Source organism: Chondromyces apiculatus DSM 436 (genome assembly GCF_000601485.1).
GTDB lineage: Bacteria > Myxococcota_A > Polyangia > Polyangiales > Polyangiaceae > Chondromyces > Chondromyces apiculatus.
Map to the genome: position 1 here is coordinate 57,672 of NZ_ASRX01000039.1, position 57,671 is coordinate 115,342.

The 57,671-nt window shown below is 71.2% G+C and carries 45 protein-coding genes (1 of these 45 only partly in view); 25 read left to right on the forward strand and 20 right to left on the reverse strand.

Annotated features, from left to right (window positions below; translation table 11 throughout):
- The 5 genes from CAP_RS23690 to CAP_RS23710 all read right to left on the reverse strand — a co-directional run.
- A protein-coding gene (locus CAP_RS23690; RefSeq protein ID WP_044244910.1) for a tryptophan 2,3-dioxygenase family protein crosses the window boundary here: on the reverse strand, positions 1-472 show its 5' end (the start). The gene continues 647 nt to the left of window position 1, outside the view; only the first 472 of its 1,119 coding nucleotides appear in the window; the start codon lies at positions 470-472; its stop codon lies beyond the left edge, outside the window.
- 105 nt (positions 473-577) lie between these two features.
- Positions 578-1,276, reverse strand: coding sequence for a hypothetical protein (locus CAP_RS23695; protein WP_197041320.1), 699 nt, complete (start codon positions 1,274-1,276; stop codon positions 578-580).
- Positions 1,263-1,715 carry a hypothetical protein gene (locus tag CAP_RS23700; protein WP_044244912.1) on the reverse strand — a complete coding sequence of 151 codons (453 nt, stop codon included), beginning with the start codon at positions 1,713-1,715 and terminating at the stop codon, positions 1,263-1,265. Before CAP_RS23700 ends, CAP_RS23695 begins: the two co-directional genes overlap by 14 nt.
- 121 nt (positions 1,716-1,836) lie before the next feature.
- Positions 1,837-2,151 carry a hypothetical protein gene (locus CAP_RS23705; protein WP_052375754.1) on the reverse strand — a complete coding sequence of 105 codons (315 nt, stop codon included), beginning with the start codon at positions 2,149-2,151 and terminating at the stop codon, positions 1,837-1,839.
- 102 nt (positions 2,152-2,253) lie between these two features.
- Positions 2,254-3,876, reverse strand: a complete 1,623-nt coding sequence (locus CAP_RS23710) for an MBOAT family O-acyltransferase (RefSeq protein ID WP_231511646.1) — start codon at positions 3,874-3,876, stop codon at positions 2,254-2,256.
- An 11-nt stretch (positions 3,877-3,887) separates the two neighbouring features.
- Between CAP_RS23710 and CAP_RS23715 the strand changes: the two genes are divergently transcribed.
- From CAP_RS23715 to CAP_RS23730, 4 genes are all read left to right on the forward strand, one after another.
- A complete protein-coding gene (locus CAP_RS23715) occupies positions 3,888-4,433 on the forward strand; it encodes a hypothetical protein (RefSeq protein ID WP_044244914.1) in 546 nt (181 codons plus the stop codon).
- 5 nt (positions 4,434-4,438) lie between these two features.
- A complete protein-coding gene (locus CAP_RS23720; protein WP_052375756.1) occupies positions 4,439-5,227 on the forward strand; it encodes a polysaccharide deacetylase family protein in 789 nt (262 codons plus the stop codon).
- Between the two features lie 391 nt (positions 5,228-5,618).
- A complete protein-coding gene (locus CAP_RS23725; protein WP_052375758.1) occupies positions 5,619-6,278 on the forward strand; it encodes a DUF2914 domain-containing protein in 660 nt (219 codons plus the stop codon).
- A gap of 187 nt (positions 6,279-6,465) precedes the next feature.
- A complete protein-coding gene (locus CAP_RS23730) occupies positions 6,466-7,257 on the forward strand; it encodes a SirB1 family protein (RefSeq protein ID WP_044244916.1) in 792 nt (263 codons plus the stop codon).
- 16 nt (positions 7,258-7,273) lie between these two features.
- Here the strand turns inward: CAP_RS23730 and CAP_RS23735 are convergent, their stop codons facing one another.
- Positions 7,274-8,878 (reverse strand): sensor histidine kinase, encoded by a 1,605-nt coding sequence (locus CAP_RS23735; RefSeq protein WP_044244917.1) that lies wholly within the window; start codon positions 8,876-8,878, stop codon positions 7,274-7,276.
- 191 nt (positions 8,879-9,069) lie between these two features.
- On the opposite strand from CAP_RS23735, the gene CAP_RS55080 reads away from it, so the two are divergent.
- Both CAP_RS55080 and CAP_RS53905 read left to right on the forward strand, forming a co-directional pair.
- Positions 9,070-11,742, forward strand: a complete 2,673-nt coding sequence (locus CAP_RS55080) for a sensor domain-containing diguanylate cyclase (protein WP_269324569.1) — start codon at positions 9,070-9,072, stop codon at positions 11,740-11,742.
- 44 nt (positions 11,743-11,786) lie between these two features.
- Positions 11,787-12,305 (forward strand): hypothetical protein, encoded by a 519-nt coding sequence (locus CAP_RS53905; RefSeq protein ID WP_231511647.1) that lies wholly within the window; start codon positions 11,787-11,789, stop codon positions 12,303-12,305.
- On the opposite strand, the gene CAP_RS45400 is transcribed toward CAP_RS53905, so the two are convergent.
- Positions 12,260-14,056, reverse strand: coding sequence for an outer membrane protein assembly factor BamB family protein (locus CAP_RS45400; protein ID WP_052375761.1), 1,797 nt, complete (start codon positions 14,054-14,056; stop codon positions 12,260-12,262). The two genes, CAP_RS53905 and CAP_RS45400, sit on opposite strands and share 46 nt — an antisense overlap.
- On the reverse strand, positions 14,053-15,003 hold the full coding sequence (locus CAP_RS23755) for a HEAT repeat domain-containing protein (protein WP_044244918.1): 951 nt from the start codon (positions 15,001-15,003) through the stop codon (positions 14,053-14,055). The genes CAP_RS45400 and CAP_RS23755 overlap by 4 nt, the downstream gene beginning before the upstream one ends.
- 189 nt (positions 15,004-15,192) lie before the next feature.
- Here CAP_RS23755 and CAP_RS23760 point away from each other — a divergent pair, with 189 nt between their 5' ends.
- The 10 genes from CAP_RS23760 to CAP_RS23805 all read left to right on the forward strand — a co-directional run bounded on the left by CAP_RS23760 (position 15,193) and on the right by CAP_RS23805 (position 26,160).
- A complete protein-coding gene (locus CAP_RS23760) occupies positions 15,193-16,317 on the forward strand; it encodes an AAA family ATPase (RefSeq protein WP_044244919.1) in 1,125 nt (374 codons plus the stop codon).
- Between the two features lie 100 nt (positions 16,318-16,417).
- A complete protein-coding gene (locus tag CAP_RS23765; RefSeq protein WP_044244921.1) occupies positions 16,418-17,020 on the forward strand; it encodes a DUF2505 family protein in 603 nt (200 codons plus the stop codon).
- A 5-nt stretch (positions 17,021-17,025) separates the two neighbouring features.
- Positions 17,026-19,557 carry a signal peptide peptidase SppA gene (gene sppA / locus CAP_RS23770; RefSeq protein WP_052375763.1) on the forward strand — a complete coding sequence of 844 codons (2,532 nt, stop codon included), beginning with the start codon at positions 17,026-17,028 and terminating at the stop codon, positions 19,555-19,557.
- A gap of 30 nt (positions 19,558-19,587) precedes the next feature.
- On the forward strand, positions 19,588-20,550 hold the full coding sequence (locus CAP_RS50840; protein WP_156041085.1) for a P-loop NTPase family protein: 963 nt from the start codon (positions 19,588-19,590) through the stop codon (positions 20,548-20,550).
- A gap of 13 nt (positions 20,551-20,563) precedes the next feature.
- Positions 20,564-21,202 carry a hypothetical protein gene (locus tag CAP_RS23780; RefSeq protein ID WP_156041086.1) on the forward strand — a complete coding sequence of 213 codons (639 nt, stop codon included), beginning with the start codon at positions 20,564-20,566 and terminating at the stop codon, positions 21,200-21,202.
- Positions 21,195-22,349 (forward strand): glutamate 5-kinase, encoded by a 1,155-nt coding sequence (gene proB, locus CAP_RS23785; protein ID WP_044244923.1) that lies wholly within the window; start codon positions 21,195-21,197, stop codon positions 22,347-22,349. Before CAP_RS23780 ends, proB begins: the two co-directional genes overlap by 8 nt.
- A gap of 138 nt (positions 22,350-22,487) precedes the next feature.
- Positions 22,488-23,024, forward strand: a complete 537-nt coding sequence (locus tag CAP_RS23790) for a hypothetical protein (RefSeq protein ID WP_044244925.1) — start codon at positions 22,488-22,490, stop codon at positions 23,022-23,024.
- Positions 23,025-23,356: 332 nt separating this feature from the next.
- Entirely contained in the window at positions 23,357-24,097 is a 741-nt protein-coding gene (locus CAP_RS23795) for a trypsin-like serine peptidase (RefSeq protein WP_231511648.1), read from the forward strand.
- A gap of 194 nt (positions 24,098-24,291) precedes the next feature.
- Positions 24,292-24,927: a signal peptidase I gene (gene lepB / locus CAP_RS23800; protein ID WP_044244927.1), complete on the forward strand. Its 636-nt coding sequence runs from the start codon at positions 24,292-24,294 to the stop codon at positions 24,925-24,927.
- Positions 24,928-25,377: 450 nt separating this feature from the next.
- The gene (locus CAP_RS23805) at positions 25,378-26,160 is read left to right on the forward strand and encodes an FHA domain-containing protein (RefSeq protein WP_156041087.1); all 783 of its coding nucleotides are present in this window, start codon (positions 25,378-25,380) and stop codon (positions 26,158-26,160) included.
- A gap of 117 nt (positions 26,161-26,277) precedes the next feature.
- Here CAP_RS23805 and CAP_RS23810 read toward each other — a convergent pair whose 3' ends face one another.
- Positions 26,278-26,847: a GbsR/MarR family transcriptional regulator gene (locus CAP_RS23810; RefSeq protein WP_370865992.1), complete on the reverse strand. Its 570-nt coding sequence runs from the start codon at positions 26,845-26,847 to the stop codon at positions 26,278-26,280.
- Between CAP_RS23810 and CAP_RS53910 the strand changes: the two genes are divergently transcribed.
- Complete coding sequence (locus tag CAP_RS53910; protein ID WP_231511650.1) at positions 26,776-26,940, forward strand: hypothetical protein; 165 nt, start codon at positions 26,776-26,778, stop codon at positions 26,938-26,940. The two genes, CAP_RS23810 and CAP_RS53910, sit on opposite strands and share 72 nt — an antisense overlap.
- A 54-nt stretch (positions 26,941-26,994) precedes the next feature.
- Here the strand turns inward: CAP_RS53910 and CAP_RS23815 are convergent, their stop codons facing one another.
- The 4 genes from CAP_RS23815 to CAP_RS23830 all read right to left on the reverse strand — a co-directional run bounded on the left by CAP_RS23815 (position 26,995) and on the right by CAP_RS23830 (position 34,035).
- Positions 26,995-27,645 (reverse strand): TlpA family protein disulfide reductase, encoded by a 651-nt coding sequence (locus CAP_RS23815; RefSeq protein WP_044244929.1) that lies wholly within the window; start codon positions 27,643-27,645, stop codon positions 26,995-26,997.
- Positions 27,646-27,679: 34 nt separating this feature from the next.
- Positions 27,680-29,929, reverse strand: coding sequence for an FG-GAP repeat domain-containing protein (locus CAP_RS23820; protein WP_156041088.1), 2,250 nt, complete (start codon positions 29,927-29,929; stop codon positions 27,680-27,682).
- Positions 29,930-29,976: 47 nt separating this feature from the next.
- On the reverse strand, positions 29,977-31,485 hold the full coding sequence (locus tag CAP_RS23825) for a radical SAM protein (protein WP_044245003.1): 1,509 nt from the start codon (positions 31,483-31,485) through the stop codon (positions 29,977-29,979).
- A gap of 135 nt (positions 31,486-31,620) precedes the next feature.
- Positions 31,621-34,035 (reverse strand): DNA internalization-related competence protein ComEC/Rec2, encoded by a 2,415-nt coding sequence (locus CAP_RS23830; RefSeq protein ID WP_044244930.1) that lies wholly within the window; start codon positions 34,033-34,035, stop codon positions 31,621-31,623.
- Positions 34,036-34,296: 261 nt separating this feature from the next.
- On the opposite strand from CAP_RS23830, the gene CAP_RS23835 reads away from it, so the two are divergent.
- The 6 genes from CAP_RS23835 (at position 34,297) to CAP_RS23860 (ending at position 40,052) form a co-directional block, all read left to right on the forward strand.
- Positions 34,297-35,487: a S1 family peptidase gene (locus tag CAP_RS23835; protein WP_044244931.1), complete on the forward strand. Its 1,191-nt coding sequence runs from the start codon at positions 34,297-34,299 to the stop codon at positions 35,485-35,487.
- 7 nt (positions 35,488-35,494) lie between these two features.
- Positions 35,495-36,427, forward strand: a complete 933-nt coding sequence (locus CAP_RS23840; protein ID WP_231511651.1) for an ABC transporter substrate-binding protein — start codon at positions 35,495-35,497, stop codon at positions 36,425-36,427.
- The gene (locus tag CAP_RS23845; RefSeq protein WP_044244934.1) at positions 36,424-37,197 is read left to right on the forward strand and encodes a TlyA family RNA methyltransferase; all 774 of its coding nucleotides are present in this window, start codon (positions 36,424-36,426) and stop codon (positions 37,195-37,197) included. Before CAP_RS23840 ends, CAP_RS23845 begins: the two co-directional genes overlap by 4 nt.
- A gap of 136 nt (positions 37,198-37,333) precedes the next feature.
- The gene (locus tag CAP_RS23850; protein WP_231511652.1) at positions 37,334-38,515 is read left to right on the forward strand and encodes an ABC transporter substrate-binding protein; all 1,182 of its coding nucleotides are present in this window, start codon (positions 37,334-37,336) and stop codon (positions 38,513-38,515) included.
- Positions 38,516-38,542: 27 nt separating this feature from the next.
- Positions 38,543-39,427, forward strand: coding sequence for a branched-chain amino acid ABC transporter permease (locus CAP_RS23855; protein WP_044244938.1), 885 nt, complete (start codon positions 38,543-38,545; stop codon positions 39,425-39,427).
- A 28-nt stretch (positions 39,428-39,455) separates the two neighbouring features.
- Positions 39,456-40,052, forward strand: a complete 597-nt coding sequence (locus tag CAP_RS23860) for a hypothetical protein (RefSeq protein WP_044244939.1) — start codon at positions 39,456-39,458, stop codon at positions 40,050-40,052.
- Between the two features lie 69 nt (positions 40,053-40,121).
- Here CAP_RS23860 and CAP_RS23865 read toward each other — a convergent pair whose 3' ends face one another.
- Positions 40,122-40,823: a succinate dehydrogenase/fumarate reductase transmembrane subunit gene (locus CAP_RS23865; protein ID WP_052375773.1), complete on the reverse strand. Its 702-nt coding sequence runs from the start codon at positions 40,821-40,823 to the stop codon at positions 40,122-40,124.
- A gap of 47 nt (positions 40,824-40,870) precedes the next feature.
- Here CAP_RS23865 and CAP_RS23870 point away from each other — a divergent pair, with 47 nt between their 5' ends.
- Positions 40,871-42,829: an ABC transporter substrate-binding protein gene (locus tag CAP_RS23870; protein ID WP_044244941.1), complete on the forward strand. Its 1,959-nt coding sequence runs from the start codon at positions 40,871-40,873 to the stop codon at positions 42,827-42,829.
- A gap of 261 nt (positions 42,830-43,090) precedes the next feature.
- Here CAP_RS23870 and CAP_RS55085 read toward each other — a convergent pair whose 3' ends face one another.
- A complete protein-coding gene (locus CAP_RS55085; RefSeq protein WP_044244943.1) occupies positions 43,091-45,589 on the reverse strand; it encodes a DUF2169 family type VI secretion system accessory protein in 2,499 nt (832 codons plus the stop codon).
- Between the two features lie 315 nt (positions 45,590-45,904).
- Here CAP_RS55085 and CAP_RS45405 point away from each other — a divergent pair, with 315 nt between their 5' ends.
- Positions 45,905-48,040, forward strand: coding sequence for a LysM peptidoglycan-binding domain-containing protein (locus CAP_RS45405; RefSeq protein WP_197041321.1), 2,136 nt, complete (start codon positions 45,905-45,907; stop codon positions 48,038-48,040).
- A 7-nt stretch (positions 48,041-48,047) separates the two neighbouring features.
- Here CAP_RS45405 and CAP_RS23890 read toward each other — a convergent pair whose 3' ends face one another.
- The 5 genes from CAP_RS23890 to CAP_RS48585 form a co-directional block, all read right to left on the reverse strand.
- Positions 48,048-48,629 carry a hypothetical protein gene (locus tag CAP_RS23890; protein ID WP_044244945.1) on the reverse strand — a complete coding sequence of 194 codons (582 nt, stop codon included), beginning with the start codon at positions 48,627-48,629 and terminating at the stop codon, positions 48,048-48,050.
- 3 nt (positions 48,630-48,632) lie between these two features.
- Positions 48,633-50,471, reverse strand: a complete 1,839-nt coding sequence (locus tag CAP_RS48580; RefSeq protein ID WP_197041322.1) for an AAA family ATPase — start codon at positions 50,469-50,471, stop codon at positions 48,633-48,635.
- A gap of 128 nt (positions 50,472-50,599) precedes the next feature.
- Positions 50,600-54,667 (reverse strand): type VI secretion system tip protein TssI/VgrG, encoded by a 4,068-nt coding sequence (gene tssI, locus CAP_RS45415; protein WP_052375779.1) that lies wholly within the window; start codon positions 54,665-54,667, stop codon positions 50,600-50,602.
- A gap of 88 nt (positions 54,668-54,755) precedes the next feature.
- The gene (locus tag CAP_RS23905; RefSeq protein ID WP_044244947.1) at positions 54,756-56,639 is read right to left on the reverse strand and encodes a type VI secretion system Vgr family protein; all 1,884 of its coding nucleotides are present in this window, start codon (positions 56,637-56,639) and stop codon (positions 54,756-54,758) included.
- Positions 56,640-56,651: 12 nt separating this feature from the next.
- Positions 56,652-57,530 carry a peptidoglycan-binding protein gene (locus tag CAP_RS48585; protein ID WP_052375781.1) on the reverse strand — a complete coding sequence of 293 codons (879 nt, stop codon included), beginning with the start codon at positions 57,528-57,530 and terminating at the stop codon, positions 56,652-56,654.
- Between the last annotated feature and the right edge of the window lie 141 nt (positions 57,531-57,671).

Consider the following 57,671-nt stretch of genomic DNA (forward strand, 5'->3'; position numbering starts at 1 on the left):
CGTCGGGGCTCCGCAGCGCCTCCTTGTAGCTCCCCTCGCGCCCGAGCGGCACCCGCCGCTCGTCCTCCAGGCCGAGCAGGATCTCGATCTCCCGGAGCTGCGCCGACTGGAAGCCGCTCGCCGGGATGAGCTGATCGCGGAACTCGAGGTAGTCCCGCGTGGTCATGGTCTCCATGACCTGGAAGTGGTTCACCGCCTGCTGGAAGATGGTCACTACCCTCCGGAACGAGCGCACCGCGGCTGCGAGCTCGTTGTCCGGCACCGGCTCCTTCATGAACAGGTCCCGCGCCGTGGTCAGCTCCCGCAGCACCAGCTTGAACCAGAGCTCGTAGACCTGGTGGACGACGATGAACATCACTTCATCGTTGCCGAGCTGGCTCTCGTCCCGGCCCATCCCCCCCTGCAAGGTGAGGAGGTCCTCGACGCGGATGTAGTCCCAGTAGTTCGTGCCCGGCGGTGTCTTCTGCTGCATCGGGAATCCTGGACGTGTGGGCCGCGCGAGCGTGCACGCCTGCGCGGCGTGCACCGCGCGTCCGCGGCGAGTCTACTTCCCGCGCGGACGTGAAGAGAAGCGCGCTCAGGGAGGCGGCGCCTGAATGCGCGACACCCCGTCGGGCCCGATGTCGACCGGCGGCCCGTAGCTCGACAGCTCCGCCTTCTCGTGGTGCTCCCCGTCGCTCGCCTCGAGCACGGTGAGCCCCACCTCGGGACAGTACGTCGACACGTACCGCATCGGTTCCTCCCCGGGCCTCCCCTCCGCCATCTCCGCCGTCCGGATGCAGCCCGAGAGCTGCCCTGCGGGCACCGTGGCGGTCACCCCCACCTCCACGATGCGTGCCTGCCCCCCGTGCTCCCCTTGCCACGCTCTCCCTACCACGAGCGGCTCTCGCAGCACGTAAGTCCCCGTCTGCGCCAGCACCACGCCATCGGGCCGGTACGCGAAGCGTCTCGACCCTGCGCCGAGCCGCAGCTCCCCCACGAGCGCCCCTTCGCGACGCACCCGCGCCACCACCACGCCCGTCTCCCCGGCGCTCCCCGAGATCATGTAGCGGTAGACGGCGTCATCGACGAGCGGGAAGAACCGCTCGCAAGGCGTCCCTGACAGCGCCTGCTGCGCGCCCGCTGGAAACCGAGGCCCGACGAGCGTGCCTTCCGCCAAAGACCCGCCACCCGGAGCGGCGCACCCGCATGCCGCGCACGCGACGTGGATCAGGCACGCCGCGCAGGCCACGCGGGCGAGGCTCCCCGCGCGCGCCCACCCCCTAGGGATGGGCATGGGCGTGCGACCAGTACCAGCCCGACAGGAACACGAGCAGCGCGACGGCCGCGAGGAGCAGCGTCACCGCCAGCGGATCCGGGTCCACGCGCCGCCGCAGATCGGCCGCAGCCAGGCGCACCTCCTCGGGCGCATCCCCTGCGGCGAGCCGCGCGGCGGCCTCGCGCACCGACGCGTAGTCTCCGCGCTCGAACACCTCGACCAGCCGGTCCAGCTCCGGATCCGCCGGGTACCGCCGCGCGAACGCTGGCCACCACGCCGGGAGCGTTCGCCCCTCCCGCGCGACCGCCTCGACCTCGCCCGCCGCGCGACGCTTCTTCTTCGTCCGCTTCGGCCTCTTCGGCCGCGGCCCCGGAGCCGCGTCGTCCGACGAACCCTGGCGCTCCTCTCCCGCCTCCCCCGCGGGAGTCACGCCCTCGCGATCCGCCTCGTCCGCCACGTCGCGCTACTTACCTCACCGGCCGCCCCGCCGCCGAGAAATTAAGAGCCCATCCCGGCAGGGCGAACCGAGCTGGTCGGTCGCGGTACGCGCAGCGCCTCCGCCCCCGTACGGCCAGGCGTCAACGCGTCACCACGTCACCGGGCGGAGGTCTGTCCCGCCAGGGCACCAGCCCCTCGCTCTCTCCGTGCACCACGCAGCGGAGCCCATCGCACGCCGCCCTGTAGCGCGCCTTCTTCGCGCACCCCACGGCCACGAACCACCCTCCGAACTCCTCCTGCACGCGCAGATCCTCGTCGGGGCAGTCGAGCTCGTAGGACGCGCGTTCCCGCACCTGCGGCATCGCCGCGCTCGTCCCGTTCGCGAAGCTCGCGCAGCCGATGACGAAGACGACGAGGCCGAGGGGGGAGAAGCCGAGACCTGGAGTGAGACGCATCGGACCCCACTCTACCCGTGAGCGTTCCAGGTCGCGACCCTCGGGGCGGCGGGGACGACCGGGACTCCACTCCTCGGTACGCCGTGCTCAGAACTGGAAGTCTCAGAACTGGAAGTAGACGAAGGGCACGGCGACGGCGCTCGCCGCCTCGTGGAGCACCACCGCGACCAGGAACAGCAGCGTCCCCTGGAGCGGCGCGGGCAGCGCCGAGAAGCCGTGGCGCAGCCACAGGTACACGCGCTGCGGCACGTAGCAGCACCCGAGCGCGACGACGAGCAGCCCCACCAGGATGGGCGGCAGGTTCGGGTGGAACGTGGTCAGGGTGCCGAGCTGCTTCAGGACCAGCGTCGCCTGCTTGAAGCTCGGCGCGCGGAAGAAGATCCACGCGAAGCACACGTAATGGAACGTCAGCAGCACCATCGTCGCCCGCGCCGGGAACGACTGCGACGCCACCTTGGCCTTCCCCTTCTGCGCGCGGCTGCGCTGGAAGGCCCGCGTCACGCCGAGCCCGAGGCCGTGCAGGAAGCCCCAGAACACGAACGTCCACGAGGCGCCGTGCCACAGCCCGCCGAGGACCATGGTGATCATCAGGTTGCGGTACGTGTGCCACTCGGAGACCCGGTTGCCGCCGAGGGGGATGTACAGGTAGTCGCGGAGCCAGGTGGAGAGCGAGATGTGCCAGCGCCTCCAGAAGTCGGCGAGATCCGTCGCCTGGTAGGGCGCGTCGAAGTTCTTCGGGAACCGCACCCCGAGCAGCAGCGCCGAGCCGATGGCGATGTCCGTGTAGCCCGAGAAGTCGCAGTAGATCTGCGCCGCGTAGCCGTAGACGCCGGCGAGCACCTCGAGCGCCGAGTAGTTCTCGGGGCGCTCGAACACCCGGTCGACCAGGTTCACCGCGAGCTGGTCCGAGAGCACCACCTTCTTCAGCAGGCCCACGGCGACGAGGAACATCCCCTCGCCGGCCTCGTCGCGGGTGAGCGACGGGGCGCGCTCGAACTGCGGGAGCAGATCGCGCGGCCGCACGATGGGGCCCGCCACGAGGTGCGGGAAGAAGGCCACGAAGAGCAGGTAGCGGAGGTAGCTTCGGTGGGCCGGCATCTCGCGCCGGTACACGTCGATGACGTAGCTCATCGACTCGAAGGTGAAGAACGAGATGCCGACCGGCGGCAGGGTGACCTTGAGGGTGTCGATGGCCGACACTGGCGCCCCCGCGAGCAGCCCGCGCACCGTCTGCACGTTCTCGACGGCGAAGTTCCAGTACTTGAAGAACCCCAGGAACCCCAGGTTGAGGACCACGGTCACGAACAGGAGCGCCTTGCGTCGCCGGGGCTGCGCCTCGCGATCGATGGCGCGGGCGAGCAGGAAGTCGACCGTGGAGGAGCCGAAGATGAGCGGCAGATACTTCCAGTTCCAGAAGGAATAGAATGCGTAGCTGAGCGCTAGGAGAAAGACGATGCGTGGCCACGAGGAGCCGAGCAGTCCGAGGAACCCTCCCCGCGGTGTCGCGGCGGCTGCGCTCGCACGACCCGCGGCGCCCGCAGCGCTCTCGGCTGGAGCAGGCCGGTTGGCGAAGCGCGTGAAGAGCGCAAGGCTCCAGGAGCCGACGAAGGCGAGCGCGAAGAACCAGGCGTAGTCGAGGGTGTTGAAGAGCACGTGGCAGCGTTCGAAGGAAAAGTAGGAGGCCGGGAGGGCCGCCATGTTGAACGGCGCGCGCCGACGTGCCAAGGAGTGAAGCGATGCTGGGGCGCCTGCTGTTCGGGATCGTGAAGGGGCTCATCGTCGGCGCCCTCCTCGGGTTCGGCCTCGCGCAGCTCGGCATGGCCACCCCGCCCATGGTGATCGCCTTCCTCGCCGCGGCCCTCACGGGCATCCTGGTGGGGCTCGTGGCCGGCAAACCGATCTGGGCCAAGGACGCGCGCATCGAGGCTGGCATGAAGGCCTTCGCGGGCGCCCTCCTCGGCTCGGCGCTGATGTACGCCGCGCGCCGCTGGCTGACCATGGAGGTCCCGACGCAGGTCACGGCGCTCGTCGGGGCTGGCGGTGACCAGGTGGCCTTCGGGCACTTCGCGCTGACGTCGCTGCCAGCGATCGCCGCGCTGCTCGGCGGGTTCTACGAGGTGGACAACACCCCGGACGACGCCGCGCCGCCCGGCGCCTCGGCCACGGAAGGCAAGGACCGGCAGCGGGTCGGGGCGAACAAGCGCGTCGCTCCGAACCTCGACGACCTCGACCTCGACGACGAGAGCGACGCCGAGGCCGACCGGAAGCGCGCGAAGAAATAGCGGCGGTGACGGTCGGGCGCGCGCTCCTCTACGCGGCGTCGGCCGGGGCCATCGCGCTCGCCGCGCGCTCGGTCATCGTCGGCCCGATCCCGCTCGTCGTCGCCGCGGTGACGGTGGCGGTCTACCTCGGGCTCATCCTGTGTGGGGTCTTCATCCTGCGCCTCGGGATGTTCGTGGAGGTGCTCTCTCGCGGCCCTGCCGACGCGCGCGGCGTCGCGCTGACCTTCGACGACGGCCCGAGCCCCGAGCACACGCCCCGGGTGCTCGCTCTGCTCGACGCGGCGGGCGTGAAGGCGACCTTCTTCGTCATCGGCCGCAAGGCGGAGGCCCACCCGGACCTCGTGCGCGAGATCGTGGCGCGCGGCCACGCCGTCGGCGTGCACGGCTACGCCCACGACCGGCTCTTCTCGCTCCGCCCCGCCAGGGTGATCGAGGCCGACCTCGGCAAGGCCGTGGAGGTGCTCACGGAGATCACCGGCGCGCGCCCGACGCTGATGCGCCCCCCGGTGGGCCACACGAGCCCCCCGATGGCCCGGGTGATCGAGGCGCTCGACCTCGAGGTGGTGGGCTGGTCGGTGCGCGGCTTCGACGGGCTCGGAGGGGCCAAGGCCGCGCAGGTCGCCGCGCGGATCATCCCGGGCCTCGGCGATGGGGCGATCGTGCTCCTTCATGACGCCGCCGAGCGGGACGATCATGTGCCCGCGTCGATCGAGGCGCTGCCGCGCATCCTGGACGCGATGCGCGCGAAGGATCTGGACGGCGTGCGGGTGGATCACTGGCTCGCAGAGGGATGACGCCCGCTCTTCCGTCGCAGGGGTGAGACGGCGCGCGGGGAGGTCCAGACGTCCCGACTGCCGGTTTCCCGCGCACAACGAACCCTCCAACCGGTTCCAGCGCCCGTTCCCCGAGCACAACGAACCCTCCAACCGGTTCCAGCGCCCGTTCCCTGCGCTCAGTCCTGTCCTCTTCCCCCCCTCCGGAGGTTCCGGGGCGGGGGTCGCCCTTACCACGAGCGCCAGGAGCGTCGCGTGCCGTCCAGGGAAAGCGCGGCGGCGCTTCAGGTGCGACACACGGGTGTGGGTGCAGAGCCACACCCTCACCCGCAGCAGGCCGACATTTCTGCGGATTCTCGCATGGCTCGCAGGTTGCGAAGGCGGGGAGGCACGAACCCCCGCGGAGGCGACCATGAAGAAGACGACCTGGATCTCGGCCCTGGCTTTCTCGATGGTGATGGCGGCAGCCGCTGGTTGCACGGAGGCACCCTCTGCAGCCACGACGCAGGCCGCGGTGCCTGCGGTGGCTGAACCGGTCCAGGCCCCCACGACGACCCAGGCCCCCGCGACGGGCACGGCACCTTCCACGACCCAGGCTCCGGCAGGGCCCGGCGCAGTCGCCGCTCAGCCGCCCACGTGCTCGACGGTCGCGGCGGAGACCCACGCTCCCGCTGGGCCCGCGGCAGGGGCAGGACGGGCGGAGGCGTCGACGCGTCGCACCACGAAGGACGCCGCTCCGGTGAAGGTGAAGCGGCTGGTGCTGACCGAGGACATCGAGGGTCGTGAGCCGACGCGTGCCATGACATCCTTCACGGGCGCGGAGGCGAGGAAGATCTATGCTTTCGTGGAGGTCGAGAACCCCTCCGCCGCGTCGAGCGAGATCACGGTGACCTTCGAGCCCCCGGATGGGAGCGGCGCGCGCGGGCACGTGACGCTCGACGTGGGTGCGGCGCATCGCTGGCGTACCTGGGCGTTCACCCGCAGCGCCAAGGTGGCTGGATCCTGGACTGCCGTGGTGCACGGCCCGCGTGGAGAAGAGCTCGCGCGCGCCCCGTTCGAGGTCACACTCTGAACGAGGTCACGCTGCTGGAGTACGCTAGCGGCGGAGCACCGCTCGGTCCTGAGTCTGCGCTCTGTGGAAAACCCCGGGAGGAGGGGCGATCCGCAGGACGCAGGGACCACCAGGCCCTGCCCGATCAAGGAGGGAAGGGCGCCGCGCGTGGCCCGAGGGGCACGGAGGCGCTAGGCTGGTGCCTCACATGGAAGCGCCCGTGGATCTCACCCTGTTCGCGCACGTGACCGCGCGCTCCGAGGACGAGCTCGATCTGGCCGAGGCGGCGCTGCTCATCGCGGAAGCCGAGCATCCCGGCCTGGATGTGCCGCGCTACCTGGCGATGATCGATCGCATCGGCGCCGACGTCCGGCGCGCCGTGGATCAGCCGTTCGGGCGCACCGAGGCGGCTCCCGGCAGCGCGGCCATGGAGCAGGTGCTGCACGTGCTCTACGGCGACCACGGCTTCCGGGGGAACAACACCGACTACTACGATCCTCGCAACAGCTACCTGAACCAGGTGCTCGACAGGCGGCTCGGGATTCCCATCACCCTCGCCATCGTGCTGATGGAGGTCTGCCGCCGTGCGGGGATCACGGCCCAGGGCGTGTCATTCCCGGGTCATTTCCTGGTGCGGTCACCCCTGCCTCCCTTGCAGACCAGCGGTCGCGCGGGGATGAGCACGAGCCGGGCGCTCCTCATCGATCCGTTCGAGGGTCGGCTCCTCGGGCGCGACGAGCTGAAATCGCTGGCCAACCGGGTCACCGGTTCCACGCAGGAGCCCTCTCCGAAGATGCTCCAGCCTGCGAGCAAGCGGCAGATCCTGGTGAGGATGCTGAGCAACCTGCGGGCGATCTACGCGAAGCGACAGGACCCGGAGCGGCTGCGCGAGGTGATCGAGCGCATCCAGGTCCTGGCGCCCTCGGAAGAGCTGCGCCGGGAGCTTGATCAACTCGGCGGCCGGCAGCCCTGGCCCACCCGGTCGCGCACCCTGAACTGAACGGCGAGCGCGCGCATCAGCCTTCCTCCGCGCGCGGGAGCTCCACGACGAAGCGGGCGCCGCCGCCTTCGACATCCTCGGCGGTGATGGCGCCCCCTGCCGCCTCCACGAGGCCGCGGCAGACGGCGAGCCCGAGGCCCGTCCCCTGGCCGACCTCCTTGGTCGTCGCGAAAGGCTCGAAGAGGCGGGCCTTCATGGCGGGCGCGATGCCGATGCCGTTGTCCTCGATCGCGAGGCGGACGAACGCGGTGCCCGGGGCGCCAGGGGTGGCTGACGTGAGCGACGCGCGGGTGGCGCGCACCGTCACGTCGCCCCCCTCCGCGCCGCCCCAGCGGGCGCCGACGGCGTCGGCGGCGTTGAGCGTGAGGTTGAGGAGCACCTGCACGAGGCGCTCGTGGGCGAGGGGCACGAGAGGCAGATCCGGCGCGAGGTCCACGGTGAGGGTGATGCCGCGCATCACCTTCTGGGGCTTGATCAGGGCCTGCACGTCGGCCGCGGCCTCGGCGATGGAGCCGCGCGCGGTGATGCCAGGCGAGGACGCGCCGCGCTGCGAGGCGACGGCGTCGTGGGCAGGGCGCGCGAAGTCGAGCAGGTCGCGGAGGATGCGGTGGATACGCTCGGTCTCGCGCTGCATGCGCTGCAGGAAGTCGCGCTCCTCGGCAGGGTCGAGGCCTCCGGCGAGGAGCAGCTCCTGGAAGCCGAGGATGGCGGCGAGGGGGTTGCCGATCTCGTGAGCGAGGCCGGCGGAGAGGCGGCCGACGGAGGCGAGGCGCTCGCTGCGGACCAGGCTCTCCTGGGCGCGGCGGAGATCGGCGGCGGTGCGCTCGACCTCGGCGATCTTGTCGTGGAGGGAGGCTTCGTCGGCGCGCAGCCGCTCGGTCATGTGGGCGAGGCTCTCGCCGAGGTTGGCAAGCTCGCTCGCGCCGCCGCGCGGGGCGTCGAGGTGGCGGGCTCCGGAGGCGACGCGCTCCGCAGCGGCAGCGAGCTGGTCGATCGGACGGACGACGAGGCGGGTCATGGAGATGTACGCGAAGACGAGCAGGGCGAGGGCCACGACGCCGGTGTAGAGGGCGACGAGGCGGACGAGCGGTGGAGTGGGGGCTGTCTGGTCGTCGAGGTGCATCACCACGGCCACGGCGCCTCCCGGCTCTCGGGCGCTCGTGTTGCTCGTGTTGCTCGTGTTGCTCGTGCCGCTCGTTGCGGGCGCGAGGCTCGGAGGGTCGGCCGGGACGACGACGAGGAGGGCGTCGCCACGCGCGGTGGACACGGGGGTGAGGGTCTCGACGGCGACGTCGAGGGTGGGCGGGAGGGCGGCCACGCTGTCGCGCGCGCCAACGCTCTGGGCGCGGGCGCCCGTGCGGTCGTAGACGCCTATGGCGCCGACGCCTTCCTGACCGAGCTGGGCATCGAGCAAGGGACCGAGGGTGTCGGGGGCGCGGAGGGCACCGGCTGCAGCGACGTGGCCCGCGACGGCGCGGCCGAGGGCACGGGCGCTGGCTTCGCGAGCAGAATCGAGCGTGGCGCGGGTGAGGCTGGCGACCGCGAAGAAGAGGGGGACGAAGGCGAGAAGCAGCAGCGAGCCCAGTGCAAGGAGGAGCTGGAGGCGGATGCCGAGCCGCATGGGTAGGAGATCATCTCCCAGGCGCGGGTCGAGCGGGGCACCGGATGGGGCTCGCGTCACCCCGAGGGGTCAGGAACCCGACATCCCCGCCGTATCCAGGCGTGGATCGGCTCCCCGTTGGTCGAGAAGTGGTCCGGAACCAGCGGACCTTGATAGGGGGGATCCCGCGCATGGCCAACCTGGTGCACGCGATGCTTTCCGCTCGACGCGCCGCCCGTCGGGTGACGCCGCTCCTCGCGGCGCTCGGTCTTGCCGGCCTCGTCCTCCTCGACGCCACCGAGCCCCTCGACACGCCCTACGCGATCACCGCTGCCGTGGCACTCGCACTGCTCCTCGGGCACCGGGGCGTGGCCCGGCGCGTCCTCCCTGCGGCGCCCGCGACAGCCGCGGCGAGCACGGGCGCGGCCCGGCGCAGGGGCGGGGCGGCGGGGGGCGCGCTGCTGGATCTGGAGATCGGATCGCTCCTCGTGATCGCGGCGGTGGCCGCGGTGCTCAGGCTCGACGGCACGCTCGATGGACGCGCGCAGGCGGCCGTGTACGTGGTGATCGCGCTGGTGAGCGCGTTCGCGCGGCCCGTCGCCTCGATCGGCGTGGTGCTCTTCGCCGGCGCGCTGGACGTGGCGGTGCGCTGGGCGACGGGTGGCAGCGCCGGGGAGTTCGGGTGGGCGGCAGCGCCGCACCTGGGGTTCATGGCGGTGTTCGCGGTGCTCAATGCGGCCGTGCTGCGGGCGGAGCTCGGGCGGGTGCGGCGGGCGTCGCGAGGCAGGCTGCAGGCGGAGATCGAGCGGCTGCGCGACGATGCACGGAGCTACCGGCTGCTCACGGCACCTTCGGTGTCGCGCTCCGGGGAGAAGCGAGACACGGGGGGACCGGTGTCCGAAGCAGCGGTCGCCAGCGCAGGCCATGGCGCGGGCGCTGCCGGGGGTGGCGCGGACGTCGACGTGGAGCGGCTGGTGCGCTCGGGGGTGGAGGAGATCCACCAATCGGTGCTGTTCGCGCTCCGCCTCCTTCGGGAGTCGCTGCGGCTGCACACGGCGATGCTGCTCTGGCAGAACGATGCGGGGACGCACCTGCGCATCAGCGAGCTCGCGAGCGACGCGACGGACCTGCTGGAGGGGCCGTTCCTCGCCGGCGACGGGGTGTTCGGTGCGGCGCTGACGCAGCGGTCGCCGGTGGTGGTGGACGGCCTGAAGCCCGGCTACAAGCTGCCGTACTACGAGGGGCCCTGCCCGGCGCGGGCAGTGTGCGCGCTGCCGGTGTTCGAGCATGGTCGCGTGCGCGGCGTGCTCGTGGTGGACCGGGTGGAGGACCGGGCGTTCCTGCCGAAGGAGGTGGACCTCGTGGAGGAGGCGGCGCGCTACGCGGTGCGGGCCATCCAGAACGAGCGGGTGTTCGTCCAGCTCGAACGGGCGAAGGCGGAGCAAGGAAAGCTCTACCGCGCGGCGGAGGCGCTGGGGCGGGCGACGACGGAGGGGGACGTGGTCGACGCGGGCGTGCGGAGCGCGCGGGAGATCACCTCGGTGGACTTCGCGGCGGTGACGCTGTTCGACGAGGCAAACGGCCAGCACGAGATCAGCGCGGCGAGCGGCGAGGGCGCGGAGGCGCTCCTCGGACAGCGGTTCCGGCAGAACGCCGGGCTCGTGTCGATGGCGCTGCAGAACCGCCACCCTCTACCGTACCGAGGTGAGTACGACGAGAAGCGCCAGGTGGTGTTCACGCGGCGGGTCGCGCCGCCGAGCATGCCCTCGATCTACGTGATGCCGCTGCTCGTGCACGACCAGCCCCTGGGGGCGCTGGTGCTGGGGTCGCGTCGGCGCGCCGCGTTCAACGACTCGGTGCGGGGGACGCTGGAGGTGCTGGCGAGCCACATGGCCGTGTCGCTGTCGAACGCGCGGATGCTGCGGCGGCTGGAGGAGCTGGCGACGACGGACGGGATGACGGGCCTGCTGAACAAGCGGGCGATGCTCGACATGGCCGAGCAAAAGCTCACGGCGGCGCGGCGCTTCCAGCGGCGACTCACGGTGATGGTGACGGACATCGACTTCTTCAAGAAGGTGAACGACACCTACGGCCACGACGCGGGCGACGTGATCATCAAGGGGCTCGGGGAGATCCTGCGCAAGGCGAAGCGCACGACGGACGCCGTGGCGCGCTTCGGCGGCGAGGAGTTCGTGGTGATCTGCGAGGAGACGGACGCGCACGGGGCGATGCTGCTCGCCGAGCGGGTGCGCGAGGAGCTGGAGCGGGCCACGTTCCACACGCCGGGCAAGGAGGGGGCCGTGCCGGTGCAGGTGACCTGCTCGGTCGGCGTCGCGACGTTCCCCGAGGCAGGCTCGACGTGGGACGAGCTGTTCAAGGCGGCCGACGAGGCGCTCTACGTGTCGAAGCGCTCGGGCAGGAACCGGACGACGGCGTGGTCGCCTGCGCTGCGCGGTCACACCTCCGAGCCGCCGAAGGAGTCACGACCCGCGGCGAGCGCAGGGGCGAAGACGGGGGCGACGGCCAGCGCGGCGAGCGCGTCGGGCAGCGCGAGGCTGGCGGGCAGCGCAGGCGGGGCGAGCGCCGGAAGGCCTGTCACGACGTCGGGGCCGGCGAGCGCGGGGAAGCTCGCCGGGGCCTCGGGACCGGCAAGCTCGGCGAAATCCGTGACGTCGTCGGGGGTGTCGCGGTCCATGACGCCGCCGAACTCGGCGAGGCCAGGCATGATGCCGTCGGTGCCGCCGATGTCGGGGGCGTCCGCGGGCGCGAAGTCGGTCGCGCCACCTCCCACGACAAGGCCTGCAGGTCCTCCGTCGGGTGGTCCGGCCGGGCCGGCGCCCTCCGGCAACGGGCGCACGAAGTCACCGGCCCGCTCTGCGGCGTGAAGCCGCCTTGCGGCGCCCCGGCCTCGGCCGCATAACGGGCGCCCATGAGCGACCGCGATGATCCGAAGGACGATCTGAAGCAGGGCCTCGGGCTGCTCTGGCGCGCGGCCCGCAAGACGGCGACCGGGCTACGCCAGGATCTCGACCGCACCCAGATGGGGCGCGCGCTCGACGATGCCGGGCGGGAGCTGGTGCGCGCGGCGAGCAACGTGGTGGGTCGCCTCGGCGACGAGCTGAAGAAGCGGCAGGTCCCCGGCGCAGAGTACGAGCGCGAGGAGCGCGAGGGGCGCGAGGAGCAGGTGGCGTTCGATCCGGAGCACCCGCCCGACGGGGGCGCGCCGCTCCGGGAACGGCACCGTTCAGCGTACGCGCGGGACGCGCAGGACACGCAGGACACGCAGGACACGCAGGACGCACGCGAGACGCAGGGCACGCAGGACGCGCACGGCAAGCGCTCTGGCAGAGGTGGCGTCCGGATCGCGCTCGACGACGACGACACACGGAAGCGTGACGAAGGCTACGGCGGGCCTGACGGGGGGCGCGGGGACGGACGCGACGGCTGAGCGGTCGTGTCCAGCGCGGTGAGGCGATCGCGCAGGGCGTCGGCGGTCCACGGGTCGGTGACGGCGCGGCTGAGAATCTCGACAGCGCCGAGGCGGCGAAGCGTGGCCGCGACGTGGACGAGGACGGGTAGGAGCGAGGCGTCGTCCATGCCCCGGTACATGGCGAAAAAGGTGCGCAGGGCCGGCACTTCGGCGGGACCGGCGAGCGCAGCGAGCGCTTCGGCGACCTGGACGAGGTCGGAGAGAGACGTCGCCGGGTCGAGCAGGTGCGCGACGAGCAGCGGCGCGGCCTTGCTCTCCTTCATGGCAGCGAGCGCGGCGGCGATCGGCCCCACGGGTGGGGGGTGCACCACGGAGGCGAGGTAGTCGTAGCGGCGCTCTAGAGCGGCCAGGAGGAAGCGAGCACCGCTACGGCGCTCGGCCAGGGCAGCGCGCGCGGCGTCCATGAGCGCGGGAGCGCCGCGCCCCTGGCTCGCGAGCTGGATGAGCGTCGCCGTCGCCTCATCGTCGGGAAGCGCGGAGAGCTCCTGGAGGAGGAAGCGCTGGATGGCCACGAGCTCGGCGTCGGGCAACGACACGACGCGCTCGAGCTGACGCAGGAGCGGCTCCTTCCTCGGCAGCGGGGGAACCTTGATCCCGTCGGCCTGCACGACGCACGACCTCACGGGGCGGCCGAGCGACAGGCGGGCCGAAGGGGCCCCATGGGCGGCGTCGAGGAAGGTCACGTCACCGCGCTCGTCGCAGAGGACGAAGCCGCCTTCGTACGCGGCGCCGCCGATGATGTCGGCGTCACCGAGGGTGACCCAGGCGAGCTTCCCGCTCCGCGCGTCGAAGCCGGTCACCACCCGGAAGTAGGTGGCGATGAAGCGATCGTCCGCGAGGCCGGCGGGCCCGGTCACGGTGGGGCGCGCGTAGATGTGGGTCTTGTCGAGCGCCGTCGCGCGCGCGGGGAACACCTCGGTCCCGGGGTTGAGCCAGCGCGGGTTGCCCGGGAGCTCGCGCGCGGGCAGGGTCACCGTGGTGGCGCGTCCCTGTCCGCCGAGGCGGATCTTGTCGTCGACGCGCGTGACGGCGGCGCCGCCGAAGAACAGCGCCCCGCCGATGGAGAAGGCGTGGCTCACCTCGGTGCGGAGCAGCGCCCGCGCGGCCTCGCCGCCATGCAGGAGGTCGAGCACGGTGACGTACTGGCCCTGCCAGGGGAGGAACGCGTAGCGGCCGACGACGGCAGGGGCGCCGATGTCCTGATCGTCCTCGATCTGACGGAGAACCTCGCCATCGTGGGTGATCGCGAGGATCACGCTGCCGCGGCCCGTGCGCGGCTCGAGCGAGATGACGGTGGTCCGGCCGTCGTCGCCAGCGGCCCGGAGGCGGCCCTGCACGCTACGCTTCCACAGGAGCTTGCCCTTCGCGGCGTCGAGCGCGAACAGCTCCCGGCGCCCCAGGCCGACGACCACGCTGCCAGCGACGGCGGGGCGCGCGTCGAGGGCGTGCGCATAGGTCCACGGCTCGCCGCCGCGCAGCGGAGCGCCGACGATGAGGGTGCGGCCCCCCTCCTGAGCGACGCCCACCGCCACGTCGACACCCCGAGGAGGGGGAGCCGGGGCGAGCTGCCGCTGGATGGCGGCGATGCCCTTGCCATCGTCATTTGCCCAGAGCGGGTCGAAGACCGACCCCTGTGTCTGGCCACCGCCACAGCTCAGGGCTGCGCCGAGCGCGAGCAGCGGGCCGAGAAGAAGGGCCAAGCGCTTCACGGTCGGGCCTCCCCGGCGCCGGTGTTCGGAGGGTCGTCGTCGTTGTGAGGCATGGCGGCGGTGGCAGCTTCGACGGCCGCGCGCACGCGGGCCTGACCGTCCGCAGGGAAGTGGCTTCCCACGTCGAGGAGGAGGCGGCGGGCGTCGGGGGTGGCGAGGTTGCGCACCCGCTGCACGACCTCGAGCTGCACGGCCTCGGGCAGGGGAGGTGACCGGAGGAGGAGGGCTTCGAGGCCGCTCGCCATGACGTCGAAGCTGATGGTGCCCAGCTTGCCGAGGAGCTTCTGACAGGCGGCGGGATCGCAGACGAGGCCGATGGCCGACGCAGCCTGGGGAACGCCGCGGTCGAGGGCTTCGAAGAGATCGGGAAGCGCGTCGCGCGCGTTCATGGCACCGAGCCCCGTGGCGGCGAGGCCGCGGAGTGTTGCGTCGCCGGCGTGGAGCGCTTCACGGAGCGCAGCCACGGCATCAGGTCCGCCCGTCGTCACGATGGCGCGCGCGGCTTCGTGCCGGAGCTCCTCGACCCGGTGGCGCACGTAAGGCGCGAGGGCAGCGCTTGACGAGGTCTGGGCGAGGGCGCCGAGGGTCTTCATCGCGGCACGAAGAAGAGGGAGGGTTGCGCCGCGTCGGAGGAGCTGCTCGATGGCCGGAGCGAGGGCCGCGGCGGTCGGACCCGCGCTGCGCACCGTGGCGAGGGCCGCCTGGATGTCCTCCGCGTCGCGGCCCTGGATCCGCTGCTGGAGAGCCGCGACCTCGGCTGCCGGAAGTGGGGGTGGCCGCTTGGCGGGCTGCGCGGGGCGGGCTTTCGGCTTGCCCGCAGAGGGCGCCATGGCTGCAGAAGCCCCCGAGATCGGCGTCAGGGACGCGGCGCTCAGCACCAGGGCCAGTGCGAACGCGGCTGGACGCGCACGGCCGACGTTCTCGCGGCGCAGGTCGAGCACAGACATCCTCCTCCTCTCCGCGCGTCGTACGCGGCTCTGCGCAGCGAGGCAAGCCATCGCACGATGCGTCCGGGCCATCTGCCTGGAACCGGCACCCGGATACCCTGGTGAAGGCGCCTGGACAGGATCGCTTGCCGCGAGCGCACGGTGTGCGCTTCACTGCGGCGAGTCGCACCGTCCTGCGTAAGGAAACCGATGATCACTCAGCTCACTGTGCGCAACTTCCGCTGCCTGCAGGACGTGACGGCCACGCTGATGCCGCTCACGGTGCTGATCGGCGCGAACGACAGCGGCAAGAGCAGCTTCCTCGACGCGGTCCACACCCTCGCCCGCACGGCCCGTGAGCCTCTGCCCGAGAGCCTGATGGCCGAGGGATCGCACGGGCCGGCGCCCTTCGAGGAGCAGGTCTGGCAGCGCAACGTGGCGCGCTCGATGGTGTGGCGGGTGCAGGGAGAAAGCCGGGGCAAGCGGTTCGCGTACGAGCTCGCGGTGCGCGCAGGGCCTTACGTGCGGTTCGAGAAGCTGCCGCTACAGCCCGTGCACCTCGTGGCCTCCGCGGCGACCCCGCGGGAGACGCGCCTCCGCGCCTCGCTCCGGACCCAGGCGGAACTCGGGGCGCTGGTCTCGGGGTTCACCTCCGTCGGCAAGTACCGGTTCGACCCCCGCGCGCTGCGCCGGGTGGCGCCCATCGCCGCAGATCCGCAGCTCTCCTCCTCGGGGGACAACCTCGCCGCTGCCCTGGATGCACTGCTGACGGGGCCCGACCGCGCCGCGCTCCGGGCCCTGGAGCTGTCGCTGCGCGAGGCGGTGCCCACCGTCGCGGGGGTGGCGATGCGGGCGGTACCCTTGGCGAGCGGGTTCGGAAAGGCGCTGGAGTTCATCCTGGCAGGCACCCGTCCGCCCGTGACCATCCCTGCGTCGAGCGCCTCCGAGGGTGCGCTGCTGTTCGCGTCGTACCTGGTGCTGGCCCACGGGTCGACGCCCGACATCCTCCTCATCGAGGAGCCGGAGAATGGCCTGCACCCGGGGCGGCTGGAGGCGGTGATCGGTCTGCTCCGGCGTATCTCGGAGGGCGACATCGGGTCGCGGCCGCGGCAGGTGATCTTCACGACCCACAGTCCTCTGGTCCTCGGGTACGTCAAGCCGGAAGAGGTTCGTATTTTCCGGCGCGACCTGGAGAGAGGCACGGAGATCATCCCCCTCACGCAGGTACCGGATCTGGAGCGGCTACGGTCTCTCCCCGCCCCGGATCTCTGGTACTTCCTGACGGAGAGCGGGAACATCGGGACCACCGAGTTCGGGCCCGCCGCGGCGCGCTGAGCGACGCATCCCGCAAGCCGGTCGGCCGGGCAGCGACGGGACATCCATTCAGGAAGGCTCTGAAGGCGATTCGATGGGCCGCTCGTGGTAAAGCTGCCGCGTGCGGTTCACGATCGTCCATGAGCTCGACGCGCCCCTCGATGCTGCCGAGCTGGCGCTCCTCTCGCCGGAGCTGGGTCCGCGGCTGGGACAGAAGGTATCCACGCTCGAGAGTGTGGTCACGGTGGAGCACGCGATCGAGTCCGGGAAGCTGCGGCGGGTGCTCCGGTTCCAGGCAAACGCGCCGCTGCCCGTCTTCAAGGGTCGAGACCTGGCGCGAGAGGCGATGGCCTGGGAAGAGATCTTCACCTACCAGCTCACCGAGCACGCCGCGACGTGGCATGTCGCGCCGATGGCACTGCGAGGGGGCGCGCGGTCGGACGCCGACCCGAGCAGCGTGACACCCGCAGGCAGCGCGCCGCCGGGGGGCAGTGAGGCTTCCGCAGGGGGCACGCCCGAAGATCGATGGCGGCAGTACTTCCGCGCCGAGGGCACATACCGGCTGGAGCCTCTGCCCGGGGGGCGTACCCGGAGAAGCGTGGAGGGCTCGCTCGACGTGCATGTGGCGGTGATCGGGTCTTTGGTCGAGCGCATGGCCCTCGCCGAGATCCGCAAGACGTACGATGCCGAGGCAGAAACGCTGCGGGAACTCTCCGTCGTATGAGGCCCATGATCCCCTGGAACCATCTCGCCGTTCGTGCCGCCGTCTGCGCCTCCGTGGCGCTCGTCACGCTGCCCGGGGTCGCTGCGCCGCCGGAGCGCGCTTCGCAGCCGGTGCCCGACCCTGGCCGCTCCATCGCGGGCGGTGGCGATGCCTCGGCCATCGCGGTCAACCCTGCGAACCTCGCCTTCCTCCCGGGCGCGGAGGCCAGGTGGATGTGGGTGCGGCCCGGCTCGGGCTCGCCCATCCCGACCGGCGGACACTCGTTCAGCGCGGCGGTGCCGATCGCGATGGTGAGCACGGGTCTGCGCCTGGATCTGATGGATCCGCCAGACGCAGCGCCCGCGCCGTTCGACGAGACCTGGCGATGGATCCGCTGGGGGCTCGCGGTCCGCGCGGGCGACGCGCTCGCGCTCGGAACCACCTTCGGGTGGGGATCTTCGGATGCGCTCGCGCTCGACGGTCACTTCTCGGTGACGACCGGTCTGACCATCCGGCCATTCTCGTTCCTGTCCATCGCGGCGATCGCCAGGGACTGGAACGAGCCGGAGAACCGCTTCGGGGCGTCCATCGAGCGGAGCTACGACCTCGGGATCGCCAGCCGCCCGCTCGGGACGCGCGCGCTGGAGATCGGCGCGGAGGCGACGTACTTCGAGCGCTCCAGGGAGGTGGTCCCGCGGTTCACGCTGGGCCTCGACGTCCCGCGCGTGGGCAGGCTCCGCGGGGACGTCAGCCTGCGAGACCTCGCGAACGGCAGGGCCGGAGTCGCGGCGATGGCGGGCCTCGACATCAACGTCTCGGGGCTGCAGCTCCTCGGCGGCGGGGTGTTCGGTGACGGCTACACGCGCGGGGGCACGGGCTTCTACGTGGGCGCCGCGCTGCGGAGCTACCGCGAACCGGGCGTGCCGATGCTCCGGCGCGTGGCGAAGATCCGGATCGATGGGACGCCGGGGGCGAGGGCGCATACGCGCTTGCTCCAGCGGCTGTGGCGCCTGGCCGACGCGCCCGAGGTGGACGGGGTGGTGCTGGTCCTCCGCGCGGAGCCCGCGAACTCGACGGCGCACTCGGAGGAGGTCGGGGACGCGCTGCGGATGCTGAGGAGCCGCGGGAAGAAGGTGATCTGCCACCTGGAAGACGCAGGCGGGCGCTCGCTCCACGTGTGCTCGCAGGCAGACGCCATCGCCATGAATCCGGCGGGAGGGCTGCGCTTCGCCGGCGTGTCGACGCGCTACTTCTACTTCGGGGACCTGCTCAGGAAGCTCCACGTCAAAGCAGACTTCGTGCGCATCGGCGCGCACAAGCTGGCGGCGGAGCAGTTCACCCTGCCGCAGGGGACCCAGGTGGCCCGGGAAGATCACCAGGAGCTCGTGGACCTGCTCGGGGGGGTGCTGCTGCACGACGTGGGCGGCGGACGGCGCATCCCGAAAGGCGAACTCGCGCGGCGCATCGCCCGGGGGCCGTTCCTGGCGAGGGAGGCCAAGGAGGCTGGGCTCATCGACCTGCTCGCGTACGACGACGAGATCGACGAGGTGGTCGAGGAGGTGATGGGTGGGCGCAGCAAGATCGTCGAGGACTCGGCGCCGAACGAGGCGCCGCAGCGCTGGGGAAACGTGGGGAAGGTCGCGATGGTCTACGTCGACGGCGACATGGTCGACGGCGAGACCCAGAACATCCCGCTGCTCGGCATCAAGCTGGCCGGCTCGTACACGGTGGCCCGGGCGCTGAAGAGGGTCCGCGAGGACAGCAGCGTGCGCGCGGTGGTGCTGCGGGTGGAGACTGGCGGGGGCTCGTCGCTGGCGGCAGACGTGATGCTGCGGGAGGCGATCCTGACTGCGCGCGCGAAGCCCGTCGTGGTGTCCATGGGCTCGCAGGCGGCAAGCGGCGGCTACTACGTGTCCGTGGGCGGAGGGCCGATCTACGCCAGCCGGTCGACGGTGACAGGGTCGATCGGCATCTACTACGGCAAGGTCGACGTGAGCGGCCTCCTCGAACGGCTGGGCGTGACGGTGGAAGGATACCGGTCGGCGCCACGTGCGGACGCGGAGTCCTTCTTCAGGCCTTACACGGACGAGGAGCGCGAGATCCTGGGGGTGAAGGTGAAGCAGTTCTACGACACCTTCGTCGCGCGCGTGGCCGAAGGGCGCCACCTCACGCCGGCGCAAGTGGACGCCGTCGCGCGGGGGCGGGTGTGGACAGGAGCTCAGGCGATCGAGCGCGGACTCGTCGACAAGCTTGGCGGGCTCCGGGAGGCGCTGGCGGAGGCGCGGAGGCGGGGTGGTCTGCCGGAGGACGCCCCCATCCTCTCGCTGCCCGACGACGAGGACGGGCTGCTCGACCTGGTGCTCAAGCTGGCTGGCGTGACGGCAGGGGTGACAGCGAACGCGCTGGGACCGGCGGCAGCGATGCCCCCTGCGCTGCTCGACATAGCGCGCTCGCTGTCGCCATTCCTGGTGTTCGAGCCGAGCCGACCGCTGGCCCGGATCGAGGTTGCCGAGGAGGCATCGCTCGGGGGACGCGTCACCGCGCCGGTGGAGCCCTGAGCCAGGCGCGGCGGTGAGCGAGGTGCGGCGATGAGCGTCATCGAGGAAGCCATCGAGGAAAGGGAAGCCCTCCCGCCGCTGTTCGAGGCGCACGAGGTGCGCATCGCCGTCGATGACGTGGTCGCCATCGAGGGGCTCACCTGTGCGACGCATGGTGATCGGCTGCTCTGCACGGGCGAGACGCAGGCTCTCCTGGGGGTGCTCCTGGGGGTGCCTCTCGCTGCACGGGGGCGGCGAGGTGCCGGTGAGCCCGAAGGGGAGGCCAGGGTGGTCGCCGGCACGCTGCGCCTCGCGGGGCGTGAGGTGGGCCGCGCCGCGCATCGGTCGATCGCAGGCGGAGCGATGCTGGATCCGCCCCTGCCAGTGGCGTGGACGGCGGAGGCCTACGTGTCCTGGAGCGCGAAGCTCGGGGGCGGGCCGGCGCGGGCCGGGCGTGACCTCGCGCGCGCTGCGCTGACGAAGGTAGGGCTGGGACACGCGGCGCTCCGGCAGATCGGTGGGCTTTCGTTGCACGAACGTCGGGCGCTCGGGCTGGCCGCCGCAGTGGCGCTCTCGCCCGCGGTCGTGGTGCTCGAAGATCCGCTCTCCGGGCTCGATGGAAGCGCAGCGGCTTTCGTGATGGCGGCGGTCGCTGCGGTGACCGAGGGACGGCAGGCGCTGATCTCGGTCGGGCATCTCAGGATGTCGGGCGCAACGGGGGCGCTGCTCCAGGGGGCGACCGATCTGCTGGTGCTGGCGGAGGGAGCGCTGGTCTTCGCGGGGGCACCCGCAGAGGTGAGCGAGGGGCGACGGGTCTATGCGCTCGTGACGCGGGGACAGGTCGAGAGGCTGAGGGAGGCGCTCGAAGGTCGCGGCCTCGGTGTGCGCGGAGGAACCACGCGACTCCTCGTGACCCTGCGCGAGGGGATGACCACGCGCGACATCGTGGCTGCCGCTGCGGAAGCGCGCGCGCCCCTCCTGGAGATGGTGCCGGTCATCCAGGGCGGGTCGTAGTAGGGTGGGGTCGATGGCACCGAAGAGCTCAGCCACGACCGCCGCATCCTCCGCCGCTCCGCCGCAGGGCCGCCTGGCCGTGCTCACCGGCTTCGCCGTCGCGGCCGCTGCGATCCCTGTCCCCGTCGTCCCCGATCGCCTCATCGCTCGCGTCCGGGGGGCCGTCGTGCACGACATCATTTCGCGCCACGGTCTCAGCCTGACGACCGAAGCGCGGAGCATCCTCGCCGACCCCGGAGAGGGTCACGCAGCCCTGCGTCGGGCGGCAGAAGCCGTGGCGCTGGAGCTGCTGCGTCGGCTGCGGGCGCTCGGATCGCTCGCGGCGGCGGTGCGCGGCTTCGAGGTGTTCGCCCTCGGTCACCTGCTGGACCGGTACATCACCACCGCGCGCCCCACCGGCACCATTCGCATCCACGCAGAGGAGGCGCGCCGCATCCGCGAGCTGATCAGCCGCGCCACGGCGCGGACCCTGTCTCCGGCGCTGACCCCCGCGACCGCGGTGCTGCCAGCAGGTGGCGAGGACCTGCGCGACGAGTTCACGCGCTGGGTGGACACGCTGCTGCTCGGGAGCGCGTCGGCGCCTGATTACATCGCGCGCCGCCTCAGCGCTGCGTTCGACGAGGTCCTGAGGAGCACGTCGTCCAGTGGCTGAAGCCGGGGACGCTCACGCACCAGCGCAAGACACTGACGAGCACGCAGCACGGGCTGCCCTCCGCCGCGCGAAGCGGGTGATCATCAAGATCGGTTCCAAGAGCCTCTCCGGGGACGCCTGGGATCGGCTCGCGCACGAGGTCCTGGCCCTCCGAAGCGGCGCCCACGGCGGAGGGCGACGGGGATCGAGCGCGGGTCGGAGCGTGATTCTCGTCACGAGCGGTGCGATCGCGCTCGGGGTCACCAAGCTCGGCTTCAAGTCGCGCCCCAAGGACATGGCGCGCCTCCAGGCCGCTGCCGCGGCCGGGCAAAGCGTGCTCATGCAGCGCTACGAAGAGGCGTTCGGCAAGGTGGGGCTGGTGGTGGCGCAGGTCCTCCTCACCCACGCCGATCTGGCCGACCGCACCCGCACCAACAATGCGCGCGAGGCGCTCGCGGCGCTCCTGGACGCGGGCGCCGTGCCGATCATCAACGAGAACGACGCCGTGGCGACCGAGGAGATCCGCTTCGGCGACAACGACCAGCTCTCGGCCATGGTGGCGCCGCTCGTGGACGCCGACCTGCTCGTGCTGCTGTCGGACGTCGAGGGCTTGCTCGACGTCAGCGGCCACCGGGTGCCCTTCGTGCGCAGCGTGGCGCGCGAGGCCAGGCACCTGGCCGGTCAATCGACGTCGGGGGTGGGCACCGGAGGGATGGCCAGCAAGGTGGAAGCGGCGCGACGCGCGACGCTGGCCGGCGCGCACGTGGTGATCGCCGCCGCGCGTGACCCGGAGGTGGTGGCGCGGGTCATCGCCGGGGAGGACGTGGGGACCCTGTTCGCAGCCGTCCCGCAGCGCATCGGCGCGCGCAAGCACTGGATCGCATACACCCTGCGCCCCCGCGGCGCGCTGCTCGTCGACAGAGGCGCCGTGGAGGCGATCACCGCGAGCAACCGGAGCATCCTCGCGGTCGGCGTCCTCGGGGTGCGCGGCACCTTCGTTCCCGGGGACGCGGTGGCCATCCTCGATCCCGACGGCGCCGAGATCGCGCGCGGGCTGGCACGCTTCTCGGCAAGCGATGCAGCCCGGATCGCGCGCAAGAAGCGTCCCGACATCGACGACGACATCCTCGTGCACCGCGACGACCTCGTGGTGCTCCCCTCGGAGTAGCGCGGAGCGCCTGGCTCACCGGCCCCTCCTCCGCGTTCCGGGTAGGACGGTATCCCACCTTTTTTACTGCCTGCGCCTGGAACCTGGAACCCGAGCCCCGAGGCGCTGTCGCTCGGTGTGGCTGCTGGAGGTTGGAAGATGCGCTTCGGGTTCGTCGTCGCCAATGCCTGTGTCCTCGCCGGGATCGCCTGGATGACCGCCTTCGGGCCTGGCCTCCGCGCAGGAGAGGTCCTACCGGCCCGGGTCGCCCACGGAGACGTGGCGGTGCTCGAAGCCCGCGCCGCCCACGCGCCCAGCGCCCGGAACGTGACCGCGCTGGCGGCGGCTTACCTGGATCGTGACCAGCCCGGCCTGGCGGCGGCCGCCCTCGCGAACGCCCCCCGCGAGGTTCGGCTGCAGCCGGAGGTCGTCCACATGGAGGCGCGGGCGCTGCTCCGCAGGGGTCAGGTGCGCGAGGCGCTCGCCGTGGCCGAGACGGTCGAGGCGCGCTGCAACGCAGAGCCCACCGGCGACACCGCCTGCCCCGCGTGGCTCTCGGCGAAATCGTCGCGGCAGGTGGCATTCCTCCGCGAGGTCGTCGCCGCCGGCATCGAAGACCTGCGCGCCGACCCCGCAGGGACCGAGGCTGCCTACACCCGCAGCACGGGTCAGGTCCGGGTCGTGGCGATGCGGTGAAGCGGGGGGCACGGAGAAATCGACCCATCTATCGACCCATCTGCAGATTGCGACCCAAGCCGGCGCGCCCATGCACCATCCAATGGCGCGCCCCTATCCTTTGACCTAGCCTGGAACTCTCGCCCGAGGGTCGACACCCGGGCAGCGCACCGCGACCACCGTCTCCTCACACGTGGGAGGACTTGCTCCGGGTGAAACAGCCGCAAGCTCGCCGGTCCGCCGCTCTCGCCTCCGCGTCATCGACGCCGGGGGCTCTCGCCATTTCGCTCGCCACCTCCGCCCTCCTGGTCACGGCCGGGTGCGCATCCGCAGCGAAGCACGCGCCTCCGCCGATGCCTGCAGCGCATACCCAGCAGGAGGCACGCCCGTTCCAGTTCCAGCCGCCCATCGCGCTGGCGCAGGCCGACGATGCCGTGGTGCGCATCGCGGGCGACGTCGCCTGCACCGGCACGCTCATCGCCGAGGATCTGGTGCTGACTGCCCACCACTGCGTCGCAGCCCGCGACGATCAAGGCAGGACCTTGCGCCGGGACGTCGAGCCTGAGCAGCTCTCGATCGAACTCGGAGGCGACTACCTCCCCTGGGGCGAGGTGACGGTGCGGGAGATCGTCTCGCCGGACTGCGGGTACACGTCCGGAGACGGCGACATCGCCATCCTCGTCCTGTCGCGTCGGCTGATCGGGATCCCCACGCTGATGCCGCGGCTGGAGGCGGAGCCTTCGCAACGTGAGCAGGTGATCCCGGTGGGGTTCGGCCGCTGCGCCCTCTCCCCCGAAGGCATCCAGCGCATTCGCCGGCTCGGAGGCTCCGTCGACGCCGTGGCCGCCACGCACTTCGTTGGCGTCACCTCGATCTGTCCGGGAGACTCGGGCGGTCCCGCGCTCAGCCAGGAGCGCGGAGACGTGGTCGGCGTGATCTCTGCGAGCGTGATGGACGCCGACGAGAACACGGCGGGGACCTCCCACTTCACCCGGCTCGACATCTGGCGGGAGCTCTTCTCTGCCGCGCGGGAGATCGCCGCTGGCGCGAGCCCCAGCGAGCTGCCCCCGTTCCGGAGCTGCGCGTCGCGCTGAGGCCAGGGATACCCCTGTGGCGCGCAGCGCGACGATGGGGCGAGCTGGCCATCGCGGCATGATCACGACGACTGCCGCGACGACTGCTGCGAAGGCTCGGGCAAAGCTCCGGTCGTCAGGGGACCTGCGGTTGCGCTACCCTCCTGGCCGAGTCGCCGCGGTGTTCTCACGGCTCTCACAGACCTGAAGAAATCATGCAGAAGCTTTTCAAAGGTCTGGGATGGACCCTGGGCATCCTGGCGATCATCGCGCTGGGGCTACGCGCGATCATCCTCGATGTCTGGACCATCCCCGACGACCCGATCCTCGACGCCTCCATGGCGCCGACACTCTCGGCGGGAGACGTGGTCGTCGCCCTGACGCGAGGAACACCGACCTTCGGCGAGCTCGTGCGGTGCCCTGATCCCGACACGCCTGGTGGGTACGTGGTCGGCCGCATCGCAGGCAGGGCCGGCGACGTCGTCGAGACCGACGGCGTATCCCTCACGGTGAACGGCACGAAGTACGACGGCGAGTCGGCGTGCCCCGAGTCCACGTTCTTCATCAAGCACCCGAGCACCGGGAACGAGGTGAAGATCCACTGCGACGAGGTGGTGATGGGGGGCGGGAAGCACACCCGCGGCTCAAGCCCCAAGGGACCCCTGGAGCGCAAGCTGCGCCACGAGGTCCGGGAAGGGACCGTGTTCTTGCTGAGCGACAACCGGAACTTCCACGACGACTCGCGCGATTTCGGCTCACAGCCCATCGCCACGTGCCAGCGCCTCGTAGTCCGGCTCTGGGGCAAGGGTGGGTGGGGGGACGAGACCCACCGGTTCTCCGTGGTACGCTGAATTCCAGGGAGACGGCAACGAGGGCACGCCCCCAAGGTGCGTAACCAAGAACACACGAACAAGACGACAACGCCCAAGCTTGACCGTTCTCGGGCTGGACGTTTAGAACCGTGGCTCCCGGAGACCGAGGAACCGTTGCAGCATCAGCAGCACGAGATCGGCGTCGTTTGCGGCCAGTGTGACACGTGGAGCCCCATAAGCACCGCGCGATGCCCTGATTGTCAGAACGATCTGTCCCTGTTCACGTCCCAGCGACAGAGCGCGCCGGCGACGGGCTCGTCGAGGACCACATCGCCACAGCGCTCATCCGCGCATGCGTTGCCTGCCACCCGTGTCGGCGACGACGGGCGGGAGACGTCGCAGGTGGCGGCGGCCCCGAAGGGTCCCGGGAATGATGTAAAGGCCACCTCACCGCGCAGCGAATTCGCCGATCTCTCCCAGGAGGAGCTCATGGAGCAAGCCCGTAATTTCGTCTGCCGTTCCTGCTCGAGCGGGGTCCCTTCAGGCCACAAGTTCTGCGGACGGTGCGGCACTGCGGTCCCCGTCGAGATCCTCAACGCGCAGACGCTCTTCTTCGGGGACATGCAGAACCCCGCGAAGTCGAAGCTCATCCTGATCCGAGGGGAGGGGATGGACGGGCTCTCCTACCACCTCAAGGCGGAGCAGCACATCGTCGGTCGCAACGGGCAGATCGTGTTCCCGGACGACCCCTTCGTGTCGCCCAAGCACGCGAACTTCTTCTACCGCGACAGCAAGCTCGTCGTGCGCGACGAGGGCTCGTTGAACGGCGTGTACATCCGCGTGCGCGGCACCGTCGACATCACCCCGGGGGACACTTTCCTCGCAGGCGAGCAAGTCTTCCGCCTCGACCCCACGCCGCGGGCCTCCGACGGCCAGGATCCGGACGGCACCTACTTCTACTCGTCGCCCAAGCACCCGAGCCCCTTCCGGCTGACGCAGATCCTGCAAGGGGGCGCCATCGGCATGACGGTGTGCGCGCGCGGCAGCTCGCTGCAGATCGGACGCGAGGGCGGCGACCTGAACTTCCCGGTCGACCTGTACATGTCGGCCTCGCACTGCCGCATCGACGAGCACGGCAGCAAGTTCAGCCTCACGGACCTCAACAGCCGCAACGGCACCTACGTGCGGATCAAGGCCGAGCGCGAGCTCCAGCACGGCGACTACCTCTTCGTCGGACGCAAGCTGCTCCGCGTCGAGATGAACACCAACTGAGGTACTGCGTACGGCAATTCAGGGACCTTCGGTCCCTACGCTCCCGATGGTCGCTACCCCCGTTGCTTCGCTCGAACGCCGAGCCGAGGACCCGGGACGAACCTGGGAAACGGAGTGCTAGCGCTCTTGCGTCGCTCGCTTGCCGAGACGCGCGGCGACCGCGACGGCCTCACCGGCTGCTCTCGCCGAGTTCGCGGCCGTGCTGAAGGCCTCGAGCACGGGCGCTGGCACCGCCGTGAGCAGCGCCTCCAGATCGACCGGACCGTCCATCTCGGGCAGGAGCCGCTCCATCAGCTCGGCGAACAGGTCGTACTTCCGGGTGAGGTCCGCGAGGCGCATGCGCAAGGAGTCCGCCTCCGAGCCGCGCGCTTCCCCGAGTAGCCCCAGCGCGCGCCTCGACAGGGCCCGCTTGTCCTGGACCACACGGCGCAGGCGCCCCACGTAGGCGCCGATGATCACGTCGGGGTACTTGCCTCTCAGTCCGAAGGTATCGTGACGGGCCCCGTGCTCGCGTCGCCGCTCGATGATGCCGGCAGCCTCCAGCCCGCGCAGGTTGGCGAAGACGTTGCTCTTGGAGCGGCCGAGATCGACGCTGAGCTGCTCCATGGAGCGAGGGTGATCCGCAAGGTAGAGAGCCGCGATGATCTGGCCACCGAGCCGCGTGATCCCTGGAAAGGATGCAGCCACTTCCGCTCCCACCCCTTCGAGCAGCGCATGCCGCGCCGCGGAGACACGTTCCTCATCGCTGGGGGCTTCTTCTGTGCGCTGCTTTCGAAGTGACATGCGCGACCGTGCAGTGCGAGGGGTGGTCGGAGAGCCCAGCCATGCGCTGGTTCAGGTGTCGTCCTCGCAGATCGAGGCGAACGGACCGCTGGGCGTTCCCTTGAAGAACTCGACGGGGCATGTTCCGGGGCGCGAGATCATCTCCCCGATCTCCACGGCCAGCGCATCGGACCAGTCGCGCGGACCGTCGAAGCGAGCGCGGATGATGCCGCTGGGATCGATGATCCAGGTCTCCGGGAAGAGCTTGGTCCCGTACACGTCGGCCACCACGCTGGACTCGGGATCGAAGAGGACGGGGAAGGGTGGCTCCCCTCCCAGGGCCACCTTGAGGGTATCGCGCACCGCGTCTGGCCCCTCGTCGGTCGACACCGTCAGCACCACGAAGTCCTTCCGGCCCCTGGAGAGGCGGGCGAGATCTGCCAGGGCAGGCATCTCCTCCAGGCAGGGCGCACAGGTCTTCGTCCAGAAATTGAGGAACACCGTCTTCCCCCGGTAGGAGGAGAGCCGGACCTTGCGGCCCGTCATGTCCGGCAGCTCGAAGTCCGGCGCGGTGCGGTTGTGGTTGGCGTACGTGGGCTTGAGGGCGCAGAGCGCCGTGCACTGCGTCCGGCGGTGATCCTTCTGCGCGGCCCGGACGAATCCGAAGACCACGAAGGCGGCCGCGGCAATGAAGACGAGCTGCAGGATCTTCGCGAGTTTCACTCCCCGGCAGGCTAGCGCGCCGGGGTGCCGGTGACTACTCCACGGTCGGGCAATCGACCCCGTCGAGGCTCGCGCTGTTGTTGTCCTCGAGGCACTCGTTGAAGGCATCCTGGCCCATCTCGGCCTTGTCCACCTCCACGTAGAAGGACATGTCCTGGTCACCGTCAGGGACATCGTAGGTCACCGTCACGACCTCGTACTGACCCGGCAGGAGCGGCATCGTGGTCACGGCCTCGCCGATGAACGTGCCGCTGTCACTGGTGCCCCTGTAGAAGCGCACCTTCACACCAGCCGGCACACCCAGGCTCCCCTGGTTCTGCACGGAGGCACGAAGACCCACGCCGCTCGGGCAGAGGGACAGCGAGGCCTCGAGGCTCACCTGCAGGTCCGGCGCGTTGAACACGCCAGCTCCCTGGCTCGACTGGCGGTAGTTGTTCAGCCCCTGAGGACCGACCCAGCTCACCGGCTCGGGCGAGGGCACCGTGCCGTCGGCGTTGACGTTGGTGATGTGGTAGGCGTGCTGGTTCCAGACGCGCCGGGTGCGGACCCAGTTGTCCCCCGCGTCGCCGTACACGTAGACGCCATGACGCGGGGTGGCGTTGATGGACGCGTACGTGGGGCACATGTTCGGGTTGGTGTGGTTCGCGTCGTTCGCGGCCAGGACCACCTCGGTGTTGTTGTCGCCGTCCACGTCGACCACCACCGGATACTCGTGGATCGTCGCCGACGAGTTGGCGACCCGGTAGACCTCACTCCCCGTGGTGCCGTCGTACACCCGGAAGAAGCACTCGTCGTTGTAGACAACCTCGGCAGCCCCATCGCCCTGGAAGTCGAAGACGCTCGACCCGGTACGGTTCGACGACAGGTCCTGCGTGGGCTGCTGCCACTTGAGGGTCAGCGCCGGCGGATCTGCCACGTACTCGAACACGGCGTATGCAGAGCCGTTCGCAGAAGCGATCTCCGGCACGCCATCGGCGTCGAAGTCCGCGATGGTGGGCGGCCCGGCAGCCCCGGTGCCCGGCATCGCAGCCTGCGCGATCACGGCCCCCGTGGTCGGGTTCTGCACCCGCACGGTGCCGCTGGCGATGACGACCAGCTCCGGCGTGCCATCGGCGTCGAAGTCCGCGATGGCGGGGTAGCCATCGGTCAGGCCGTTGTCCCAGTAGATCGTGCCGTCTGCCCGCAGCGCGCGGCGTCCGCTGACGATCTCCTGAGGCGGCACCCCGTCCAGGTCCGTGACGATGCTCACGGCGCCGTAGTTGGTGACGTTCGTCCCGAGGAAGCGGCCCCCGTCGAACTGGAGCACGCCGTTGCCGTCGAAGACGACGCCGCCGACGATGATCTCGGGAGTGCCATCGCCCGCGATGTCGGCGATGGCCACCGTGGCCGATTCGAACCCCTGCACGAACGGGGTCACCCCATCGGCCATTGTCGAGCTCCACTTGTAGGAGCCGTCATGCTCGAACGCGATCAGACCGCCACCGCGCTTGCCGGTCACGATCTCCACGTAGCCGTCGCCGTCGATGTCGGCAGCCGCAGGCGTCATCCGTGGCTGCACCTCGTTGCCCGCCTGGTACACACCGGCAGTCGCGTCCCACTTCTCGACCGCCATGGTGGTCGCGGAGCTGCCGTTCAGCGCACGCAGGTAAGCGATCCCCGTCGCGTTGAAGCCGGCCGAGGTGACGATCACCACGTCCGGAGTGCCGTCCTTCTCCAGGTCGACCACCACCGGCATGTTGATCACCTGGTTGGAGGTCGGGAAGATCGGACTCGCGGTCCAGGACCACTCGAGGGTCGGCGTGAGCGGACCGACCGGCGGCTTGTACTCGCAGAGGGGCGCCCCGTCGGGCTGCGGCAAGCACGAGCCGATCGTGGGCTCGCAGAACTCGTCCTCTTCACAATCGGCCCACTCGGCGCAGTCGCCTCCCGGCGGGACGCAGTTCCCCCCGACGCAGTACTCTCCCGCGCCACAGCACACGGTGAGGTCCGGCCCGCAGCGGACGCTGGTCTCGCAGGCTGGCTGGCACGCGTTGATCACGCACTCCTCGCCGGTCGCGCAGCAGTCCCCGGCGCCGCAGACGATCCCGGACTGGCACCCCGGGAGCAGGCCACCTCCCTGGCCATCCCCGCCGGAGCCGTCGCCCCCTTGGCCCCCCTGGCCGCTGCCCCCCTGACCACCAGGGCCGGATCCGCCGCTCGCGCCCTCTTCTTCACCGCACCCGGAGCAACCGCCAATGGCGCTCACCGTGAGAAGACAACCGACGAGCCATGCTCTCTGCCGCATGCCATGCACCTCGCAATATCTCAGGACAGCGGCGATCCGCTGCGACGTCAAGCGCGAGGCGGAGCGGCCGTTGCCGTGGCGAGCGGGAGGCTCCGCTTGCGCGGCGGCTCCGGCACAAGCTTCGCGAACGCGCGCTGCCACGCCCGGAAGTTGCCCCCGGCGCGCGCGGCCTCGAGCACGGCGCGCCCCTCGGCTTCTCCCCCCTTGGCCAGCACCGCCTCCACCCACGCCCACCTGGCGCTCGTCGCGCGGATCTCGGCGCGCCCGCGCAGCCCCTTGCGCAGCCGCTCGAGCCGCGCCTCCACCACGTCGATGCCCGCAAATGCCGCGTCGGAGAGGGGCGTGTTGCGCTTCGGGCAAAAGGGCGCGATGCCCAGCGCGACGGGGTTCACCTTGGAGAGCGCCGTCACGAACCCCACGCACTCGTCGATGTCGGCGTCCGTCTCTCCGGGGACACCGACCATCAGGTAGAGCTTCAACCTCGCCATCCCGTGCTTGCGCGCGAGCTCCGCAGCGCGCTCCAGGTGGCGTACCCGCGCTCGCCGTTCGAGCGACTCGCGGACCCGCTCGCTGGTCCCATCCATGGCCGTGGTCAGCGTCCGGTAACCCCCGAGCTTCAGTGCCCCCACGAAGTCGTCCGTGAGCCGGTCCGGGCGGAGGCTGCTCAAACCCACCTCGCACCCGCGCTCGGCGAGCGTTCGCACGATCTCCACGATCTTCGGGTGATCGCTGACCGCGGCTCCGACGAGGCCCACGCGGGTTGCGTCCGCAGGGATCAGCCCGAGGATGCGCTCCTTCGGCACGATCCGCATCCCCCCGTTCGTGGAGCGCCGCATCACGCAGTAGGCGCAGCCGCGCGAGCAGCCCCGCTCGGTCTCCACCAGAAACATGCTCGACAGCTCGGCCTCGGGCGTCCGGATCGGCGCCCATGCCGGCAGCAGCGCGTCGTCGCACTGCGCGACCGTGGGAAGCCACCCGCCCGCGGGGTGCCGCGCCGGCACGAAGACGTGCGCCATCTGCGCGAGCGCGTCGAGCGCGTCCTCGCGGGAGGGCGCCTCGCGCAGCACCCGGAGCACATCGAGCACCAGGGTGTCCGCCTCGCCCATCAGGATCGCGTCCACGAAGGGCGCGAGCGGCAGCGGGTTGGAGAACGTCAGCGGCCCCCCGGCGATGATGAACGGCTGACGGCGGTCCCGCTCCTCGCGCAGCGCCGGGATGCCAGCCCCGTCGAGGAGCCGCACCACACCCGCGAGCTCCAGCTCGTAGGCGACCGACAGCGCGATGACCGGGAAATCTCCGAGCGGACGCAGTCCCTCGTAGGTGAGGGGCTTCTCCTTGGCGTGCTCCTCGTCCGGCAGGAAGGCCCGCTCGCAGGCCATGCCAGGCTCGGACTGGATGGCCTTGTAGATCTGCAGGTACCCGAGCGAACTCATACCCGCGTTGTAGGGAGAGGGGTACGCGAGGGCGATCTGGAAGGGTGCTTGCTTGTCGATCCGGCCAGTCTCGCTCGCGAGCCGACGCCGGATCGCGCTGCCCAGGGGGCTCGTGCGGGCCATCGCGGCGGAGGGTCCCTTATCGCGGCGTGAGGCGCAAGCCGCGACCGCGATCTTCGCCCCGTTGCTGGCGAGCACGAGCGCGAGCACGAGCGAACACGGGCGAACACGGGCGAACGCGAGCGAATGCAGGCGAGTTCATGGCACCTCCTCGGACCCGCGCTGCACGCGCGTGGCTCCCGGACGGCGCCACCAGGCGTCCTTGCCATCCGTCTCCCAGAGGATGGCCCCGCCCCGATCGGTCCGCGCGACCTCCACGCCTGCCGCACGAAGCGTCGCCATCGACTCGGCGTGGGGATGACCGAAGCGGTTCCTCACCCCGCACGAGATGGCCGCCAGCGACGGGCTCACCGCCTGCAGAAAAGGCGCCCGCGTCGAGCTGCGGCTCCCGTGGTGCCCCACCTTCAGCAGGTCCGCCTTCAGGCCTTCCCCCAGGCGCCTCACCAGCGCCTCCTCGGCCTCGTGCTCCGTATCGCCCACGAGCAACGCCGCGCGCCGACCGTGGCGAATGCGCAGGACAAAAGAGTTGTCATTGGCCCCTCGATCCGGCGCGACGGCCGGACAGGGAGCGAGCACCTCCACGGTCGCGCCGGAGACCCTCTGCGGCGCGCCACAGAGCGCTTCCGGACGCCGCACGGCAGTCCCACGACGCCTCAGATCCTCCAGCAACGCGGCGTAGACCGGACCCGCGCCCTCGCTCTCCCCTTGCCCCGTGTCCCACAGCGCGCCCACCTCCACGCCGGCGAGCGCCGCGGGCAAGCCGCCGAAATGATCGGGATGCGGGTGCGAGAGCACCACCACGTCGAGCCGCTGGCGACGACGCGCGCGCAGGAGCGGCCGGATGACCCGCTCGCCAGGATCCACCGGGCTCCCCACGAAGCCACCCGCATCGACGAGCATCGCCCCGCCCTCGGGCAGGTCCACCAGGATCGCGTCCCCCTGGCCGATGTCGAGCACGTTCACCCGGAGCCGCCCCACCGGCGCTCCCGCGCGCACGGCCGCGACCTCCAGCAGCATCCAGGCAGCAGCCCCCACCAGCAGCGCGGCCATCTGGCGGGGGCGCGTCGGTGCCGTCCAGGCAGCGACGAGGGTCACGGCGAGCGCCGAGAGCTGCTCCGGAGAGGGATCCGGCGTGGGGAGCGTCACGCCTCCCTGAGCGGTGAGACGCGCCACCGCGCGCACCACGAGCAGCGCGCCAGAGCCCACCCACGCGGCCCCCCGCTCCACGTCGGGAGCCCAGGAGAGCACCGCGTGCGCCAGACAGAGCGGCAGCGCCGCGAGCTCGCCCACCGGCGCAGCCACCACGTTGGCGGCGATCCCGAGCACCGGAAACGCTCCCCCGGTGAGGAGGAGCAGCGGCGCACAGCCGAGCATCGCGGCGAGCGTGGTCGCCACCGGCGCGAGCACCTTCTTGAAGAGCCACGGCCCCCGCACCATCAGCCTGGACAGCGGCGGATTCAGCCCGATGAGCCCTGCCGTCGCGCCGGCCGAGAGCATGAAGGAGAGATCGCAGGCCACCAGCGGATCCGCGAGCGCACCTCCCACGATCGACCACGCCAGGCAGCGCAGCGGCGCCGGCCGGAGCCCTGCCGCGTGGGCCAGCATGGCGCAGCTCAGCATCGCCGCTGCCCGGATGGCCGAACCGCTCCCGCCGGCGAAATCGGCGTAGAGCCAGGAGGCCGGGATGCACGCCGCCGCGGAGAACCTGCCCACGTCCCAGCGCGCCGCGAGCACCTCGATGCGCGCCAGCACCGCGCGCAGGGCTGCCGCGAGCCCCGCGACGGCCAGGACCAGGTGGGTCCCCGACACCGCGAGCAGATGCGACAGACCGCTGTCCCGGAACGCCGCCGCGTCCGCAGCATCGAGGTCCGTCTCCCCGAGCACGAGCGCGCGCCCGAGGGCCACGGCTCCCGGATGGTAGGTGTCCTCGATCCGCGCCCGCACCGCGGCACGCGCGCGGTCGATGAGCGCGCGCAGCGTTCCTCCCCGCGTGACGACCTGCGCATCCACCACGGCCCCGCTCGCGGTCACCCCGGAGCGCGCGATCCCGGTGGTGGCGTCGCGCAGCCCCTCGTTGCGAAAGAGGTGCACCGGCGCGAGGTCGACCACGAGCGCCACCTCGTCGCCACGCACGAGCGCGAGCGGAGCCCCGTGCAGCCGCGCGCGGAGGGGCTCCACGAGCGCCCGCTCCCCGCAGCGTCCTTCCGAGAGCTCCACGTCGACGCGCGCCGACGAGGGCTCCTCGGCGCTCCGCGTCGCTTCACCGATCACCACCGGCGACGAGATCACCACCCCGCGCGCTTCACAGCGCGAAGGAGGGCTCAACAGGACCGCGGTGCGCGCGTAGAGGGCCGCCGCTCCATCCAGCGCCACCCGCGCCCGCAGCCCTCCGACCCCGATCGCGAGCGCCACCACCACGAGCACCGTGCGCGACGTCCTCCGCCGCACCATGACCAGGCAGAGCGACGCTGCCACCGCCACGGGCAGCGGCGCGAGCGCGAGCATCGCCCCACCTGCGAGGGCGAGCCCGACAAGCAATACCGGATCGATCATGCGCGCGTCCCTGGCAGCGACCGTGCCGGCCGGAGCAACCCCAGATCCGCGCGAACCTCGACGACTTGGCCCTGGCGGCGCCATGGCGGCCGACACTCGCTCCTCGTGTGCACCCCGCCTCGTGTGCACCCCGCCCTCCTGCACCGCTGCACCACGCCACGCCCCCCGCGCGGACGGAAGCCCGTGCACCCACGAGCACCATCTCCTACAATCGCCCCGGCTCCGGGCGTCGCTCGCTCCCGGACTTCTCCTGGAGGCTCCTTGCGTCAACCCCGTGCCCTCGCCACCGCCCTGTGCCTCGCCCTCCCCGCTGCTGCTTGCGGCGTCGACACGCAAGGCGCGCCGATGGGCGAGGCGTCCGCGGAGATCCGGGGCGGCTACGAGACCGAGGAGCACCCTGCTGTCGTCGCCATCCTCGCCACCTCCGGCACCATGAGTGCCATCTGCACCGGCAGCCTGATCGCCCCCAACCTGGTGCTCACGGCCCAGCATTGCGTTGCCGACATCGAGAACACCGTCAACGGCGGTGTGCTCTGCGGGCAGACCACGTTTGGCGACGCCTGGCAGCAGGGAAGCTTCGCGGTCAGCACCAGAGCGAGGGTCAGCGGCGATCCCAGCATCTACGTCGGCGTGCGCGAGGTGATCGTCCCCGAGGGCCGCACCCAGGTCTGCGGTGACGACGTGGCCCTGCTGGTCCTCGCCGAGCCCATCTCGGCCGAGGAAGCAGCGCCGCTCGTCCCCCGCGTCGACGCGCCGCTCCTGGATGAAGAGGCCTACCTCGCGCTCGGCTACGGCGCGACGGACGACGCTGGATCGGGCGCGGGCGTCCGGCGACAGGTCGACGACCTCACGGTGAGCTGCGTGGCCGAGGAGTGCCCCTCGTTCATCATCACGCCCTCCGAGTGGCAAGGGGACAAGGGGATCTGCCAGGGCGACTCCGGTGGTCCCGCGCTCGACGCCGCGGGCCGCGTCGTCGGCATCGCCTCGCGCGGCGTCACCGGCTGCGAAGACCCCATCTACGGTCACGTGTACGCCTGGGCAGACTGGCTGCGGGAGCAAGCGCTCCATGCCGCGGACGTCGGCGCGATCGACCCACCCCCCTGGGCCACCGGCTTCCCCACGGACCCGGTGTACACCGCTCCCACGGGCGATGCCTGCACCACCGCCGACGAGTGCGGCGGAGGCGTCTGTGTGGACGGCGCTTGCTCCAGACCTTGCACCGACGTCGCCACGTGCCCCGACGGCTACGCGTGCAAGGCCAGCGACGACGCCGAGGCGTCCGCATCCATCTGCGAGAAGCTCCCCAGCCTGAGGAGCGACGACGCCGAGAACGAGGACGGCGCGACCTGCAGCGTCGGGTTCCCAGGCGACGATCCGACCACCCCGATCCCCTGGATGGTGGGCGGCGCCCTCGGTGTCCTCGCCTGGCTCCAGCGCCGTCGCGCCCGCTGAGACACCCTTGATCACCAGCCGACGCGCGACGCTCTTCCTCCTCGCGGCAGGCGCTGCAAGCGCCGCTGGCGCGCTCACCGCCTGCGGACGACGCCCTGACGAGGCAGCGACGGGCACCGCGCCCCGCGTGGTCTCGCTCTCCCCGAGCACCACCGAGGCCGCGTTCGTCGTCGGCGCTGGCGCGACCCTCGTCGGCCGCTCCCGCTACTGCGACTACCCCGAGGACGCGGCCCGCCTCCCCGCCGTGGGTGGCTATGCCGATCCCAGCCTGGAGTCCATCCTCGCGCTGCGGCCCACCCTGGTCATCGGCGCCCGGGGCCCTGCCGGACCGGCCCTCGAAGGGGCCCTGCATGCGCAGGGCATCGACACCTTCTTCCCCGAGACCGAGTCCCTCGCGCAGATCACCTCCATGCTCACCGAGCTCGGACGCCGCCTCGCGGCAGGTCCCTTCGCCGCGCAGGCCATCGCCCACATCCACGAGCGCCGCGCCGCCGTCGAAGCTGCGGTCCGCGACCGCCCGCGGGTGCGCGTCGCGCTCCTGTTCGACACCGCGCCCATCGTCGCGGCCGGCCCCCACGGCTTCCCCGACGAGCTGATCCGGCTCGCTGGCGGCGAGAACGTGATCACCCGCGGCGGCGCCTACCCGACCCTGGGCATCGAGGCCCTCCTCGCCCTCGACCCCGAGGTCCTCCTCGACGGCGCCACCGAAGCCCACGACGGCACGCCCACCGCATCGCGCCTCCTGTCACTGCGCGACTCCCCGGGCTTCCGCGAGCTCAAGGCCATGCGCGAAGGTCGTGTTCGTCCCCTCCGCAGCGCCGCCGCCCTCCGCCCGGGTCCCCGCATCGGCGAGGGCCTCGTCGCCCTGGCCTGCGCCATCCACGGCGACGACCTTGCGATCGCCTCTCCCCCGCCGTCATCCCCCCAGGCCACCCCGTGACCCGCGCCCGCGCCGACGCCCTCCTCGTCTCCCGCGGCCTCGTCCCCTCGCGGACCCAGGCCCAGGCGCTGATCATGGCGGGCCGCATCACCGCGGGCGGCCAGCGCGTCGAGAAGCCCGGCGCCCTCCTGCCCGACGACGCCGACCTCGCCGTTACCCCTGGCCCCCGCTTCGTCTCGCGCGGCGGCGACAAGCTCGATCACGCCGTCGAGGCGTTCACCGCGCGGGGCCTCACCGTGCGCGGCAAGGTCTGCCTCGACGTCGGCGCCTCCACGGGCGGCTTCACCGACTGCCTCCTCCAGCGCGGCGCCGCCCGCGTCGTCGCCGTGGACGTCGGCTACGGCCAGCTCGCCCAGAGCCTCCGGAGCGACCCCCGCGTCGACGTGCGCGAGCGCGTCAACGCCCGCGATCTCCGCCCCGAGGACCTCGGAGAGCCCATCGACCTCGTCGTCGTCGACGCCTCCTTCATCGGCATCGGCAAGCTCATCGAGCCCATCGCCCGCCTCCTCCAGCCGGACCGCGAGCTGGTCGCGCTGATCAAGCCCCAGTTCGAGGCGGGGCGGCGCGCCGCGGCCCGCGCGCGGGGTGTCATCCGTGACGAAGCGACCCGCCTCGAAGCCGTCGCCACGGCGCGGCACGACGTCGAAGCGGCGGGTTTCCAGGTCATCGCCGAGGAAGACAGCGCGCTGCGTGGCCCGAAGGGCAACCTGGAGCGCTTCCTGTATGCCCGCCGCACGCCCGCCGCACGGACCGCGGGGGATAGAGGCTGACGGACCCCGGGCGTTGGTGATAGACGCTGGAAACACCAAGGAACCCTCGACGCCCCGGGCGCCGAGGCAAACCGTGGGTCGCCCCTGGTGGCGTCCCCGGAGGGGAACAGGGGAGATGCTCGGACGACGTCGTTGCATGCAGATGGTCGCCAGCGTGATCGCGCTCGGCGCCCTGCAGATCGGGTGCGGGAAGAAGGAGGGCGCGGACGCGGGCGGTGCGAACCGGAACGCTGCCAACGCCGCGGAGTGGAAGGTGGGCGCCTACCTGAGCCTCTCGGGCGACGACACCGCCTTCGGCACGGACAGCAAGGAAGGCATCGAGCTCGCCGTCGACGAGATCAACAAGGGCGGCGGCCCCAAGGGCAAGCCCCTCAAGGTCCTCTACGAGGACGACAAGTCGAAGCCCGAGGAGGCCACGAACAAGGTCCTCCAGCTCATCGACCGCGACGGGGTGATCGCGGTCATCGGCGAGGTGGCCTCCGCGCGCTCCCGCGCCGGCGGCATCGTCGCCAACAAGAAGAAGGTCCCCATGATCACCCCCTCGTCCACGCACCCGGACGTGACCAAGGACCGCCCCTTCGTCTTCCGCGCCTGCTTCACCGACGACGTGCAGGGCCGCATGGGCGCCCGCTTCGTGGTCACGGACCTGGGCAAGAAGAAGATCGCCCTGCTCTTCGCCTCGGACGACCTCTACTCCTCGGGCCTCGCCACCGAGTTCCGCGAGGAGGCCAAGAAGCTCGGCGCCGAGATCGTCATCGAGAAGAAGTTCCTCAAGAAGGAGACGAACTTCACCACCTACATCAACGAGATCAAGGCGGCGTCGCCGGAGATCATCTACGCGCCCATCTACTACAACGCGATGGCGCCCATCGCCCGGCAGGCCAAGGCCGCTGGCGTCCCCGGCAGCATGTTCATGGGCGGCGACGGCTGGGACGCGCTCGAACTCGTGCGCGACGCGGGCGAGGAGATGGAGGGCGCCTACTTCACCAGCCACTTCGCGCCCGACGTACCCTGGCAGAACTCCCAGGACTTCGTCGCGAAGTACAAGGCCCGCTACGGCGGCCGCAACCCCTCGGCCATCGCGGCCATGGCCTACGACGCGACGCGGCTGCTCGGGGACGCGATCGGCCGCGCCAAGACCGACACCCCCGAGGGCGTCCGCGACGCCATCGCGGAGACCAAGGGCTTCCAGGGCGCGACCGGGACCATCAACATCGACGCCGAGCGCAACGCCGACAAGCCCATCGTGATCGTCCAGATCAAGGACAAGCAGTTCCACTTCCACAGCGCCGTCGGCGGCCAGGTCCCGCCCAAGTAACGGCCACCCCTTCCGAGAACACTTCCCATGATGGAGATCCTGAGCGCCCTGATCACCGGGATCGCGCAGGGGTCGATGATCGCCCTCATCGCCCTCGGCTACACGATGGTCTACGGCATCCTCAAGCTCATCAACTTCGCGCACAGCGAGGTCTTCATGATGGGCGCGTTCATCGGCCTCTTCGCCATCACCGCCCTCGGCGGCACGCAGGCCCCCCTCCTCGCCGGCGTGGGCGGGACGCTCTGCGCCATGGCCTTCGCCGGCGTCCTCGGCGTGGTGGTCGAGCGCGTCGCCTACGCGCCCCTCCGCGGCCGCGGCCGCGGCCTGTCGAACACCCGCATCACCCCGCTCGTGACGGCGCTCGGCATGAGCGTGCTCCTCCAGAACCTGGCGCAGCTCCTCTTCACGGCCCGCTACCGCAACTACCCGCAGCTCCTGCCCATCGAGCACACCCGCAAGGTCATCTTCGTGACGGCGGTGCTGGTGATGATCGGGCTCGAGCTCTTCGTCAAGCGCACCTGGATGGGCAAGGCCATGCGCGCCATCAGCATGAACGCCGAGGCGGCGCGCCTGATGGGCGTCAAGACGAGCCGCGTCATCGCCATCACCTTCGTCACCGGCTCCATGCTCGCCGCGCTCGGCGCGGTCCTCTTCTGCCTCGACCAGTCCCCCGTCTACCCCACCGCGGGCGTGGTCATCGGCACCCGGGCCTTCGTCGCCGCCGTCATCGGCGGCATCGGCAACATCACCGGCGCCATGCTGGGCGGCCTGCTCATCGGCGTCATCGGCGAGCTGACCAAGCTCACCCCCTACTCGGGCCTCCAGGACGTCCTCGTCTTCGCCGCGCTCATCGCCGTGCTCCTGGTCCGTCCGACCGGCCTGCTGGGCAAACCTGGCACCGAGAAGGTGTAGCGCTCCGCCGAGGCGCTATGCTTGCAGCATGAAGCTGCTCCCGCTGGCCCTGGCTGCGCTCACCGCATCCCTCACGGCCTGCAGCGCCTCCCCTCCTGCCAACTGGGCCCTCGGCGGCGCCCCCCTCGACATCCCCCGGGCCCGCTGGACCATCGGCCCGGACACCATCGACATCATGCCGGACGGCCGCATCTTCGTGGACGGCCAGCACGTGTTCTCCCTCGACCGCGGCGGCCGCCTCTACGACCTCGAAGGCGAGCCCGTCGCCCTCCTCGAACCCGACGGCAGGGCCATCGGCGCGGGCGACAAGGACCTCGGCCAGGTCGGCGCCCTGCACGCTTCCCTCCCCGACGAGGAGACCGCCTGGCTCTCCGTCCTCCCGAGCGGCGAGGTGATCCGCTACGACGACGAGGGAGAGCGCATCGGCTACGGCGTCTGGATGGGCTGCAACGTGAGCATGCGCGCCCACCTGGCCTGCACCTTCGTCACCCACATCATCGGCCTGCGCATCCGCACCCGGGAGGGCATGGCCCCTGCCGGCTACACGCCCGGCATGGGCGGCGCGGGCATCGGCATCGGCGTCGGCGTCGGCGTCGGCGTCGGCGTCGGCGTCCCTCTCCAGTAATTTCTCGCGTAATTTCCCGCGTAACTTCCCGCGTAACTTCCCGCGTAACTTCCCGCGTGACCTTCCGCGCTATCCCCAGAGGTTCGCGCCGGTCGCGAAGTAGAGCGTCGTGCTCGCGCCGAGCAGGAACACGAGGAGGCCGAGCAGCCCGAAAGCCCACGCTGCCCCCACCTGGGCCCGCCGCGACACCGTGAGCCCCCACGACACGCAGAAGGTCCACAGACCGAGGGCGAGATGCACCGCGCTGGCGGCGATCCCGCTCAGATACGCGAAGGCCACCACGGGCACCGGCCCCACCATCGACGACAGGTTCGCGGCGAGGCTCGGGTAGAGCTGCTCCGGCGCCGTCCTCCCCAGCCACTGCTGCGCCCAGTACTCCCACAGGTGGAAGCCCACGAAGAGGAACGCCACGATTCCCGTCGCCCGCTGCACGGTGTACATCCAGCGCCTGGACGCGGGATACTTTCCCTCCTCGGGCTTGCCTTCGAGCGCGAGCTTGACCCCGTAGAGGGCATGGAACGCGAGCGGCAGGATGACCAGACCGAGCTCCAGCACCCGCGCGACCGGCGCCTGCGTGAATGCCGCGAACGCCGCGAGCGGGGCGAACGCCGCGTCGTACGCCGCCTGCCCCTCCAGCGCTTTCGCCTGGAGGCAGAGGTGGACCACGAGGAACACGCCCACCGGGACCACGCCCGCGAGCGCATGCAGCTTGCGGAGCGAGAGGCGGCGGCGCCTGTGAACGAGCGGCTTCTCGGTCGATGCCTCGGACACGCTGACCTCGGCTCACGCGACCCCCTGACCCCGGAGCAGAACGCAGCGTGCCCACGCCTGGCCCCGGAGCGCAGAAGGCGGCGATCGCGGCGGGTTTATGGGATGGCGAAGGGGACGTCAAGCTGATGGCGCGCCCCCGATTCCAGGCCCTTTCCGCGCCCCTCTTCCTCGGCCTCGCCCTCGCTGCCCCCCTCGCTTCCGGCGGCTGCGGCGGCTCGGGCAGCGACGCCGCGAACACCCCCATCGCCGCCCTCAGCGCCTCGACCCCTGCCCAGGAGGCGCTCCGACCGCTCCTCCTGCGCTTCGCCGGCGGCTCCCGGCGCGAGCGCGGCTTGCTCGAAAACGACTTCAAGGCGGTCCGCGCCCGCTACCCGAACGACCCCCTCATCCGGGTCATCGACGCGCACCTCGCCTGGATCGCGCTCGACGCCGGCCACCTCGCCCGCGCCGAGGCCATGGCCGTGAAGCTCAGGGCGGGCGAGGCCGGCGTCACCCGCGACCTCGCCCAGGTCCTCCAGGGCGTCGCCCTCCGCCGCCGCGGCCGTGCCCGCGAAGCGTACGCCGTGCTCAGACCCCTGGTCGGCAAGATCATCGACGACTACGTGGGCCGCCTCCTCAACCTGGAGGTCTTCACCGCCGCCACCGAGGCGAAGCAGTGGGCCGACGCGATCGACCTCGCCGACGTCTGGCTCCGGGAAGCTGGCGAGGGCGATCGCACCAACGTCAGCAAGCGCATCGACGAGCTCCTCGCCCGCATCCCCGCCGAGGAGCTCGCGCGCGCCCTGCGCAAGCGCCAGGCCGACCAGCAGGAAGACCTTCCCGAGTCGGAGCGCCTCCTGCGCGCCGCCCTCGCCGAGCGCCTGGCCATCATCGCCCTGGAGAAGCGCGACGTGCGGCTCGCCAAGGAGCTGCTCACGACCTCTGGCCCCCTCCTCGGCGACAAAGGCGACCCCATCGCGGAGCTCGCCGGAGGCGCCACCACGGCCCGCGTCGGCCCTGCCACCGTGGGCCTCCTCGTCTCCGTGCGCACCCCCGAAGCCCGCCGCCGCGGCGCCGAGATGGCGGCTGGCGTCTCCTTCGGCCTCGGCCTGCCCCGCCTCCCCACGAGCAGCCCCACCTCCACGCCTGCCGCCCGCGTGGTGAGCCGCGACGACGGCACCCCGGACGGCGAGGACCGCACCGAAGAGGCCCTCGCGGCCCTCGTCGGCGAGGGCGCCGCGGTGCTGATCACCGGCATCGATCGCGGCCAGGCCACCGCCGCTGCTGCCTTCGCCCGCGCCCAGGAGATCCCCGTGCTCCTCCTGCACCCGCCCGATCCGGGCGCGGTCACCGGCCCCTTCGTGTTCGTGGTCGGCGAGGAGCCCGCCACCGTCGCCGCGGCCCTCTCCGCGGCCCTTCTCAAGAGCGGCGCCCGCAGCGTCGCCCTCCTCGGAGACGCCGAGAGCGTCGCCTCGGCCACGAAGCCTCCTGGCGTCGCCGTGGCCCTCTCCTGCGACGCCCCCCTCGACGAGCGCACCCTCCGCCTCGCTGGCGTGCAGGGCCTCGCCCTGAACGGCGACGCCGCCTGTGCCGAGCGCGGCATCCAGGCCTCGGCGAGGCTCCGGCTCACGCACGCCTTCGGCCTCGAAGCCACCCGTGCCGCTACCGCCACCACCGGCACCACCACCACCACCGCCGCGCTGCTCGCCCGCGCTGGCCGCTATCCTTTCGACACCACCAGCACGGACCGTGACCTCGCTGCCTGGCTCCAGGTGCAGACAGGTCCTCCCGGCTGGTGGGCTGCCCTCGGCCGCGACGCCGCCATCCTCGCCCAGGCCGGCCTCACCGGCCTCCCCGAGCGCGAGACCGAGGACCCTGCCGAGGTGAAGACCCGCAGGCGTGCCGTGACCGACCGCATCGGCAGCGTCACCACCCCGCTATGGACCACCGCCCGCAGCGGCTTCGGCGGCGCCAAGCAGCTCCCCCGCGACCTCGAGATCGACACGCTCCCCGGCAACCCGCGCTGACCCCGCGGACTCCCCCGCGACGTCCACGTGCCCCCGCTCCCCGACTTTGGTCCCTGGTCTTTGGTCCCTGGTCTTTGGTCCCTGGTCTTTGGTCCTTTATCTCCCTCATCCGCCCCTGGTCTTCAGCTCGGCCTTCGAGCGAAGCAACGGGGGTAGCGACCAACGGGAGCGTAGGGACCGAAGGTCCCTGAATTGCCGTACGCAGTACCGACCATCGGGAGCGTAGGGACCGAAGGTCCCTGATCCAGGGTACGCAGTACCCTAGCGACGTGGGCTCCCTACCGTCACTAGCCGTGCCACGGCCAGCGCCTTCAGTGCCGCCGGGCTTCCCTCGTAGGGGTCCTGCTGCGGGTGCACCTCTGCGACGACCCGCGCCCGCATCCGCGGCGACAGCGGCAGCTCCTTGCTGAGCGCCTCGGGCAGGTACGTCGGCACTGGCTCTCCCGACCCCGACGTGTGCAGCAGGCTCCGGATCCAGGTCTGCCCGAGCACCGAGCGCTTCTGGTAGGCCCGCTGCTCCACCAGCATCCGCTCCACCTGCGCCTCGATCGACGCCGGGGACTGCGCGCGCCCTGGCTGCTGCGGCCCTTGCACCTGCGCCACGGCCTCCCGCACCCGCGACGACAGCGCCTCTGCGACGCCTGGTGCCCGCTGCACCCCGGGCGTCTTCATCACCTCCTGCACACCCTCCACTGCGTCCTTCACCCGCTTGTCGGAGGCGTATGGCGCCGACGCCGCGATGGTCGCCTGGAGCGACTCCCACGGATCGAACGGGAAGGACAGCTCCCCCGACACCAGCGCGAGTGGCGCCTCCAGCGACCCGTCTTGCCGGATCGCCTCGTGCAGTGCCTCCTCCACCTCTGCCGCGTCCACCGCCTCGCCCCGGGTGAGCACCCGCTGCACCAGCCGACGCTGCTGCACTTCCTGCGTCTCGGCGCCTTCCTCCTCCATCTCGAAGGCTTCGAGATCGAGGTCGAGCGCGTCGTCCTCGTCCCCCTCACCCTCGCCTGCCGCCTTCGCTGGCGGCTTGCTCGCTTGCACGGACGACCACTTCGGCTCCGCCAGGATCACGTCGGCCTTTGCCGGGTCCACCCAGAGCAGCGTCACCGCCTCGCGCCCCGCTGGACGCACCGGCGCCGACGGCGTCGCGGCCTTCGGGGGCGCCTCCACCGCGGAGCGCTCGAAGATCGCGGCCGCGCCCCCTGGACCTACCGCGCCTGTCATCGCCGCTTCCCCGATGGTCCGCGGCGGCGGCGCGGGTGGCACCATCGCCGGGAGCGGCGCGGGTGGCGGCGCGGGCACCGACGACGGCGTCACGCCCATCGGCATCGCGGGCACTGGCGACGGCGTCACGCCCATCGGCATCGCGGGCACTGGCGGCGCCATGGGCATCACCAGGCTCGGCGCGCTGGGCACGGGTGGCGGCGCGGGGGTCACGTGCGGAACGGGGGGCTTCGGCGCCGGCATCCCCGCCCAGGCATTGTTGTGCGACGACGGCCGCGGCGGTGGCGCCGTGCGCGAGGGGCGCCCGGTCTGCACCGGAGAAGGCAGCTCCGCCGTCACGTTGGGATCACCGGGCACCCCGCGGCGCACCACCGGCGCTGGCCCGGACCCCAGAGGGACCGCACGCGCGCGAGGTGGCTGCGGCCCTTGCCCTTGCTGTGCTGGCGCGAAGGGCAGCACCGTCCCCTCGGTGAACACCGGCTCGTACGTGAGCTCCCCGTCGAACATGTGCCCGTCGTCGCGCGTCTGATCGGGCCTCGCCGCCGGGGCCACCCACGCCCCGCGCCCTCCCCCGTTGTCCATCGACACCACCACCCTCCCCGCCGGCATGGGCCGGTCCATCGTCACCTGTCCGCGCCACACCAGCGCGCAGGTCCCCCGATCCGTATCGATCCACAGCGTATCGCAGGCGAGCCGCACCTCCTCGGGCTGCGCGCCGGGCCGCTCCATCACGGCCAGCGGCGCGGTCCCGGGCAGGCTCGTCACCAGCCGCTGGTGCTGCGGATGCAGATTCTCCAGCACCAGCCGCGCATCGGAGCGCAGCTCCTCGAGCTGCTGATCGTCGGGCGCCGCGTTGAAGAAGCGCAGATCGATCCCCTCTGGCACCGACGTCCCGAGCCGCCCTCCCCCTTGCAGGAACGCCGCGGCGTGGTGGTGCAGCTTCTCCACCCGCGAGGGCCAGGTCGGCGCGATGGGCCCGAAGCCCACCGGCGGGATCACCTCACCTCGCCGCGACACGTGGAACCCGAGCGGCTGCAGGTTGGGGATCGCGGTCGCCCCGTAGCTGTCCACCGCATCTGCCCGCAGGCCCACCGGGTTCATGGTCTCCGGCCCGCCCCCGGCGCGCTCGTAGCGCAGCGGCATCCGCACGAAGCGCGCCCCTTCGCGGAGCTGGCCATCGAGGCTCCAGGCCCGATCGCACACCACCTCCACGGATTTATCCACGTCACCCACCACGAGCCGCGCCGTCAGCGACCGCGTCGGCTCACCGCGCGGCGCGAAGGCGTGCCCCACGAGCAGCACGTCGCTGCGCACCTTGAAGGGCACCAGATCGCTCGGCGCGTAGAGGCTCCGCGACGGATCGTCGTTCCAGTAGTTGTCGTCCTCGCTCGGATCCTCTTGCTGCGGCGCGAGCTCGCAGACCCCCGGGACCAGGCGATACGTCGCCTTCACCGCCAGCGAGAGGGCCCACATTCCCGCGTGCGGCTGCCAGCGCAGCGACGCGACCCGGAGCGAACAGGTGGAGACGACCTCCATGGTGGTCGGCCGGTATATCACCGCCGCCGCGCCACGTGCAGTCGCCGGGTCTGCAATCGTCCTCCCATCGTCCTCCCATCGTCCTCTCCGCCGCGTCCTCCCACCGCCCTCGCATCGTCCTCTCCGCATCGCCCTCTCCGCCGCGTCCTCTCTGCTTTACCCATGCGGATGCGGCGCCTACGATGGCCCGTTCCTCCTGCGCTGGAGGACGAGGAGCAGAGGCAGGCCCGCATGGCGCAAGCAGGCAGAGTCGGGGACCAGGCCTTGTGCCTGGACGATGGTCGGAAGGGTCCTGGCAAAGAGGGATCTCCCGACGTGCTCATCAACGGACGCGCAGCCCTTCGCGTCTGCGACCCTGGCGAGCACGGCTCGGGTGGCACGTGGGAAGCCACGAAGGGCAGCACCGGCGTCTTCTTCAACGGCATGGCCGTGCACCGCCTCGGCGACCAGACGAAGCACGGCGACGCCGAGGGACAGCTCACCCAGGCGAGCCCCAACGTCTTCGTCGGCGACATGGGCCCTGGCAGCTCGAAGACCATGCCCCACAACCGCTCGGTCACCCTCGAGGTCACCGACGGCATGCAGCGCCAGGTGCAGCAGGCTGTGGCGCGGGTCACCTGCCCTCACAAGACCTACGAGGACAAACCGTTCACGCACAAGATCGAGCTGACCGGCCTGTGCGACGGCGCCTCGGTGACGCTCGTGAAGTCGCTCCAGCAAGGCGAGTGGGACAGCGCCGCCATGCGCGGCGGCACCGTCTCGCCCTCCTACGCGCACCTCAACGGTCCGGGCGCGGCGGCGACCCCCACCGCCGCCCCGGCTGCCGCTGCACCCGCTGCCGCTGCACCTGCCGCCGCTGCACCTGCCGCTGCTGCACCTGCCGCTGCTGCACCCGCTGCGGCCGCTGCACCGCAAGCGCTGAGCGCCGCGCCCGCGGCGGTCACCCGCGCTGCGAGCCCTGCCAGCAGCTACGCCGTCAAGCGCGGCGACACCCTGAGCGCCATCGCCTCCCGCAACAACACCACCGTCGCGGCGCTCCGGCAGGCCAACCCGCAGCTCAGGAACCCGAACCTCCTCTCCATCGGCCAGAACCTCAACATCCCTGGCGCCCCGGGCGCCGCGCCGGCATCGGCCGCGTCCCCGCCTGCTGCGTCCCCGCCTGTTGCGTCCCCGCCTGCCGCGACCCCGCCCGCAGCCTCGGCCTCGCCGCCCATCCCCCAGCCTCGGCCCGCGCAGGTCTCTCCGCCTGCCGCGCCAGCGTCACCGCCTGCCGCGCCAGCCTCTCCTCCCATCCCCCAGCCGCGCCCGGCGCAGGTCTCCCCGCCCGCCGCGCCAGCGTCACCGCCTGCCGCGCCAGCGTCACCGCCTGCCGCGCAGGCCTCGCCCCCGGCGCAGACCGTCCAGCCTGGCCAGCAGGCCGTCCATGCGCCGGCGCCTTCCGGCACGCCTGGCAGCGAGAGCCAGGTGACCGTCGCGCGTCCCAGCTCCGCGACCACGCGCGTGCAGCTCACCACCGTCCACAACTGGGTGGAGATGGTCTTCAAGGCCTTCAACCTCACCCTCCCCACCGAGGCCAAGAAGGTCGCGCTCCTCGGCGTGCGCGAGGCAGGCCTCGGCGGCACCGAGGCGAACGCCGCCGCCGGCAAGAACACCGAGAGCCGCTCGACGCGCGCCGCCGCGATGAGCACGGCGACCACCTACAACGATCTCCTCTACGTCGTCTGGACCGACGACGACGCCGCGAAGACCCAGAAGGTCGAGGTCTTCGAGTGCACCATCGACCCTGGCAAGACCGCGAGCGCCCTGGGCACGCCCTACCTCCTCGAAGGCAAGGAGTACCTCTGCAGGCCGGGCCATCACATCCCCAAGAAGTACCCGGGGACGGACATCGCCCTGCACATCTACACGGGCACTTACGGCAAGATCAAACTCGCCCGCGAGGCGACGAAGGCCTACCGGATCTTCAAGGACGTCGCGAGCGCCAAGACCACCAGCAACTGGAAGTTCGTCAACACCGAGGACAACAGCACCATCCACATGCACTTCGGCGGCGCCGGCGCGACCGTCGGCGGCTGGTCGGTGGGCTGCACCGTGCTGCATCACCAGCGCACCTCGGACCGCTACAAGCGCTTCCAGGCGATCTACCGGGCGGCGGCCAACAAGACCAAGATCCCCTACCTGGTCGTCTCCAGCCAGTACACGCGCCTCTACGCCGAGTGGGTCAAGGAGGTCGACAAGACCCCTGGCCAGCCCGCGGAGCCGAAGAGCGTGATCATCCAGAGCGCGCTCAAGTCCCCCCGCGGCAAGGAGGGCCAGTACCTGCCTTCCATCATGACCGAGGACTTCGCCAACGCCGTGCTCGACCTCGCCGCGAGCAACAGCACCAACGCCGCCAAGGCCGCGAACCTCCGCACCTCCCTCGACGCCGCCCTCTTCACCGTCGCCACCTGAGCCTCACTCAGGCAGGTGCGGGCGGTTGCGTCACGAGCGAGAGGGGTAGCCCGAACTCGATGGCTCTCCACTGGTCGAGCACCGCAGCGGTGACGTCCATCCCCAGCAGCTTGGCGTAACCACGGGCTGCGCTCTGCGCTGCCTGCATGGGGCCCTCGAGCGAGCGAAGCTCTTTGGGCGGGTTGTCCGGGAGCTTCATCACGAAGAAGAGCCGGACTCTGGCGTGGGTCCGGCACGGGAAGGGCAGCTCCTCGGCGAGCACCTTCCCGAAGCCGTGCCCGTGCCACACAGCGTGCATCATCACGAGCACGTCTTTCATGTTGGAGCGGATCTGAAGAGCAAGCTTCTCGCTCGCCGCCTGGCGCTCCGCGCTTGTCCTGTTCATGGCGGCTTCGCGCGCCATGGCATTTGGCAGGCTGTAGTCCTTCAGCTCCACGATGCAGAGTTCTTTGCGAGCCTCATCCCGGTAGCCGAAATCCATCTCGGAGATCGCCCACTTCTTCAGCTGCAAGCGGTAGCTTGGAAGCTCGCAAAAACGAAAGCCGCTCTCCGGAGGCAGGTCGACGCGAAACCCGGACTCGGTGAACATGCCTCACTCCTCCAGCGTGGCCCGCAGGTCTTCCTCGTAGAGGTCCAGCGACTCGTCGACGATCTCATTGTCAGGCAGCCCTTCGGCGAGGTCGAAGAAGGAGGACGCGACACCATCGGGCGTGCGCTGAAGGCAACACAGCTTCGCGAAGTCCGGCGCCTTCCGCGCGAGGAGCTGCATCTGCTTCAGCACGAAGTAACTGTGCGTCGCCATGAAGATCTGCACCCCGGCTTTGCCGAGGTTGAACAGCATCTCACACAGCGCCCGCGCGGCGCGGGGGTGCAGATTGGTCTCCGGCTCATCGAGAAACAGGATGGATCCAGGCCGGATCTGACCATTCTCAAGCAGCCTGGCCAGGAGGCCGATCTTCTTGATGCCCTCGGCGACGAGCGACATCCCGAAGCGCTCCCCGCCGCGCTGGAAGACGAACCGCCCTTCCACCTCATCGATCCGCCCCGTGAAGAGCGCCTCCAGGTCGTGCAGGACGCTCCGGAACCCCTCTGGTAGCTCCGCCTTCATGGGCTGCAGGCGCACCGCGCGGACGAGATCCTGATAGGTGTTGTCGAAGCCGAAGAACCGGAGCTGCTCGCGGACCGCGGCGATCGCATCCAGCGCCGTGAGGACCTCCTTCGGCGGAAGGTACAGCGAGCTGAGTCGCGGCTGCGGGAGCACGTCGCGGGTCGCCTCCGTGAGGTCGGTGGCCGAACGGCCTGCCGTCGCCGGAAGGGTGAACTGGTACTCCTCGTTGCGAATGATGCCCCGAGCCCGCGCCTCGGGAGCACCGCGCCGGACCAGCTCTCCGAGCTGCCCATTCTGAGGTTCGAAGGTCCAGAGCAGCTTGTCAGCCAGCACCTCTCGGAAGTTTGGTCGATCCGCGGCCATGCGCGCGGTGAAGTCTTCGACACTGCGCGCGAGTACGTACAGGATCTTGAGGAGCTGGCTCTTGCCAGTGTCATTGGTCCCGATCACCAGATTGATCCGGCCCATCTCGGACCATTCCAGCTCCGAGAAGGCTCCGAAGTGCTTGAGCCACACCGACTCGAAGAACAGCTGATCCTGCGCGGAGACCTCCTCCGGGGCTGGCTGCGCCGCGGAAGACATCCCGGGCTCGACCGGCTCCGTGTCCGTCGAGGGAGGGCTCGACGCAGCGAGGCGCTGGAACTCCGTGATGTCGACGAGTGGCGCTCCGCGCACATCGTTGCTCTCGCCGCGCGTCACGTACGAGAGCTTGAGGAGCGCCGCGCGAACGAGGCGCTCGAAAGCTCCGGAGGGTTCCTCGACGCGTCCTTCTGGAAGCAGGATCGTCAGCAAGCCAAAGCGGGTCGCCCCCTCGTTCTTGAACCCTGCATCCCGGAAGCTCTGCGACAGCGCGCTGGTCAACGGCCACGCGTCACGCTCTCCTTCGCGCACGAAGAGGCCGGAGTTGACCGAGACGGCGCAGCGCCTCTGTCCCTGGGTGTCGGAGATCCTCTGCGTCAGGTTGACCCACATGAGTTGCCGGTTGCGCGGCTTCGTGGCGGCCTCCAGGGCGAGTTGCCCCTCGTAGCGCCCTCGACCCCTCCAGACGCCCACCCGCACCTCGATGTCGACCTCGCCGGTGCCCCAGGAGCAATGCAGAAGCCGCGGTGCTGGCCAGGGACCGTCCCGCTCCACGCGGAGGCCCGGGAGGGGCCTTTTTCCTGGCAGCGTCGGCCAGGGGTCCACACCGGCATCCCTGTCTGGTGGAGCCATGGGCTCGACCTTCACGGACACGCCCCCGACATCCAGCATGATGGCGCTTGCCGCTTCGAGCACCTCCCGTGCGGCGCGCAGCGCCAGGCGGTTCGCGTCTTCATGTGCCATGGCGTGCATGCTCGGCGCCTGCACAGGACACTGTCAAGGCGGGCCCCGAGCATCACCTGGGCACCAGGCCGCGCTGTTGCGCCCTGGTGAGATGGGCTGACTTCAGAGCGCTACGTCAGCCTCTGAGGCTACCGGCGGGGCCGCTGCTGCCCTGGCGGCTGCTGACCTGGCCGCGCCTGTTGCCCCGGCGGCTGTTGCCCCGGCCGCACCTGCTGCCCTGGCGGCTGCTGACCCGGCCGCACCTGCTGCCCGGGTGGCTGCTGCCCCGGCACGGCGGCTGCGGGGTAGCGCTCGGCGAGCACCATCGCGGGCACCGGGTAGTTCGCGACGTTGCCGTGCGCGTCTTCGAGCACCCGCTCCACGTAGTGCTCGTTGCGCGCGTTGAGCGCCACGTGCTGCCCGTTCTGGATGTTGAGGAACGGATCGACCACGTAGGCCCGCCCGTCCGCGGAGGCGCGGAACTCGTTGCCGCCGTTGTAGGCGCGGATCGCCCCGCGCAGCACCAGCCCCTCCGGCGCCTCCGGCAGGTTCGGGTTGTTGCGCCGCAGCCGCGCCAGCAGACGCCGTGACGTCGCCACGTGCGTGTTGCGGAAGCTCTGCACGCCCTCGCGCACGTTCTTCTTCCAGTCCCAGAAGATGCGGGGGAAGAAGTTGTTCGGCTCCGTCACCCGGTTCTGCGGCCACACCCACTCGTCGGCCACCGGATCGCGCTGCGCGATGCCCACGCCCGCGGGCGCGCCGAAGAGCGGCTGACCGTCCGCGAACTGCTCCAGCCGGTGCACCGACTCGTGGCACATGATCCGGAGCAGGCACCAGGCCTGGTCGCCCGCGACCTCGGCGATGAGCGCCTCCACGTGCCGCCGCTCGGCGTTCTTTCCCTTCACCTTCATCCCGGTCACGGTCTTCGTGGCCTTCAGGTTGCCGATCTCGGGGCCGCCCTCGAAGGTCACCGTCAGCTCCAGGTCGCCGCCGCAGAGCTCTCCGGGCGTGAGCGTGAACTCCTTCTCCTCGTTCGGCGCCGTGGTCGTGCTGCCCCCGCTCAGGCGGTAGCGCTGGTTGATCGCGCGCTGCGAGTTCTGGGGATCGCGCGCCTTGTACGTCCCGCTGATCGTGAACTCCCAGGTCAGCTTCCCGGCCGACAGCTCCTGCCCCTGGAAGGTCACCTTCGCCTGGAGCTTCAGCTTGGGCATCGACGGGTCGGGCGTCGGGTGCCCGCCAGGCTCGATCTCGTGCTGGCTGTTCGCCGTCGGCGACACCACCTCGATGGTGATCGGCACCGCGTGCGTCGTCGCCTGCGCCACGCGCGCCGGCTGGGCAGGCGTCTCGCCGACCTGCACGCGCGGCGGCGTCTGGGTCTGCGCCGCGGGCCCCGTCGTGGGGCGCGTCTGCGGCACGGGCGCCTGCGGACCCGCGGGCTGCGCGGCTGCGGGCTGGGCCGCGGGCTGGGCCGCCGCGGGCCCTGTCGTGGGGCGCGTCTGCGGCACGGGCGCTTGCGTCGCCGCTGCGGGCTGGCCGTTGCCACTCCCGGGCAGCGCCGCCCCTTGTCCCGGGGCGGCAGGCGACGCCGCGCTGTTCGCGCTGTTCGCGCTGCTCGCGGGCAGCGTGATCTGCTGCCCGACCTTCACCCGGTCGGGGTTCGAGATCTCCGGGTTGAGCCGCAGCAGCGCCCCGACGGTGGTGTTGTTCTCCGCCGCGATCTTCCCGAGCGAGTCGCCGCTCCTCACCCGGTAGGCGCTCCCTGCCGGGGGGGTGATCGCTTGCTGCGGCGCCGCAGCGCGCACCTGCGCAGGCGCCGCGGGCGTGGTCGCCGCCGGGGGGGCCGCAGGGGCTGCCGCAGGAGCCGCGGGCGCGGCAGGTGCTGCCACGGCCGGGCGCGGCGCGGCAGCCGCAGGCGCACCGCCACCAGGCGCACCACCTCCCGACGCTCCCCCAGCCGCTCCCCCAGCCGCTGCAGCCGGGGTTGCAGCCGGGGTTGCAGCCGGTGCTGCTGCGGCCGCGGGCGCTGCGGGTGCTGCCGCAGCGGGCGTCGCCGCAGCGGGCGGTGGCGAGCCCACCACGAGCCGGTAGCTCCCCGTGTCTTCCACGGGGAAGCGCACCATCCCTCGCCCGTCGGTGCGGCGCGCTGCCGAGACGTCCCCGTCGCCCTGCTCCACGTAGCAGGTCACGTCGGCCATGGGCGCGCCGTCGTCGGAGATCAGCTTGAACCACACCTCGTGGTCGCTCGTCGCGGCCTTCGCCGCGTCGCCCTGCTTCACCTCCACGGGCGGGTTGATCTGCACGAAGGGCCCGCCGTTGATCTTCACTTCCTTGCCGCGGATCGCGATGCTCGACTCCGCGGTGACGATGATGTCCGGCCCCACGAGCTGGATGGTCGCCCCGCCCGTGGTCACCGTGATCCTCCCGGCGATCATCTCCCGCTTCGTCGCGCCCTCGGCGACCACGGGATCCGCGGACTCGGCGACCCGGCTCGCGCCCTCCACCTTGCCCATCGTCACCGCGTGCCCGCCGCCGGCCTCGATCGCGTCCTCCTCGACGACGTTCACCCCGAGGTCGCTGGCGATGATCAGCGTCCGGTCACGCCGCGCCGTCTCGCTCTCGTCGTTCTTCACGACCTTCTGCAGGTCGCGCTCCGAGCGGATGTACACCTCCTCGAAGCCCGCTTTGTCGTCGAACGAGATCTCGTGGTAGCCCGACCCCTCGGGCGTCGAGCGGGTCCGCCACACGCTCTTCGTCTGGTTCGCGGGCAGCCCGTACGGCGGCGGCGCCGCCCCGTTGTACATCCGCCCCACGATCACCGGCTCATCGGGGTTGCCCTCGTAGAAGTCGACCACCACCTCGTGGCCCACGCGCGGCAGCGCCATCATCCCCCAGCCGCCGCCGGCCCAGCCCTCGTTTACCCGCACCCACGCCGTGCGGTTGTCGTCGTACTCCCCCTCGCGGTCCCAGTGGAACCGCACCCGCACCCGCCCGAACTCGTCGGTGTGGATCTCCTGCCCGGAGGGCCCCACCACGATCGCGCTCTGCAGCCCCTCGACCCGCGGCCGCGGCGTCTTGTGCTGCGGCTGGATGGGGTCGTCGGCGAATGCTGCGGCCACGCCCAGCGTCCACTCCCCCGCCGAGTCTCCCTGCAGGCTCACCTGGGTCACGATCAGGGTCCGGTCCGGCGCGAGCTGCGGCTTCGGGTGGCCCGAGAAGCGCACCGCCATCCCCGCCGCGAGACCGAGCACGTTCGACGAGAAGTGCACCCCGTGCTTGTCGCTGCGCATGCCCTTGAGCTGCGCGCTCGCCAGCGCGTAGCCCTCGTGCTCGCTCACGCGCGCGTGGCTCTTGCCGTCGGCCACGGGCGAGTCGTTGGGCAGCTCTCCCGATGCTGGCAGATCGATCTTCCCCGCGCCCGGCGCGTAGCGCGCCTGCTCCAGCATCTCCTCGCCGTCGCCGAACGCCTCGAAGCGGTAGGTGAGCCGGTAGCGGGGCCGCCGGAAATCGTAGTCGATGATCGCCGCCTTGCCGGGCCGCACCCCGGTCGCCATGGTGATCGCGCTCGCCCACGGCGTCGTCAGCCGCTCGCCCGGGTTGTCCAGGTAGGGCAGCGGCGCGCGCTCCGGCGTCGCCGCCTCGGGCGCGTCCGCGAGCACCAGCTTCGACGCCTCGCTCGACGCCTCGCCCGACGCGCCTGACGTCAGCGCCTCGAAGAAGTAGCTGATCCCCGCGTCTTCGAGGATGCGGCTCAGGAACGCGAAGTCCGTCTCCCCGTACTGCGCCCGGTACTCGAGCTTCGGGTGCCGCGCCTGGTCCACCTTGAGTTCCACCGGCACGCCCCACTCGCCGAGGAGCTTCTCGGCGATCTCGGGCGCCGACGCATGCTGGAAGATGCGGTGGTTCACCCGCTGGGTCAGAAGCCACAGCGTCGGCGCCAGGCTCACCCGGTAGGTCGAGAGGCCGTCTTCCTCCACGTCGAGCAGCTCCGCGCCGAAGCAGAGCCCTGCCCACTCCCGCACCCCGAGGTCACCGCCCTCCACCCGGAAGCGCGCGGGCTTGCCGACCAGCGCGTCGAGGTCCACCGAGGCGCTCGGCGACATGACCACGAGCGCCACCTCGAAGAGCATCGAGAGGCCCTCCTGCACCTCGAAATGCCGCACGGCCATGCCGGCCGCATCTGCCGGAGAGTCGGAGAAGGAGAGCTCCAGGAGTGCCATCGGTTCCGTCGTTTCCGGGGCGCTGCGGAGACCTCTGCCGGCGCGGCCCCGGGCGAGGACCGGAGCGCGCCGGAGAGATCGCGGCGCCTCAGTCGCAGTTGATCTTCACGTTCGGGCCGCCCTTGATGATCACGTCACCGGAGCGCGCGGTGATGGTGATGTTCCCCTCCGCCTCCAGGGCGACGTCGGGGCCGTCGAAGGTCAGCGAGGCCTGACCCGTGGTGTAGACGATCTTCTTGTCGGACATGGTGAGGCTCGTGGGAGCGCCCCCGCCCCCGCCGCCTTCGGCCTTGATCACCACCTCGTGACGCTGGCCGACCACCGTCGAGTCCATCCCGCCGATGGTCGCCTTGCGGCTCCGCCCCACGCTGATGGTGCGGCTGCCGCCGGTGCGCTCCACCTCGTCCATCTTCACGAGCTTGGTCAGATCGCGCTGGGCCTGGATGCTGATCAGCTCCGCGCCCTTCTGGTCCTCCAGCATGATCTCGTTGAACCCGTCCGAGCTCGGCGTCGAGCTGGTCTTCCACCCGCTCCGGGTCTGGTTCTTGGGCAGCGCGTACGGCACGCGCGTGGTGTTGTTGAAGACCCGCCCGATGATCAGCGGCTGGTCGGGGTTGCCTTCCAGGAAGCCCACGGTGACCTCCTGCCCCACGCGCGGGATGGTCATCATCCCGTACCCACCGCCGGCCCAGCCCTGGCTCACCCGGATCCAGCACGAGCTCTTCTCGTTCATCTGGCCCTCGCGATCCCAGTGGAACTGGACCCGCACCCGCCCGTACTCGTCGGTGTGGATCTCGGCCCCTTCGGGCCCCACCACGACGGCGCTCTGCACGCCGGTGATCTTCGGCCGCGGCGTCTTCCTCGCCGGCCGGAACGGCTCCGTCGCCTGCGCCGCGCGCCCGCTCACGCTCCACTCCGCCCCTGGCGCGCCGCTCAGCGCCAGCTCGGTCACGAGGAGGTTCTTCCCGGCCCCGAAGAGCGGGTGCGGGTGGCTCGCCACCGAGAAGATGGTCCCTGGCGCGAGCGTGAGCGCGCTCGACTCGAACCCCACCGTCACCCGGCTCTTCCGCTCTCCTTCGAGCCCGCGGCTCGCGAGCGCCGCGCCCTCTTTCTCGTCGTGGCGCGAGGCCCCTGCGGCAGCCACGTCGCCCGCGGCCGTCCCCTCCACCAGGAACGCCCCCGGCTCGTACTGGTAGTGCTCCAGCCTGTCCTCGGGCGCGCGCCCCCCGGCCGCCTTCCCGAACAGCTCGAAGTCGGGCCGGCGCTGGAAGTCGAAGTCGCGGATGGTGTGCGCGCCCTGCCGCACCCGCTGCGCCACCGTCAGCCGGGTCAGGTACTCCACCCGCGCCTCGCGCGGCGGCTGATCGTGGAAGATCATCGGCCCGCCGGGCCTGTGCTCTGCGGCCTGCGGCCGGTCCGAGAGCACGAGCTGGCTCTGGCCCTTCTCCCCGTCGAACTCGAAGAAGAACGAGATCCCCGCCTCTTCCAGGAGTCGGCTGAGGAAAGCGTAGTCCGTCTCCGCGTACTGCACCCGGTACTCGAAGCGCGGGTACTGCCCCTTGTCGATCTTCGAGACCGGCGTGATCTGCCACTCGGCGAGCAGCTTCTCCACGATCTCGGGGATGGAGACGTGCTGGAAGATGCGGTTGTTCTGCCGCTGCGTTGCCAGCCACAGGTGCGGCACGATGCGCAGGTGGTAGGTCGACAGCCCTGTCTCCTCCCCCTGCACCTGCTCGAACTGCGAGCAGATCCCGGTCCAGGCGCGCGCCTGGGGCATCGCGCCGAGCGAGCCGCCGTTGATGCGGAACGACGCGCCTTGACCGACCACCGCGTCGAAGTCCACGTCATCGATGCGCGAGAGCGCGACCACCGAGACGTCGAACAGCCCGCTGATCGCCTCGCTCACCCCGAAGTGGCGCACGGAGAGATCGAGGCCTGACGCAAACGAAAGCTCGAGGTTGTCCAGGATCATCGTTGACCGCTTCTAGGCGAGCACCTTGAGCGCCCGGTTGTAGTACTTTTTCCGGTCCTCGTAGTGGAGGCGGGCACTGTTGATGCGGTAGGTGAGGTCCCAGAAATTGCCCGCATCCGCGAGGGCATTGAGCTTCCGCTTCTTCCAGTACCAGCCCGCGATGCGGAACCCCACCGAGGGCTGGCTGGCGATGGTGGGGTTGCCCTCCAGGTCGAGCCCGAGGTCCTTCCCTGCCGACCGGTAGTTCGAGCGCCCCGTGAGCTGGATCGGCCCGCGCCCCTTGTAGCGCTTGCCGTCGCCCACGTTCACGTTGCCAAGCTCCAGCGCCTTCTTCCGGTTGACGGTGATGTCGTAGGCCTGACCGGAGGCGATCTCCTCCATCCACCGGAACTCGCCGCTCTCGTGCGCGAGCTGCGCAACGAACGCCGAGATGCGCAGCCGGCTGTTGATCTCGAACTCCGCCATCGCGCGGTTCAGGTGATCGAGCATGGTCTCGGCCCGCGCCCGCTTGACCACGGTCATCACCTTGCAGAGCTGGTCGAGGGTGATCAGCGTCGGCGCCGCCCCCCCCTTCCCTCCGGCGGGCGTCTGCCCACTCCCGCCGCCTCCGCTGCCCGTCCCGGAGCCAGCGCCCGGCGCGCCTCCCGACGTGCCGCCCGACGTGCCGCCCGACGTGGAGGGCGCCTTGTCGAGCGCCGCCTGCGTCTTCGGCCCGGCCACGCCATCGACCGTGAGGCCTTTCTGGCGCTGGAACTCCTTGACCGCCCTCTCGGTCCTCGGACCGAAATCCCCGTCCACGGGGATGCGCTGATCTGGAGGCAAGTGCTGGTTGAGCTGCCGTTGCAGCTCCTCGACCTCCGGTCCCCGCGCACCTTGCTTGAGGCTCGTCATGCGACTCCCAAGGTACGAGACGGTAGCTTACCGCCCCCCACCTTTGGAATCCTCAAGGTCACGTCCCAAGGCGAAACCCATGCAGCTTCGCCGCACTCTTCGCTCGCCGCTGAAGGACGCGACGCAGCAACGTCACGATTC

What these genes read in the sequence shown, in the direction of transcription:
- CAP_RS23760 (WP_044244919.1), top strand. Translation starts at nt 15,193, where the DNA reads ATGATCACTCAGCTCACTGTGCGCAACTTCCGCTGCCTGCAGGACGTG.
- CAP_RS23830 (WP_044244930.1), bottom strand. Translation starts at nt 34,035, where the DNA reads ATGATCGATCCGGTATTGCTTGTCGGGCTCGCCCTCGCAGGTGGGGCG.
- CAP_RS55085 (WP_044244943.1), bottom strand. Translation starts at nt 45,589, where the DNA reads ATGGAGGTCGTCTCCACCTGTTCGCTCCGGGTCGCGTCGCTGCGCTGG.
- sppA (WP_052375763.1), top strand. Translation starts at nt 17,026, where the DNA reads ATGATCCCCTGGAACCATCTCGCCGTTCGTGCCGCCGTCTGCGCCTCC.
- CAP_RS23780 (WP_156041086.1), top strand. Translation starts at nt 20,564, where the DNA reads ATGGCACCGAAGAGCTCAGCCACGACCGCCGCATCCTCCGCCGCTCCG.
- CAP_RS23860 (WP_044244939.1), top strand. Translation starts at nt 39,456, where the DNA reads ATGAAGCTGCTCCCGCTGGCCCTGGCTGCGCTCACCGCATCCCTCACG.
- CAP_RS53905 (WP_231511647.1), top strand. Translation starts at nt 11,787, where the DNA reads ATGAGCGACCGCGATGATCCGAAGGACGATCTGAAGCAGGGCCTCGGG.
- CAP_RS50840 (WP_156041085.1), top strand. Translation starts at nt 19,588, where the DNA reads ATGAGCGTCATCGAGGAAGCCATCGAGGAAAGGGAAGCCCTCCCGCCG.
- CAP_RS23890 (WP_044244945.1), bottom strand. Translation starts at nt 48,629, where the DNA reads ATGTTCACCGAGTCCGGGTTTCGCGTCGACCTGCCTCCGGAGAGCGGC.
- CAP_RS23825 (WP_044245003.1), bottom strand. Translation starts at nt 31,485, where the DNA reads ATGGCCCGCACGAGCCCCCTGGGCAGCGCGATCCGGCGTCGGCTCGCG.
- CAP_RS48580 (WP_197041322.1), bottom strand. Translation starts at nt 50,471, where the DNA reads ATGGCACATGAAGACGCGAACCGCCTGGCGCTGCGCGCCGCACGGGAG.
- lepB (WP_044244927.1), top strand. Translation starts at nt 24,292, where the DNA reads ATGCAGAAGCTTTTCAAAGGTCTGGGATGGACCCTGGGCATCCTGGCG.
- CAP_RS23855 (WP_044244938.1), top strand. Translation starts at nt 38,543, where the DNA reads ATGATGGAGATCCTGAGCGCCCTGATCACCGGGATCGCGCAGGGGTCG.
- CAP_RS23730 (WP_044244916.1), top strand. Translation starts at nt 6,466, where the DNA reads ATGGAAGCGCCCGTGGATCTCACCCTGTTCGCGCACGTGACCGCGCGC.
- CAP_RS55080 (WP_269324569.1), top strand. Translation starts at nt 9,070, where the DNA reads ATGCTTTCCGCTCGACGCGCCGCCCGTCGGGTGACGCCGCTCCTCGCG.
- CAP_RS23850 (WP_231511652.1), top strand. Translation starts at nt 37,334, where the DNA reads ATGCAGATGGTCGCCAGCGTGATCGCGCTCGGCGCCCTGCAGATCGGG.
- tssI (WP_052375779.1), bottom strand. Translation starts at nt 54,667, where the DNA reads ATGGCACTCCTGGAGCTCTCCTTCTCCGACTCTCCGGCAGATGCGGCC.
- CAP_RS23905 (WP_044244947.1), bottom strand. Translation starts at nt 56,639, where the DNA reads ATGATCCTGGACAACCTCGAGCTTTCGTTTGCGTCAGGCCTCGATCTC.
- CAP_RS23755 (WP_044244918.1), bottom strand. Translation starts at nt 15,003, where the DNA reads ATGTCTGTGCTCGACCTGCGCCGCGAGAACGTCGGCCGTGCGCGTCCA.
- CAP_RS23795 (WP_231511648.1), top strand. Translation starts at nt 23,357, where the DNA reads ATGCCTGCAGCGCATACCCAGCAGGAGGCACGCCCGTTCCAGTTCCAG.
- CAP_RS23725 (WP_052375758.1), top strand. Translation starts at nt 5,619, where the DNA reads ATGAAGAAGACGACCTGGATCTCGGCCCTGGCTTTCTCGATGGTGATG.
- CAP_RS23790 (WP_044244925.1), top strand. Translation starts at nt 22,488, where the DNA reads ATGCGCTTCGGGTTCGTCGTCGCCAATGCCTGTGTCCTCGCCGGGATC.
- CAP_RS23695 (WP_197041320.1), bottom strand. Translation starts at nt 1,276, where the DNA reads ATGCCCATCCCTAGGGGGTGGGCGCGCGCGGGGAGCCTCGCCCGCGTG.
- CAP_RS23805 (WP_156041087.1), top strand. Translation starts at nt 25,378, where the DNA reads ATGGAGCAAGCCCGTAATTTCGTCTGCCGTTCCTGCTCGAGCGGGGTC.
- CAP_RS23820 (WP_156041088.1), bottom strand. Translation starts at nt 29,929, where the DNA reads ATGCGGCAGAGAGCATGGCTCGTCGGTTGTCTTCTCACGGTGAGCGCC.
- CAP_RS23715 (WP_044244914.1), top strand. Translation starts at nt 3,888, where the DNA reads ATGCTGGGGCGCCTGCTGTTCGGGATCGTGAAGGGGCTCATCGTCGGC.
- CAP_RS23705 (WP_052375754.1), bottom strand. Translation starts at nt 2,151, where the DNA reads ATGCGTCTCACTCCAGGTCTCGGCTTCTCCCCCCTCGGCCTCGTCGTC.
- CAP_RS48585 (WP_052375781.1), bottom strand. Translation starts at nt 57,530, where the DNA reads ATGACGAGCCTCAAGCAAGGTGCGCGGGGACCGGAGGTCGAGGAGCTG.
- CAP_RS23735 (WP_044244917.1), bottom strand. Translation starts at nt 8,878, where the DNA reads ATGCGGCTCGGCATCCGCCTCCAGCTCCTCCTTGCACTGGGCTCGCTG.